Source organism: Ruegeria sp. YTSB088 (assembly GCF_059609825.1).
On the sequence record NZ_JBXWMM010000005.1, the window covers coordinates 115,343 to 173,013 of the forward strand.

48 protein-coding genes and 1 tRNA gene (1 of these 49 cut by a window edge) are annotated in these 57,671 nt (G+C 55.7%); 19 read left to right on the forward strand and 30 right to left on the reverse strand.

What is annotated here, in order from left to right; all coding sequences use genetic code 11:
* The 5 genes from AC2FFA_RS09860 to AC2FFA_RS09880 form a co-directional block, all read left to right on the forward strand.
* Positions 1-613 carry the 3' end of a beta-galactosidase gene (locus tag AC2FFA_RS09860; RefSeq protein ID WP_496851480.1) on the forward strand. The gene continues 1,352 nt to the left of window position 1, outside the view, so the window shows 613 of its 1,965 coding nt (coding positions 1,353-1,965); its start codon lies off the left edge, out of view; it ends in the stop codon at positions 611-613.
* 146 nt (positions 614-759) lie between these two features.
* Positions 760-1,884, forward strand: coding sequence for an extracellular solute-binding protein (locus AC2FFA_RS09865; protein WP_117873213.1), 1,125 nt, complete (start codon positions 760-762; stop codon positions 1,882-1,884).
* Between the two features lie 115 nt (positions 1,885-1,999).
* Complete coding sequence (locus AC2FFA_RS09870; RefSeq protein ID WP_117873215.1) at positions 2,000-3,112, forward strand: ABC transporter ATP-binding protein; 1,113 nt, start codon at positions 2,000-2,002, stop codon at positions 3,110-3,112.
* 12 nt (positions 3,113-3,124) lie between these two features.
* Positions 3,125-4,045, forward strand: coding sequence for an ABC transporter permease (locus AC2FFA_RS09875; protein ID WP_117873217.1), 921 nt, complete (start codon positions 3,125-3,127; stop codon positions 4,043-4,045).
* Positions 4,042-5,313, forward strand: coding sequence for an ABC transporter permease (locus tag AC2FFA_RS09880; protein WP_117873219.1), 1,272 nt, complete (start codon positions 4,042-4,044; stop codon positions 5,311-5,313). The genes AC2FFA_RS09875 and AC2FFA_RS09880 overlap by 4 nt, the downstream gene beginning before the upstream one ends.
* Before the next feature lie 40 nt (positions 5,314-5,353).
* Here AC2FFA_RS09880 and AC2FFA_RS09885 read toward each other — a convergent pair whose 3' ends face one another.
* The 10 genes from AC2FFA_RS09885 to AC2FFA_RS09930 all read right to left on the reverse strand — a co-directional run bounded on the left by AC2FFA_RS09885 (position 5,354) and on the right by AC2FFA_RS09930 (position 16,616).
* On the reverse strand, positions 5,354-7,270 hold the full coding sequence (locus tag AC2FFA_RS09885; RefSeq protein WP_496851483.1) for a beta-galactosidase: 1,917 nt from the start codon (positions 7,268-7,270) through the stop codon (positions 5,354-5,356).
* Positions 7,267-8,127, reverse strand: a complete 861-nt coding sequence (locus AC2FFA_RS09890; protein WP_496851485.1) for an SMP-30/gluconolactonase/LRE family protein — start codon at positions 8,125-8,127, stop codon at positions 7,267-7,269. Before AC2FFA_RS09890 ends, AC2FFA_RS09885 begins: the two co-directional genes overlap by 4 nt.
* The gene (locus AC2FFA_RS09895; protein WP_496851487.1) at positions 8,124-8,729 is read right to left on the reverse strand and encodes a 2-dehydro-3-deoxy-6-phosphogalactonate aldolase; all 606 of its coding nucleotides are present in this window, start codon (positions 8,727-8,729) and stop codon (positions 8,124-8,126) included. Before AC2FFA_RS09895 ends, AC2FFA_RS09890 begins: the two co-directional genes overlap by 4 nt.
* Positions 8,726-9,619 (reverse strand): 2-dehydro-3-deoxygalactonokinase, encoded by an 894-nt coding sequence (locus AC2FFA_RS09900; protein WP_496670628.1) that lies wholly within the window; start codon positions 9,617-9,619, stop codon positions 8,726-8,728. The genes AC2FFA_RS09895 and AC2FFA_RS09900 overlap by 4 nt, the downstream gene beginning before the upstream one ends.
* 4 nt (positions 9,620-9,623) lie before the next feature.
* Entirely contained in the window at positions 9,624-10,388 is a 765-nt protein-coding gene (locus AC2FFA_RS09905; RefSeq protein ID WP_496851488.1) for an SDR family NAD(P)-dependent oxidoreductase, read from the reverse strand.
* On the reverse strand, positions 10,388-12,094 hold the full coding sequence (locus tag AC2FFA_RS09910) for an IlvD/Edd family dehydratase (RefSeq protein WP_496851489.1): 1,707 nt from the start codon (positions 12,092-12,094) through the stop codon (positions 10,388-10,390). The genes AC2FFA_RS09905 and AC2FFA_RS09910 overlap by 1 nt, the downstream gene beginning before the upstream one ends.
* A 54-nt stretch (positions 12,095-12,148) precedes the next feature.
* The gene (locus AC2FFA_RS09915) at positions 12,149-13,489 is read right to left on the reverse strand and encodes an alpha-glucosidase/alpha-galactosidase (protein WP_496670634.1); all 1,341 of its coding nucleotides are present in this window, start codon (positions 13,487-13,489) and stop codon (positions 12,149-12,151) included.
* Positions 13,486-14,334 (reverse strand): carbohydrate ABC transporter permease, encoded by an 849-nt coding sequence (locus tag AC2FFA_RS09920; protein ID WP_117873233.1) that lies wholly within the window; start codon positions 14,332-14,334, stop codon positions 13,486-13,488. Before AC2FFA_RS09920 ends, AC2FFA_RS09915 begins: the two co-directional genes overlap by 4 nt.
* 1 nt (position 14,335) lies before the next feature.
* Positions 14,336-15,262 carry a carbohydrate ABC transporter permease gene (locus AC2FFA_RS09925; protein ID WP_299638039.1) on the reverse strand — a complete coding sequence of 309 codons (927 nt, stop codon included), beginning with the start codon at positions 15,260-15,262 and terminating at the stop codon, positions 14,336-14,338.
* Between the two features lie 94 nt (positions 15,263-15,356).
* Positions 15,357-16,616, reverse strand: a complete 1,260-nt coding sequence (locus tag AC2FFA_RS09930) for an ABC transporter substrate-binding protein (protein WP_496851490.1) — start codon at positions 16,614-16,616, stop codon at positions 15,357-15,359.
* Between the two features lie 141 nt (positions 16,617-16,757).
* On the opposite strand from AC2FFA_RS09930, the gene AC2FFA_RS09935 reads away from it, so the two are divergent.
* From AC2FFA_RS09935 to AC2FFA_RS09945, 3 genes are all read left to right on the forward strand, one after another.
* Positions 16,758-17,564 (forward strand): IclR family transcriptional regulator, encoded by an 807-nt coding sequence (locus tag AC2FFA_RS09935; RefSeq protein WP_496682926.1) that lies wholly within the window; start codon positions 16,758-16,760, stop codon positions 17,562-17,564.
* Positions 17,561-18,619, forward strand: coding sequence for an ABC transporter ATP-binding protein (locus AC2FFA_RS09940; protein ID WP_496851491.1), 1,059 nt, complete (start codon positions 17,561-17,563; stop codon positions 18,617-18,619). Before AC2FFA_RS09935 ends, AC2FFA_RS09940 begins: the two co-directional genes overlap by 4 nt.
* A gap of 318 nt (positions 18,620-18,937) precedes the next feature.
* Positions 18,938-21,151, forward strand: a complete 2,214-nt coding sequence (locus AC2FFA_RS09945; protein ID WP_496851492.1) for an NADP-dependent isocitrate dehydrogenase — start codon at positions 18,938-18,940, stop codon at positions 21,149-21,151.
* A gap of 579 nt (positions 21,152-21,730) precedes the next feature.
* On the opposite strand, the gene AC2FFA_RS09950 is transcribed toward AC2FFA_RS09945, so the two are convergent.
* From AC2FFA_RS09950 to AC2FFA_RS10010, 13 genes are all read right to left on the reverse strand, one after another.
* Positions 21,731-22,792, reverse strand: a complete 1,062-nt coding sequence (locus AC2FFA_RS09950; RefSeq protein WP_496851493.1) for a glycosyltransferase family 2 protein — start codon at positions 22,790-22,792, stop codon at positions 21,731-21,733.
* Positions 22,793-22,959: 167 nt separating this feature from the next.
* Positions 22,960-24,066, reverse strand: a complete 1,107-nt coding sequence (locus AC2FFA_RS09955; protein ID WP_496851495.1) for a LysM peptidoglycan-binding domain-containing protein — start codon at positions 24,064-24,066, stop codon at positions 22,960-22,962.
* Between the two features lie 44 nt (positions 24,067-24,110).
* The gene (locus tag AC2FFA_RS09960; RefSeq protein ID WP_496851497.1) at positions 24,111-25,373 is read right to left on the reverse strand and encodes a type 2 periplasmic-binding domain-containing protein; all 1,263 of its coding nucleotides are present in this window, start codon (positions 25,371-25,373) and stop codon (positions 24,111-24,113) included.
* A gap of 22 nt (positions 25,374-25,395) precedes the next feature.
* Positions 25,396-26,178, reverse strand: coding sequence for a PP2C family protein-serine/threonine phosphatase (locus AC2FFA_RS09965; protein WP_496851499.1), 783 nt, complete (start codon positions 26,176-26,178; stop codon positions 25,396-25,398).
* Positions 26,179-26,181: 3 nt separating this feature from the next.
* The gene (locus AC2FFA_RS09970) at positions 26,182-27,216 is read right to left on the reverse strand and encodes an FHA domain-containing protein (protein ID WP_496851501.1); all 1,035 of its coding nucleotides are present in this window, start codon (positions 27,214-27,216) and stop codon (positions 26,182-26,184) included.
* A 201-nt stretch (positions 27,217-27,417) separates the two neighbouring features.
* Positions 27,418-29,604, reverse strand: coding sequence for a serine/threonine protein kinase (locus AC2FFA_RS09975; RefSeq protein WP_496851503.1), 2,187 nt, complete (start codon positions 29,602-29,604; stop codon positions 27,418-27,420).
* A 341-nt stretch (positions 29,605-29,945) separates the two neighbouring features.
* On the reverse strand, positions 29,946-31,232 hold the full coding sequence (locus tag AC2FFA_RS09980) for a dynamin family protein (protein WP_496851505.1): 1,287 nt from the start codon (positions 31,230-31,232) through the stop codon (positions 29,946-29,948).
* Positions 31,229-33,271 (reverse strand): dynamin family protein, encoded by a 2,043-nt coding sequence (locus tag AC2FFA_RS09985; RefSeq protein ID WP_496851506.1) that lies wholly within the window; start codon positions 33,269-33,271, stop codon positions 31,229-31,231. Before AC2FFA_RS09985 ends, AC2FFA_RS09980 begins: the two co-directional genes overlap by 4 nt.
* A 68-nt stretch (positions 33,272-33,339) precedes the next feature.
* Complete coding sequence (locus AC2FFA_RS09990; RefSeq protein WP_496851508.1) at positions 33,340-34,212, reverse strand: hypothetical protein; 873 nt, start codon at positions 34,210-34,212, stop codon at positions 33,340-33,342.
* Positions 34,213-34,235: 23 nt separating this feature from the next.
* Complete coding sequence (locus tag AC2FFA_RS09995) at positions 34,236-34,607, reverse strand: hypothetical protein (protein ID WP_496670668.1); 372 nt, start codon at positions 34,605-34,607, stop codon at positions 34,236-34,238.
* An 82-nt stretch (positions 34,608-34,689) separates the two neighbouring features.
* The gene (locus AC2FFA_RS10000) at positions 34,690-36,450 is read right to left on the reverse strand and encodes a dynamin family protein (RefSeq protein WP_496851510.1); all 1,761 of its coding nucleotides are present in this window, start codon (positions 36,448-36,450) and stop codon (positions 34,690-34,692) included.
* Between the two features lie 8 nt (positions 36,451-36,458).
* Positions 36,459-38,471 (reverse strand): dynamin family protein, encoded by a 2,013-nt coding sequence (locus AC2FFA_RS10005; protein ID WP_496851512.1) that lies wholly within the window; start codon positions 38,469-38,471, stop codon positions 36,459-36,461.
* Positions 38,472-38,473: 2 nt separating this feature from the next.
* A complete protein-coding gene (locus AC2FFA_RS10010; RefSeq protein WP_299898140.1) occupies positions 38,474-38,896 on the reverse strand; it encodes a hypothetical protein in 423 nt (140 codons plus the stop codon).
* 838 nt (positions 38,897-39,734) lie between these two features.
* On the opposite strand from AC2FFA_RS10010, the gene AC2FFA_RS10015 reads away from it, so the two are divergent.
* The 7 genes from AC2FFA_RS10015 to AC2FFA_RS10045 all read left to right on the forward strand — a co-directional run bounded on the left by AC2FFA_RS10015 (position 39,735) and on the right by AC2FFA_RS10045 (position 47,480).
* A tRNA-Leu gene (locus AC2FFA_RS10015) sits at positions 39,735-39,819 on the forward strand.
* A gap of 473 nt (positions 39,820-40,292) precedes the next feature.
* Entirely contained in the window at positions 40,293-41,606 is a 1,314-nt protein-coding gene (locus tag AC2FFA_RS10020; RefSeq protein ID WP_496851513.1) for an amidohydrolase family protein, read from the forward strand.
* 27 nt (positions 41,607-41,633) lie between these two features.
* Positions 41,634-42,617, forward strand: coding sequence for a BMP family protein (locus AC2FFA_RS10025; protein ID WP_117873288.1), 984 nt, complete (start codon positions 41,634-41,636; stop codon positions 42,615-42,617).
* A 16-nt stretch (positions 42,618-42,633) separates the two neighbouring features.
* Positions 42,634-43,992: an amidase gene (locus AC2FFA_RS10030; protein WP_496851514.1), complete on the forward strand. Its 1,359-nt coding sequence runs from the start codon at positions 42,634-42,636 to the stop codon at positions 43,990-43,992.
* Positions 43,989-45,509 carry an ABC transporter ATP-binding protein gene (locus AC2FFA_RS10035; RefSeq protein WP_496851515.1) on the forward strand — a complete coding sequence of 507 codons (1,521 nt, stop codon included), beginning with the start codon at positions 43,989-43,991 and terminating at the stop codon, positions 45,507-45,509. The genes AC2FFA_RS10030 and AC2FFA_RS10035 overlap by 4 nt, the downstream gene beginning before the upstream one ends.
* Positions 45,499-46,542: an ABC transporter permease gene (locus AC2FFA_RS10040; RefSeq protein WP_496851517.1), complete on the forward strand. Its 1,044-nt coding sequence runs from the start codon at positions 45,499-45,501 to the stop codon at positions 46,540-46,542. Before AC2FFA_RS10035 ends, AC2FFA_RS10040 begins: the two co-directional genes overlap by 11 nt.
* On the forward strand, positions 46,539-47,480 hold the full coding sequence (locus AC2FFA_RS10045; protein WP_299898150.1) for an ABC transporter permease: 942 nt from the start codon (positions 46,539-46,541) through the stop codon (positions 47,478-47,480). Before AC2FFA_RS10040 ends, AC2FFA_RS10045 begins: the two co-directional genes overlap by 4 nt.
* Before the next feature lie 255 nt (positions 47,481-47,735).
* On the opposite strand, the gene AC2FFA_RS10050 is transcribed toward AC2FFA_RS10045, so the two are convergent.
* The 5 genes from AC2FFA_RS10050 to AC2FFA_RS10070 all read right to left on the reverse strand — a co-directional run bounded on the left by AC2FFA_RS10050 (position 47,736) and on the right by AC2FFA_RS10070 (position 51,079).
* On the reverse strand, positions 47,736-48,095 hold the full coding sequence (locus AC2FFA_RS10050; protein WP_496851519.1) for a hypothetical protein: 360 nt from the start codon (positions 48,093-48,095) through the stop codon (positions 47,736-47,738).
* 32 nt (positions 48,096-48,127) lie between these two features.
* On the reverse strand, positions 48,128-48,484 hold the full coding sequence (locus tag AC2FFA_RS10055) for a hypothetical protein (protein WP_496851521.1): 357 nt from the start codon (positions 48,482-48,484) through the stop codon (positions 48,128-48,130).
* Between the two features lie 156 nt (positions 48,485-48,640).
* The gene (locus tag AC2FFA_RS10060; protein WP_496851522.1) at positions 48,641-49,531 is read right to left on the reverse strand and encodes a cation diffusion facilitator family transporter; all 891 of its coding nucleotides are present in this window, start codon (positions 49,529-49,531) and stop codon (positions 48,641-48,643) included.
* Between the two features lie 158 nt (positions 49,532-49,689).
* Positions 49,690-50,598, reverse strand: coding sequence for a c-type cytochrome (locus tag AC2FFA_RS10065; protein WP_496851524.1), 909 nt, complete (start codon positions 50,596-50,598; stop codon positions 49,690-49,692).
* Between the two features lie 13 nt (positions 50,599-50,611).
* Positions 50,612-51,079 (reverse strand): c-type cytochrome, encoded by a 468-nt coding sequence (locus tag AC2FFA_RS10070; RefSeq protein WP_496670699.1) that lies wholly within the window; start codon positions 51,077-51,079, stop codon positions 50,612-50,614.
* 86 nt (positions 51,080-51,165) lie between these two features.
* On the opposite strand from AC2FFA_RS10070, the gene AC2FFA_RS10075 reads away from it, so the two are divergent.
* On the forward strand, positions 51,166-52,011 hold the full coding sequence (locus tag AC2FFA_RS10075) for a LysR family transcriptional regulator (protein ID WP_496851527.1): 846 nt from the start codon (positions 51,166-51,168) through the stop codon (positions 52,009-52,011).
* A gap of 459 nt (positions 52,012-52,470) precedes the next feature.
* On the opposite strand, the gene AC2FFA_RS10080 is transcribed toward AC2FFA_RS10075, so the two are convergent.
* A complete protein-coding gene (locus AC2FFA_RS10080) occupies positions 52,471-53,430 on the reverse strand; it encodes a LysR family transcriptional regulator (RefSeq protein ID WP_496851529.1) in 960 nt (319 codons plus the stop codon).
* A gap of 82 nt (positions 53,431-53,512) precedes the next feature.
* On the opposite strand from AC2FFA_RS10080, the gene AC2FFA_RS10085 reads away from it, so the two are divergent.
* From AC2FFA_RS10085 to AC2FFA_RS10095, 3 genes are all read left to right on the forward strand, one after another.
* Positions 53,513-54,133, forward strand: a complete 621-nt coding sequence (locus AC2FFA_RS10085) for a pyridoxamine 5'-phosphate oxidase family protein (protein ID WP_299898164.1) — start codon at positions 53,513-53,515, stop codon at positions 54,131-54,133.
* A gap of 64 nt (positions 54,134-54,197) precedes the next feature.
* Positions 54,198-55,178: an alpha/beta fold hydrolase gene (locus tag AC2FFA_RS10090; protein ID WP_496682967.1), complete on the forward strand. Its 981-nt coding sequence runs from the start codon at positions 54,198-54,200 to the stop codon at positions 55,176-55,178.
* Between the two features lie 55 nt (positions 55,179-55,233).
* Positions 55,234-56,145, forward strand: a complete 912-nt coding sequence (locus tag AC2FFA_RS10095) for a PhzF family phenazine biosynthesis protein (RefSeq protein WP_496851532.1) — start codon at positions 55,234-55,236, stop codon at positions 56,143-56,145.
* A 276-nt stretch (positions 56,146-56,421) separates the two neighbouring features.
* Here the strand turns inward: AC2FFA_RS10095 and AC2FFA_RS10100 are convergent, their stop codons facing one another.
* Positions 56,422-57,594 (reverse strand): adenylate/guanylate cyclase domain-containing protein, encoded by a 1,173-nt coding sequence (locus AC2FFA_RS10100; protein ID WP_496851534.1) that lies wholly within the window; start codon positions 57,592-57,594, stop codon positions 56,422-56,424.
* Positions 57,595-57,671 lie beyond the last annotated feature (77 nt).

Below are 57,671 nucleotides of genomic sequence, written 5' to 3' on the forward strand. Positions count from 1 at the left end.
GGATGACCTGGACGGTTACGCCCTGATCGTACTTCCGCAAAGCATGATTGTGACCTCGGATCTGGCCGCAAGACTTGATGCTTCAGGGGCAAAGCTTTTGATTGGCGCCCGGTCCGGCAGCAAAACGCCGCAAATGCACACCCCTTCAAATCTGGCCCCGGGTGCGCTGGCAAACTTGACCGGCGTTCGTATTGCCCGTGTTGAATCGCTTCCTGATATCGCGCGGGAATCCGTACAACTGCAAAACGGTCAGCTCTTTGACTTTAGTGGGTGGCGCGAAATCGTCGAGACCGAGGAAAATGTCCTGGCCCGCTTCAAAAGTGCCTACTGTGACGCCAGCCCAGCGGTCATCCGGTCAGATCGCGCAACATATCTGGCCATGGTCCCCAGCGGTGCGCTCTTGCGGGTGATTATGCGGGATGTCCTGGAATGGGCGGGGCTGAAGCCTCTGGACTGCGATCCCGACATGCGCTTAACCCGGCGCGGTACGTTGCATTTTGCCTTCAATTTTGGTGACATGTCCAAACCCCTGCCTGAAGGTGGAGCGCGACGCATGCTGATTGGCTATGATCCGGTTGGCGCGCACGATTTCACCGTTTGGCAGGAAAACTAACGCCCTGAAATTCAACCAAAACGTGTCAAGAATCAAAACTGGACATAAGAATTCCGCAAACTGTCACTTTTGGACTGACGAACGGGCACAGAAAGTCCTATGAATAAAAAACAATAACAAACTAATCCAACAACGGGAGAACACTTATGACTAAACATTCGACTCTTTCGAGACGCTCTGTGCTGAAAAGCGCGGGCGCCGCGGCACTTGCGGCACCCCTGTACAGCAAGAGCGCTCTGGCTTCGTCGGGCGAAATCAACATTCTGATGTGGTCGGATTATCTGCCGCCCAGCTTCATCGAAGAGTTTGAGACCCTTACGGGAATCAAAGTGAACTACACCGGTATCGGCTCGAATGAAGAAATCATCAACAAGATGAAGGCCACCAAAGGTCAGGGCTTTGATATCGTTTCACCGACCAACAACCGCTCGCTTCAGTGGGAGCCGTTGGAGCTGTTGCAGCCTTTTGACATGAACAAGGTTCCGATCGATCTGGTGAACCCCGCCATGGCCAAGATTGGCACCGACGCTTGGGACTTTGGTGGTTCCGGTGCGCACTGGCTGCCGCATATCTGGGGTACAGAAGGCATCGCATATCGTACTGACTTGTGGCTGCCGGAAGGTGACGCTCCGTCGTATGGCGATGTGTGGTCGGAAGCGAACGCTGGCAAAACCATGGGCCGCGCGCATTCGATGATGCTGGGTGCAGGTCTTTACATGGAACGCGCTGGCGAAATGGAGCCGGGTTCGGTCTGGGCCGCGTACGGTGATGAAGACACCATGCGCAAGGTTTGGGGCCAGATCACCGACTGGTGCGTCGCCCGCAAGGATCGCATCAAGCTTATCTGGAACGATGCCGATACACAGAAAAACGGCCTGTTGAATGAAGGCGTTATTGTAGGTCAAACTTGGGACGGCCCGCCACTTGCACTGAAGTCCGCAGGCGAGCCAGTGCATTATCAGGCACCTGTCGAAGGTGCGATGGCTTGGGTGGATGGTATATCTATGCCGACTGGTGCTGCGAATATCGACCAGGTTTACGCCTTCATCGACTTCGCCTATCAGGCCAAGCCTGCCGGTGTTGCCATTGACAGCCACGGCTACAACTCGCCGGTGCTGGGTGCTGACCAATATTCCGGCGACACCTACAAGAAGAACTTTGCCGAAGCCTATCCGGGCGACTCGCTGGCCAACCTCAATCCGTGGCCGGCCGAAGCGCCTTGGTACGCCGAAACCCGGACCGAGTTCGTCAACAAATTCAAGAGCGCTTAAGCGTTCCGAATCTTCGCCCTCCGCTTTTGGCGGGGGGCCCCTTCTGCGCGCCGTCCCGGCGTGACGGACACTAATATGGTGTGGTGAAAACACGCACTTCAGGGAGAAACCAAAAATGAGTGCAGGGGTCGGAGTCGATCTGGAAAACCTGTGGATCCGTTTCGGTGACTTCGTCGCCGTGCGCGATGCAAACGTCAACATCAACGGAGGCGATTTCTTTTCGTTCCTCGGGCCATCCGGCTGCGGTAAAACAACCATACTAAGGGCTGTTTCGGGCTTTCTTGAACCGAGCGAAGGCAATGTTCTGATTGGCGGCAACAATATGCGCGGTATCGGGCCCAACAAGCGTCCGACAGCGCTGATCTTTCAGAATCTCGCTTTGTTTCCGCTGATGAAAGTCTGGGAAAACATTACGTTTTCCATGGAAATCAAAGGGGCCAGTGCTGCCGAGCGCCGCAGGCGTGCCGATGAGCTTCTGGACATGATTGCGTTGCCGGGGCAGGGAGACAAACTGCCAAGCGAATTGTCGGGCGGTCAGCGTCAGCGTGTGGCGATCGCTCGCGCTCTGTGCGCGGAACCGGACGTGCTGTTGCTGGATGAACCTCTGTCGGCGCTTGACCTGAAACTGCGCCAGCACATGCGGACCGAACTCCGTGAGATTCAGCAACGGGTCGGTATTACCTTTATCTACATCACGCACGATCAAGGCGAAGCGCTGACGATGTCAGACAATATCGCCGTCATGCGCGCCGGCGTGATTGACCAGATTGCCGACGGAAAAACGATCTATAACGATCCCAACACGGCTTTTGCTGCCTCTTTTGTTGGCGAAAACAATGTGTTCCGAGGAAAAGTCAAACAGGTGATGGGCACCGAAGCTTTGATATCGACCAACCGCTCGGGTGATCTGGTGGCACGGATCTCAACGGCCAATCAGGGCAAGATGAAAGAAGGCGACGACGCGATGATGTTCATCCGACCCGAAGCCTTCGCCATTGCTCCTGAAGGGGCAACGGGAGATCATTTTGTCACTGCCCGGGTTAACCATGAAGAGTTCGAAGGAAACGCATTCAATATCTTTACCGAGGGTGAAGGCGGCAAGGAAATCAAGGTCTCGATCCCCAACCACGGGCAGTCTTTCGACGATCACACCGGGCAGAACATCACGCTGGAATACGAAACGCACAATGCCGTCGTTGTTCCTGCCGGTGAACTGGCCGCAGAATAAGGGGATAAACTCATGCCCCATTTTCTGAAGGAATTCTTCAACCGCAACGGAACCGGAATGGGCTTGGCGATCCTGGGCCTGGTTCTGTTCTGGACCATCGGCCTGATCATCCTGCCGCAGCTGTCGATGCTGGATTTCTCGTTCCGTCCGAACCTTCCGCCGCCAGAGATTGGCGGTCCTAAGGACGTCTATACTCTGGAGAACTACAAATACTTGATCTATGGCCCGGAGGGCGGCAGTCAGGACTATAACACAGTCGACCTGAGGGTATTCTTCCGAACCCTTGTGGCCGCTGTTTGTGTGACAATCTTTAACCTGATCATCTGCTACCCGATTGCCTACTATTTGGGTCAATCCGAAGGCAGCCATATCCGCATCTTCGCGATCATGCTGATCATTCCCTATTGGATTAACGAGATTCTGCGGGCCTTTGCGTTGCGCATAATCTTCGGTGAGACCGGGGTGCTGAACACGCTGTTCATGGGATTGGGTATCTGGGATGTGCCGTTTGATTTCATCCGCAATGACATCGCGCTCTATGCAGGTCTTGGGTATGCCTACATCCTGCTGATGATCTTCCCGATGTACAACGTCATTGAAAGTCTGGACAAAAACCAGATCGAAGCGGCACGCGATCTGGGTGCGCCGTGGTGGCGAATACACTGGCGTGTGGTCATTCCCTACGCCAAGCCTGGTATCAGCTCGGGTTGTACCATGGTTTTCATGTTGTCTGCCGGTGCATTGGCTGCACCGCAGATTCTGGGCGGTCCGTCCAGCTTGTGGTTCACACAGCTGATTTATCAGCAATTCAATGACAACAACGACTGGCCACAAGGGGCCGCGTACGCGATCGTCCTACTGGTCACTTGTATCCTGTTCGTGCTGGCCGTTATGCGCCTGTTCAAAGTGAACATGGGGGATATCGGGAAATGAACAATTCCTTCCTCCGTATAAGCATCTGGGTCTATCTGGCGATCTTCTTCCTGTACCTGCTGGGTCCATTGGTGATCATGTCGATCACTGCGTTCAACTCGTCCGGGTTCCCTCGGATGAGTCCGTGGGAATGCCTCACATTCCAGTGGTTCGGCGAGCTATTTCAGGATCAGCGGATCCTGAACGGTATTAAGAACTCTCTGATCATCGGTATTGGCACAGTCATCCTGTCAGTCGCCATGGGCCTGGCAGGCGCACTGTTGCTGACCCAGATCTGGCCAAAACTGCGCGCGACTTACTACACTATCATCATCGCACCGATCCTGATCCCCGGCGTGGTTCTGGGTATCTCGACGCTGGTGTTCTGGGACCGGATCAACAGGATGCTGGGATTGGGGGCAGACAGCTTCCTTTCAAATGGCATCTTCCTGACGGTGATCGGCCAATCTACCTTTATCGCCAGCTACTGCATGCTGGTGTTGGTGGCGCGTTTGCAGCGCTACGACATGGCGCTGACTGAAGCGGCGCTTGACCTTGGTGCCAGCCACGCACAGGCTTTCCGCAAGATCCTGCTGCCGTTCATGCGTCCGGCGATTGCATCAGCGGCAGTTTTGGCGTTCCTCGCATCGTTCGAGAACTACAACACCACCACCTTTACCTTCGGTGAATACCCGACATTGACGATCGAACTGGCTCAAAAGGTCCGTTATGGAATCACGCCCGCGATCTCGGCGTTGGCCTTCATCATCGTAGCGCTGACGGTTTTCTTTGCGCTCATGAACGAAGCCAAGCTGAAACGTCAGGAACTGGTGGCAGCAGCCCGCAAGAACGCAACGGTGGAAGAGCTTGCAGGTAAGATCAAACTGCCCAGCTTCTTTGCCGGTAACATGGCTGCTGTTCTACTGGTCGTTTTTGCCGTCGCAACGATCACCGTGGTTGGAACGGCGGCGACCTATAATCCTGCGCAGTGTATCGCCGATATCCGTGAGCAAAAGCAGTTGGAAGCGGAACAGCGGATCCAGGAGTTGCGCAAACAGCGTGAGGAACGTCGCAAGCAGCAAGAAGCTCAAGAGGCCGAACAGGGTGGCGGACAAACCGCGCCAAAACCATCCAATAACAGCGGCTTTGGCAATGTGTTCGCCCCAAATTCTCTGGGTGGTGATGAAAACGAAGGCGAAGATGGTGCTTCTGAAACTGAAACCGCTCCAACTGGTAACAGTGGTTTCGGAGGGGTGTTTGACCCCAACAGCCTGCAAAGCGACGAATAGCTGTACAGGTTCATGGCCTTGGCGTCCGCCCGGACTGACTTCAGGTCTGTTCGGGCGGGTTGCGTTTAAGGGTTTTGACGTCACAGCCTTCGACGTTGTGTCCGTTCCAATCCACCGGTCCTGCGTTGTAGTTGATCAGGAAGTCATGATTGGCCGTCTCACGCAATCGCAGGCCTTGCGGCATCGTGCGCAATGTCAAATCGGCTTCTTCCGCAGCCATGGCTATCACACGGTCCCAAAGGTCTTCATCCGGGAAACCTGCCAAGTACCACATTCCATCTCCGGCCTTGAGCGCAGATGTTCCGTCTTCGAATCTCAGCAGATCTTCAGCTTCTCCTGATAGCCGGTCGATCCAATGCCGCGCCGCGCCTCCTCCACGAACCTTACGGAGAATTGCAGGTGGCAGAGTTTCTACCAGATCGACGTTGCAATTTATCATGCTCAGACCGGGTCGACCGTTGTCAGGAATTTGAAAATCACGGGTGATCGCACCACTGCGTGGCCCCAGAACCGCAAGATCGCACCTGTTTGCCAGGCGTTGTTCCAACTCAGGTTCTATTCTAGCCAAACCGGGAGCAAGGATCAGACTGTAACGAGCGGAAATGTCGTTCGCCGAAACAAAGTCGACAGACAAACCGGCACGACGCAGCGCACGATATGCTGAAAAAACCAATCGAAAATAATCAAAACCCGCGCCTTGCGGTTGCGTCGACCACGCCCAATCCGAAGCATAATCGAACAGAATTGCCACCTTGGCCTGTACCTGTTGCACCGCACCCAGCTTTTTCAGATTGTCTGCGGTCTGGCGGGCCTCTGCCAGTGCGGGTGCAGGGTGATTGTTCGATGTCAGCAAGCCGGCGTGCATCTGCTCTTGTGCAAACGGGGCTTGTCGCCAGCGGAAATAGCTTACCACCTCAGCGCCATGAGCCACAGCCTCAAGCGTCCACAGGCGTACCATTCCAGGAAGAGGTGCCGGGTTGTACGGGGCCCAATTCACCGGACCGGGTTGTTGTTCCATCACCCACCAACGGCCACGCCCTATGGCTCGGTAAAGATCATGATGAAACGCCTGCATGTCCGGATCGCCCTGTTGCAAATAGGCGGTCTTGTGCGCTTCGTCGGCTTCCAGCCGGTCCGATAGAAAACCGATCGGATAACTGTCCCAGGTGGCGATATCCAGATCCGCGCCGACCTTGAAATGGTCGAAGTCCAGAACACGTCCCATGTAATTGTGCAAAAGCGGCGCATCGGTCAACGGGCGCAGCGTATCCACCTGAGCCCTGTTGAATGCTGCGACCTGATCCGAACTGAAGCGCCGGAATGTCAGCACATGAGCCGGGTTCGGCTCGGTCACGGTTTGATTGGGCAGGTCGATTTCGTTGAAGGTGCGATATTCCATCGACCAGAACACATTGCCCCACGCCCGGTTCAGCGTTTCAACGCTGTCGTACCGTTCGGCCAGCCAATGGCGAAACGCCTGTTGGGCAGCTGCGCTGTAGCTGAGAGTGGTGTCGTGACACCCATATTCGTTGTCAATCTGCCACGCGACCACATGCGGGTTCTTACCGTACCGTTCACCCAATATCCGGGCGATGCGGGTACATTCGGCGATATAGCCTTGATGGCTAAAGCAGTAATGCCGCCGGGATCCGAACTTGCGCGGGTTGCCGTTTTCATCGGCGGCCAGCATGTCCGGGTGTTTGTCCAACATCCAGCGCGGCGGCGTTGCTGTTGGCGTGCCCAGCACGACCTTCAATCCGGCCGCACCGAGAGTCTCGATCGCGCGATCCAGCCAATCGAATTGTAAAACGCCGGACTGCGGCTCGATGCGACTCCACGCGAACTCGCCAATGCGTACCCAAGTCAGGCCTGTTTCGACCATTTTCGCGGCATCGTCGGCCCACATCGCCTCTGGCCAATGCTCAGGATAGTAGCAAACACCCAGTTCCGGCTTCATAAGATGACCTTGTGTTCTGCCTGGCCCTGACCTGCATTTCGCGCGGCAAATGTCATGCCGTTGGTCGGTTGGTTTTCTATTGCTTCCGCGCTCAACCCCTGACGGGCCGTTGTGCAGAAAAGCGTATTTAGTTCATCGCCCCCGAAGGCGGGGCATGACGTATGTAATGCGTCATATGCAACGGCTTTCAGAAATGTGCCGTCGGCTGTGTACGCCGCGATCCGGCTGGCGCCCCATTGTGCGATCCAGATATTCCCCTGGGCATCAATGACCGCACCATCCGGGTTCAGACCTTCTTTGCGCAAATCCAGAAAAACTGCGCTGTCGTCTTCCGGCCACCCGGTTTCGGCGTTCAGACGCCAGCGCCTGACTTGTTTCGTTGCGGTGTCGCAGAAATAGGCCACCGAACAATCGGGGGCAAAACAGATCGCATTGGAGATTGTTACATCCGGAACCAATGGTCTCAACTCACCTTTCCAGAACCGATAGATTGATCCAGCCCCGGGTTCCGCCTGCTTGCCCATTGTTCCGATCCAAAACCCGCCCCAAGGGTCAGCGCGGCCATCATTTGAACGGGTGACGGGGTTGTCAGCTTCCAGAGACACAATCAAATTCCGCTTACCGGATAGCAAATCAAAACGCCAAAGACCGGTTTCAGAAGCCATTAGAAGTGTATCGCGGTCCACCCAGCCCGCAGCCGAGACGTGTTCATCGAAGCTCCAGCTTTTTGGCGTACCCCGCTCGCGGGTCATCAGACGTTTGCCGATGATATCGAACCAGAAAAGCTGACGCCTTTCAGGATGCCACAACGGGCCTTCGCCCAACTCGCAGGGGCGGTCGTCAAAGATGGTGCTCATCCGGCGGCCTCATCAAAGGCCGTTACGATATGCCGGGCGCGCTCTGCGATTTCGGCGACATCCATACCGGGTTTGTAAAGTGCAGAGCCTATCCCAAAGCCATCTGCGCCCGCTTTGATCCATTGCCCGAAATTGTCGGGTCCGGCACCGCCAACGGCAAAAACAAGCGAGCTTTGGGGCAAAACCGGGCGTAACGCGGCCAAACCCGCCGGACCAGCCATCACCCCCGGGAACAGCTTCAACCCGGTGGCCCCGGCCTTGAGGGCCGCGAAAGCTTCGGTTGGGGTGTAAACCCCCGGCCAGCTTTGCAGGCCCAACGCGACTGATCGCTTGATAACCTCTGCATCATAGTTGGGCGATACGATCAATTTACCACCAGCAGCCGACACAGCGTCCACCTGATCGACTTTCAAAACAGTGCCCGCGCCGATCAGGGCCTGGTTTCCAAACGCATCAACCAAAGTGCCGATACTGTCGAGCGGGTCCGGAGAATTGAGTGGCACTTCGATCCGGTCGATGCCGGCATCAATAATGGTGCGGCCAACGGCTTTGGCTTCTTGCGGCTTTAACCCGCGCAATATGGCGATGATGGGACGGCTCATGCGGTTTGCCTTGTCATGTTTCGGGCCAACGCAAGCCCGGCCAGTGTCGCCTCGGTAGCGTTTGCAGTTTCTACAAATGCGCCTTGCCGTTGCAGGGCTGTTGCATATGTCCGCGACACGCCTTCCGCTCCGATAATGGCCAGCTGTTGCCCCAGCCAATACGGACGTGTCGCGGCCAGTTCGGCCCCGATCAACAATCCTGAAAGGCGCGCGCGCGCGGTGGCTTTGGCCTGACCTTGCAACAAGTCCGCGGCTCTCAGGCTAAAAAGACGGGCAGCCAATTGTTCGGGCTTTGACAACGTATCTGCAACTGCGTCGGCGAAGGCGTTTTCGTCCCAGCCCGGACCTACAGAGTGTCGTAGTACGGACTGACCACACAGCAGGTCGAACAACTCACCCGTCATGAAAGTACGAAAGCTTACAACCTCGCCAGCGCTTACCTGAACCCATTTCGTGTGGGTTCCGGGCAGGCAGATGACGCCGTCCCAATTCTGACGCGCGCCCAGAAATCCAGCAATTTGGGTTTCCTCACCCCGCATCACATCCGGCGGGGTTGTCTGTTTCAGGCCGGGTATGACAAAGGCCCGGATACGCGGGTCTGATCCGGGAACGCGGATCGGGACATCCGGCAAGGGGTCCGACGGCACGGTCGAATAAGGTGCTTCCACCCAGCCTTGGCGTGCGCCGACCATTCCGCAGGCGACCACATCCACCGGCGCGCCGGGCAACCAGTTTTCGATCAAATCCAGTAGGGCGGCTTGAAACCCGTCGGGTCCGACATGCGCCATCCCCTTGTCAGATTGCGCATGGTCCAGCGCGGTCGCACCCTGCATGGCCCAGGCCCGTAAGTGAGATGTTCCCCAGTCGACGGCGATCCACTCAGTATTCATAACATCACCCCGAAACCACAACGCCACCATCAACAGCCATACATTGCCCGGTCATCGCATGGCTGGCCCTGGACGCCAAAAAAAGTGTTGGTGCTATCATATCCTCGGGCTTCAGGTGCTCTTTCAGACATTGCCGGTCCAAATGTGCCGCCAGATCCTCGGGTGTGGCCCATTTGTCCAACTGTTTTTCCGTCAGAACCCAACCGGGGGCCAGAGCATTTACCCGGATTTTTCTCGGCCCCAGTTCACGTGCCAATGACCGTGTCATCCCCGTAATCCCAGCATTCGAGGTCGTGTAGATCGGATAACCAGCATTGCCCATCATGTAACTGATCGAGCTGAAATTGATGATTGCCCCGCCATCTTTCATTTGCCGGGCGGCTTCCTGACACGCGAAATAATAGGCTTTCAGGTTCACCTCGATCATCCAGTCCCAGAATTCCGTCGTGGTTTCCTCAAGCGTATGACGTTGGTCGTTGGCAGCATTGTTCACCAAGACGTTCAAAGGGCCATGAGCCTCGGCAGCTTTTGCCATCGTCGCGTGCAGCAGTTCGGTGTCGGTCATGTCGCCTTGCAGGAACAGCGGCGCGCGGCCGTGCTTACCGCGCATCTCTTCGACAAACCCGCTTGCATCCGACCGACCAATGAAGGCCACATTGGCCCCCTGTGCCATGAAACCATCTGTCAGCGCCGCACCAACGCCCGAGCCGCCGCCGGTGATATAGACGGAGGCCCCGTTCAGATCGTGGAATGTAGCTGTTTGGGTCATCAGTGGCTCTCTCTGGTCACGAGGCGGGTGTCTTTGCCAACAAGGAAATCAAGATCCGCCCCCTGATCCGCTTGCAACACGTGGTCGATGTAAAGTTTTGCATAGCCGCGAGTGTAGTGCGGATCATCCGGCTGCCACGCAGCGCGGCGGGCGTTCAGTTCGTTCTCGTCCACAAGCAGTTCCAGTTCGCCGCTGCTGGCTGAAACACGGATGCGGTCTCCGGTTGTGACCAGCGCCAGCGTGCCACCCGCCTGCGCTTCGGGGCTGACATGCAAAATGACGGTGCCATATGCTGTTCCCGACATGCGGGCGTCCGAGATGCGGATCATGTCTCGCACACCCTCTTTCACCAATTTCGCCGGGATCGGCATGTTGCCGACCTCGGGCATGCCCGGATATCCCTTGGGGCCACAACCCTTGAGCACCAGAATGCTCTCGGGCGTGACCGGCAGGTCTTCACGGTCGATATTGGCCTTCAGGTCTTCGATGTTGCCGAAAACGAAGGCCTCGCCCTCGGTCTCGAGAAGCGCGTCAGTGGCCGCCGAAGGCTTGACGATTGCCCCATTCGGCGCAAGGTTGCCGCGCAGAACGCGCAAACCCGCGGCGGGTTTCACAGGGTCGTTGAAGGGACGGATGACATCCGTATTCAAACACTCGACACCTTCGTAATGAGCTGAGATGTCCTTGTTCAGCACCGTTTTTGCCGGGCGCAGGAAGGGTTTGAGTTCGTTCAGCACAACAGGCACGCCGCCTGCATAGCAGAAGTCTTCCATCAGGTATTTGCCGGAAGGCATGCAGTTGACCAGAAGTGGAATCTCGGACCCGATTTCGAAGTCCTTCAAGGCTAAATTCACGCCCACGCGACCGGCCAGTGCCAGCAGGTGAACCACCGCGTTGGTCGATCCGCCAACGGCGGCGTTGGCTAGGATGGCGTTCTCGAAAGCTTCCTTTGTCAGGATGTCCGATGGTTTGAGGTCTTCATCCACCATCTCGACGATCCGCTTGCCGGTCAGATGCGCCAGCGCCATTCGACGGGCGTCGACAGCGGGCAAGGCGGCATTGGTGGGCAGCGACATACCCATCGCCTCGACCAATGAAGCCATCGTGCTGGCAGTCCCCATGGTCATGCACACGCCCGCGCTGCGCGACATGCCGGATTCGGCGCTCATGAAGTCCTGCAGGGTCATTTCGCCAGCCCGCACCGCCTCAGAGAATTTCCAGACATCAGTGCCGGAGCCGATATCCTGTCCGCGATATTTACCGTTCAACATCGGGCCTGAACTAACAACGATTGAAGGCAGATCGACCGAGGCCGCTCCCATCAGTTGGCCCGGCGTGGTCTTGTCGCAGCCGCCCAGCAGCACCACGCCGTCGATGCCATAGGCGCGGATCGATTCCTCGACATCCATGGCCAGCAGATTGCGAAACAGCATGGCGGTGGGTTTCATCTGGGTTTCGCCCAGCGACATGACAGGGAATTCCACCGGGAAGCCCCCGGCCTCCCACACACCTCGCTTCACGCCTTCGGCCAGATCGCGCAGGCCCGAGTTGCAGGGCGTCAGCTCGGACCAGGTGTTGCAGATGCCGATGATCGGACGCCCGTCGAACGCGTGATCGGGAAAGCCCTGGTTCTTCATCCACGACCGATGAATAAAGCCATCCTTGTCGAGTTTTCCGTACCAATGCTGCGAGCGGCGTTTTTTCATTTTGTAGGAGCTTTTCTTGGCAGGGTTGGGTTTGGTTTTTGAGAAATATGTAGATCAGGCTGCGCGGGCGGGGCGGCACCAACCAGGCAGCCATTCGGTATGGGTCGTCAGCAGATCCGTGACAAGGTTGCGGATTTGCCGCAAATCCAGCTCGGCGGCGGTATGCGGGTCCATCATGGCAGCGTGATAGATGTGTTCGGGGTTTTGTTCGGTCAGGGCCCGAACAGTCAGTTCCTGCACGTTGATCTGCGTGCGCATCAGGGCAATCAACTGCGGCGGGATGTCGGTGACGACAGAAGGCTGCACACCGTTGCTGTCAACCAGACAGGGGGTTTCGACCGCTGCTCCCAAGGGCAATTGCGGAATCTGGCCGGTATTGGGCAGGTTGCCATAGGCCATGTAAGGCGTGTTCGTAACGATCGCGTTCATCAGGTCCGCGGCGAATTCGTGGCTGCGCGTGACATCGATATTGCGCCCGTCGGTCAGGGTCTTGGCCTGTTCCTTCCACGTCTCGACCTGCTCGACGCAGCGGGTGGGGTATTCGTCCAGCGGGATCGAGAATTCTTGGATCAAATCCTCGCGCCCGTCCTTGATGAACCACGGCACGTATTCGGCCAGGTGTTCCGAGCTTTCGGTGCAGAAATAACCCAGGTGATCCATCACCTCATACCGCACTTTGTTGGGGCAGCGCGGCATCAGCAGCGGCGCCTTGGGGAATTTCCCCGCGTGATAGCCCTGTCGCAGTGCCGGATACAGGTCGCGGCCCTGATGTTCCAGTTTCAGAAAGAAAGCGACGTGATTGACGCCCGCGACTTTGTAGCGAAACTCATCTTTTGGCAGATCCAGATCATGGGCCAATTCCTCGACCGTATTTTGAACCGAGTGGCAAAGGCCCACATGTTTCAGGGTCGGGAAGCGTTCGGCCAGTGCCCAGGTGTTGATGGCCATCGGATTTACGTATTGCAGCAACGTCGCGTTCGGACAGAGTTGCATCATGTCCCCTGCGACATCCCAAAGCACCGGAACCGTGCGCAAACCTCGCATGATCCCTCCGACGCCCAGCGTATCAGCGATGGTTTGACGCAAGCCATACTGCTTGGGGATCTCGAAATCGGTGATTGTGCAGGGCTTGTATCCCCCGACCTGAAACGCGGTGATGACGAAGTCGGCCCCGTCCAGCGCCGCGCGGCGGTCGGTATGGGTCGAGACGGTCGCCCCGGCCCCGACCGAGCGGATCATGGAACGCGCAACTGCTTCGCTTTCCGCCAGGCGTTCGGGATCGATATCCATAAGCGCAAAGTGACTGTCGGCCAGCGCCGGGGTCAACAGAGCGTCCCCAACGATGTTCTGCATGAAAATTGTGGACCCGGCACCGATAAAGGTAATTTTGGTCATTTCACAGCTCCGAGGGTCAAGCCCGCAATGAAGTGTTTCTGCATCAGGAAGAACATGGCCACCGGTGGCAGAGCCGCAACGATGGATCCTGCGCTCATCAATTGATAAGCCGCTCGGTATTGCGCGTTGAAACTGGTGATGCCTGCGGTCACGGGCTGACTTTCTGCGCCCTGTGTCAGGACGACAGCCCAGAAATAGTCATTCCAGATGAACGTGAAGATCAATACGCTGAGCGCGGCAATCGCAGGCTTCATCAAGGGTAGGACGACGTACCAGAAGATGCGCCATTCGCTGATGCCCTCGACCCGGGCGGCCTCGATCAGCTCGAAGGGCAGGGCGCGGATGAAGTTGCGCATGAACAGAGTGCAGAACCCGGTTTGGAAGGCGATATGGAACAGCACCAGCCCGGTCTTTGTGTTGTAAAGCCCAAGTTGCAGGGTCAGATCACGAACCGGCACCATCAGGATTTGGAAGGGCACGAAGTTTCCGGCCACGAACATGAAAAAGATCCAGAGGTTTGACTTGAACTTGTAGATGCCAAGCGCAAAGCCGGTCATGCAGCTGAGTGCCACCGCTCCGATCACTGTCGGGACAGTGATCATGAATGAATTCAGCAGGTATCGCGGCATGTCCGAATTAAAGAAGACCTGTCCATAGTTGAACGCGCCCTCAAAGCTGGACGGCATTCCCCAGTAGTTCGCGTTGGTGAAGTCAGCAGCCGGTTTCACCGAGAAGAGGGCAACCGCCAGTAGGGGACCCAGCCACAACAGAAGGGCCAATGGAAGCATGGCTTGATACGTGATCTGTGCCGCACGGGGTTGTTTTTCGATGGGTTTGGGAAACATCTCAGTGCCCCTTCTCTTCACGGTACATCGACCACAGGAAGTAGGCGATAAAGCACAGCATGATCAGGAAAAGGATCACGGCAATGGCTGCGCCATAACCCATACGGAAGCCGTATTCGGACAGGGCGACCTCGAACATGTAATAGGCCAGCACTCGGGAGGATCCGAACGGTCCACCTTGTGTCATGATCGAGATCAGGTCGAAAGATCGCAGTGCGCCGATGATGGTCACGACAAACGCGATAAAGGTTGCAGGCCGCAGTTGCGGGATAATGATGTGCCAGAGCATCTTCCAACCCTTGGCCCCGTCCAGGCGTCCTGCTTCGATCTGTTCCGGGTCTACAGCGTTCAGGCCGGTAAGGTACAGGATCATGCAATAGGCGGTTTGTGGCCAGAGGCCGGCGAAGATGATGCCATAGGTCACGAAACGCTCATCGCCCAACACGTTTACTGGGCCCAGGCCGAAGAAGCCGAGGAATTCGTTCAGCAACCCGAAGGTCGGATCGTAGAACCAGGTGAATACGAGCCCCACCACGACCTGAGAAATCACGAAAGGAAAGAAAAACAGGGACTTATAAAGGCGGATGCCCCAAACGGTCTGATTCAGGAACAGGGCGATGAACAAACCTGCCGGAATCGCAGCCAAGTAAAGGATCAGCCAGATCAGGTTGTTTTTCATCGAGATGTAGAAAGCATCCCGGTCCACCCATTCCCAATAAAGGTCTTCGTAGTTACGAAAGCCAACGTATTCGGCAGCGCCCAGGCCGTCCCATTCGTAAAGCGACAGGTTTATCGACTCGAACAACGGGATGATCACATAAACAGAAAAGAACAGAAGGCCGGGGGCCAGAAACAGCCAAGGGGCGATGCGTTGTTGGTTCCTGTGGAACCAACTTTCCTGTTGTGGAGAGTCAACGGCAACGGTCATAGGATATCTCGGATTTGGTGGGGTGAAGGCGGGCCGACGTCCGCCTTACTGTTGAGGGCGACGCAGGCCGGGCCTAAGCCCGGCCCATGCCGGGTCAGTTGTCGTAGATTCGCCCGCGAGCGCGTTCAAGTTTGGCCAGAATCCGGTCCAGTTCGTCTGGTTTGACCATGAATTCCTGGAAGCCCTCCATTGAGACTTTGGCCATTTCCGCAGGCGCATCGCGATCCCAGAACTGCGCAATTCCGCCAGGGCTGTTTGTGGACAGCATTTCAAAGCCCTGCTGCAGGAACTTGTCGTTATCCACAGACGATTGAGCGTTCACCGGTAACTGACCAAGGTTCGCGCCATTGTTGATCTCGGTCTGTTCCTCGGCAGAAACCACGTGGCGCAAGAATTCGCGAGCAGCTTCTTTGTTCGAGGCATTGGCCGGGATGTGGAACGTGTCGGTCGGCGCGTCTTCGGCCAACTCAACATCCGGGTTGATCGCGACGAACTGGTAAAAGTCCAACTGATCGTCGGTCAGTCCTGCCTCGCGAAGAGGTGCCACGGCAAAGTTGCCCAGCAAGATAGCTGCGGCGTCGCCCTGAACTATGAGAGGAAGGGATTCTTGCCAGCTACGCGCCGTGTGGTCGTCGGGGAACGCGCCCATGTCGATGAGTTGTTTCCAGTTCGCGAAGGTCTGCTTGACCCGGTCATCTTCCCAGCTTGCTTCGCCATTTGCCAGCTGATTGTGGAAATCAAACCCGTTGGTGCGCATGTTCAAATAGTCGAACCAGCCACCGGCGGTCCAATAATTCCGAGTTCCAATCGTGTAGCAGGTGCGTCCGGAATCGACGATCTTCTGGCAGTTGGCCAGTTCTTCTTCCCAAGTGGTCGGTTCAGACAGGCCAAGCTCGTTAAAGATGTCTTTGCGGTAGTAAACGCCCCACTGGTAATAGGTATAGGGCACGCCCCACTGCTTACCGTCGATGGTCATCGCGCCTTTTGTCGAGGCGAGGTTTTCGGCAATCTCGGGTTCTTCCCAAAGATCCGAGACATCCTCGAACAGGCCTGCTTCGACATAGGGTTTCATACGATTCGCCGCATACCAGTTGGCGACGTCAGGTGTGTCAGCTGTCAGGAAATTGCGGATTTGGGTCTTATAGGCCTCGCGATCGATCACGGTGGTTTCGATTTCCAACCCCGGATGCTGCGCCCCAAAACGCTCGATCATCGCCTCCATTGTCGCGCGCGGCGCTGGATTTGACGTGTCCAGGAAAATCCTCAGCTCTCCGGTGAGTTCTGCAGCTGCCGGCGCCGCCATTGCGGCGCCAAGGGCCAGCGCAGCGGTCGTGCGCTTGAAAGTTGAATACATGGTTTCCTCCCTGTTGCTCCCATGTGAGGTTCCAAATAATGAAACCGTGTTTTATATATTGAAAACTACACATCGACTCGGTTACTGTTGTCAAGACCCTCGTGACGTTGGCGATGGATAAATGGAGGAGAGCGGAGACCCGTGTCAGGTGACGGAACTATAGGCAAAGCATGTGATGTGCTGGATCAAGTGGCGTCGTTTGAGCGCCCGGTTCGGTTTGCTGAACTTTTGGAAAGCAGCGATTTTCCAAAGGCGACCCTGTACCGATTCCTGCAAACCCTGACCAATCAGGGAATGCTGTCCTATGACCGCGACAGGCAGACCTATTCCCCCGGGATGCGGTTGGTACGGTTAGCCCATGCGGCATGGACGCAAAGCTCTCTGGCGCCGATTGCACGCCCTTTTCTGGATGCCCTCAGCCGGGAAACCGGTGAGACCGTGCATCTGGCGCAACTCGATTCAAGTCAGGTTCTTTACGTAGATAAACGCAACGCCGCGCAGCCTATCGAAATGTACTCTCAGGCTGGCAAGGTTGGCCCGGCCTACTGTACGGGGGTTGGCAAGGCGATGCTGGCCTTCTTGGATGAAGATGCGCTGAACAGGGCGATTTCCCAGCAAAGCTATCACCGCTTCACTGACAGTACTCTGACATCAGAGCAGATGTTGAGGGCGGATCTCGACCGGATTCGCAGCCGGGGATTTGCCATCGATAATGAAGAGCATGAGCCCGGCATCATATGCATCGCATGCCCGGTTCTGACGTCGAACGGTCGGATGCTCGGTGCGATTTCGATAACCGGGTCTACCGAACGTATGGATTTCAACCAACTCGAGGCCTGGGTGCCGCGCGTACGGCGAGTGGCCGAACAAATCGGAACCGAAGCACAAGCGTGGCGATTCCCTGAAACGCGCCCAAGCCCCAGAAACGACAGGATGCAAGTGACATGACAGGTGTAACTCTGAACCAGGCAATCAAACGATACGGTCAGACTCAGGTCATTCATGGGATCGACCTGCAGATCGAAGATGGCGAATTCTGCGTTTTTGTTGGTCCTTCAGGGTGCGGAAAATCAACTTTATTGCGGATGATTGCGGGGTTGGAAGAAACTTCGGAAGGCGAAATTCACATCGGGGCGCGCGAGGTGACACATATGGACCCGGCTAAGCGCGGCGTGGCCATGGTGTTCCAGACCTATGCGCTCTACCCTCACATGTCAGTGGCCGAAAACATGGGATTTGGCTTGCGCATGAACGGTGTCCCAAAAGCCGAGATCGACCGAAAAGTGCAGGAGGCTTCGAGCATTCTGAAGCTTGACCCCTATCTCAAACGCAAACCCAAGGCCCTGTCGGGGGGGCAACGGCAGAGGGTTGCGATTGGGCGGGCCATTGTTCGCGGGCCCGAGGTTTTTCTGTTTGATGAACCCTTGTCCAACCTGGACGCTGAGTTGCGGGTCGAGATGCGCGTCGAGATCGCGCGACTGCATCAGGAAATCGGTGCGACCATGATCTATGTGACCCATGATCAGGTCGAAGCCATGACGATGGCCGACAAGATTGTCGTACTGCGTGATGGCCGGATTGAACAAGTGGGGGCTCCGATGGATCTGTACCGCGATCCTGACAATCGGTTTGTTGCGGGCTTCATCGGTTCGCCCGCTATGAATTTTCTCGATTGCGATTATGCCGACGGCCACGTCACCCATCCCGCCCTAGGTCAGCCGTTACCAATTTCGGCAAACGTTCCTGCGGGAAAGGATAAGGTGACGTTGGGAATGCGTCCCGAACACATTTTCATAGACCGCTCAGAGGATACCTGCACCGTGGACCTGACTGAAGCACTTGGCGGTGTTTCCTACTCATATCTGCTGACGCCGAATGGCGACAAACTGATTGTGGAAGAACGGGAAGACCAACGTAGCAAAATGGGTGATCGGATTGGCATATCAATTCAACCCGCCCGTGCCATGGTATTTGATCCCGAGACAGGACAGAGGTTTCGGTAGTCCTTGGACACAACTCGAAGAACTTCGTTGGACCAGCCGCGCAGCTTCATGGAAAACATGTGGCGTGACCTGAAGCGAAACGCCAAAGACAGACGGGCGAAACGTTGAGCAGATAGCATCTAAGGTCATACACGCCCAGCCCGTGGCAAAACGCGCGGGCACAGATGATTGATTCCCAGCCCAACGTCATTTAAGTGAAGCCCTGTCAAAACAGAGTCACCCAGGGGCGGTATCGTGATCGTGCCCCTCCCGCGCCACGCTGAAGTGGCTTCAACTCTTGGATCGCACGCCCCGAAAGGCTTAAAAAGGTAAAAGAATATGGCAGATAAATCGAACTTCGACATATTGTATACCATTGTAGACGAAGCGCCCGAATTGGCCAGCGCCTCGTTCCTGCCCATCATTCGCAAGTTCGCTTCGGCTGCTGGCGTCAGCGTGGGCACCAAGGACATTTCACTGGCCGGGCGCATTCTGGCAGCCTTCCCCGAGAACCTGACGGATGAGCAGCGCGTCTCAGACGATCTGGCCGCATTGGGTGAACTGGTAAAGACCCCGGATGCTAATGTGATCAAGCTGCCGAACATATCGGCCTCGGTTCCGCAATTGGTGGCCGCCATAGAAGAGTTGCAATCGCAAGGTTATGATATCCCTGCATACCCGGAAGAACCCTCGACCGACGAAGAAAAGGCGATCCGCGCACGCTATGATGCCATCAAAGGCTCGGCCGTGAACCCGGTTCTGCGAGAAGGCAACAGTGACCGCCGCGCAGCCCGAGCAGTCAAAAACTATGCCCGGAAAAATCCGCATTCCATGGGTGAATGGGCCTTGGACAGCAAAACCAAAGTCTCGTCCATGTCTGGCAACGATTTCTACGCCAATGAGAAATCGGCGACCATCACTGCTGCCCAGGCGGGTGATGCAAGGATCGAGTTTGTCGGTAAAGACGGCAGTGTGACTGTTCTGAAGGATGCGTGGCCGTTGGAGGAAGGCACGGTGACTGATGCGACTTTCATGTCGGTCAAAGCTCTGTCGTCGTTCCTAGCAGAGGCCATCGAGGACACCAAGAAAGACGGCACAATGTTCTCGCTGCACCTGAAAGCCACGATGATGAAGGTCTCTGACCCGATCATTTTTGGCTATGCGGTCAAGGCCTGGTTGGTTCCGGTCTTTGAAAAATTCGGCGCTGAACTGGACGCGCTGGGTGTGAACCCAAACTCTGGTCTAGGAGACTTGCTTGAGCGGGTTCAAAACAATGCCGCGATCGTAGCCGCGATCGACGCGATCAAAGCTGATCGCCCGTCGATGTATATGGTGGATAGCGACAAGGGTATCACCAACCTGCACGTTCCTTCCGACGTGATCATTGATGCTTCGATGCCAGCGGTAATACGCGCGGGCGGCAAGGGTTGGGATGAAACCGGTGCTAAGGGTGACACAAATTGCGTGATCCCCGATCGGTGCTATGCAACTGTTTATGATGAAAGCATCAAATTTTTCAAAGCCAACGGAGCACTGAATCCGGCCACTGCCGGTGCGGTCGCAAATGTTGGCCTAATGGCGCAAAAAGCCGAAGAGTACGGTTCACACCCGACCACCTTTCAAGCGCCTGCCGATGGCACCATCCGCATTGTGCTGGCCAATGGTAAAACACTGCACGAGCACGCTGTTGAAAAGGGTGACATCTGGCGCGCCTGCACTGCCAAGAAAGCACCGATCGAAAACTGGATTCAACTGGCGATGGACCGCCAGCGCCTGACCGGGTCCGAGGCGATCTTCTGGTTGGACGCAAACCGCGCTCACGATGCCGAGCTGATCAAATACGTAAAGCCGGCGCTCGAGGCGGCTGGCGTTGCCGACAAGTTCCAGATCATGGCTCCGCGCGAGGCAACCCGCCAGTCATTGGAGACCATAACAGCCGGGAAAGATACAATTGCCATCACTGGCAACGTGCTTCGGGATTACCTGACGGACCTGTTCCCGATCCTCGAACTGGGTACCTCGGCCAAGATGCTGTCGATCGTCAAGCTGATGAATGGCGGCGGTCTGTTCGAAACCGGGGCAGGGGGCTCAGCCCCGAAGCACGTTCAGCAATTGGTTGAGGAAAACCATTTGCGCTGGGATTCGATGGGTGAGTTCTGCGCGCTTGGGGAGTCTCTGAACTTCCTGGCTGACACCAAAGGCAACGTGAAAGCAGGTGTTCTCGGCGCCGCGGCAGAGGCTGCAACTCAGGGCATTCTGGACAACAACCGCTCACCAAGTCGGAAAGTCGGCCAACCTGACAACCGCGACAGCCATTACTGGTTCGCGCGGTACTGGGCCGAAGCTTTGGCGGCCCAATCCGACGATGCAGAACTGGCAGCTGAAATTGCACCACTGGCAAAAGAACTGGCAGACAAAGAAGAGCAGATCTTGTCGGAACTGGCCGCTGTTCAGGGACCAGCCGTGGACTTGGGCGGATACTATCACACCGACCCGTTCAAAACTGCCGCCGTGATGCGCGTCAGCGCTACGCTGAACGCAATCATCGGCTAATCACTGTCGAGCAAACGGGCGAGTTTCGTCCGACATCAGAACACGAAAGGACCGCCTTTGTGCGGTCCTTTTCATGGAACGCGGGATTGCCAAAAGACCGCGACAGCCCCAAACCTTGCGCCCGACCATCTGTAACTTGCTGTGGCGCGCCGTTAAAACCAACCTTGTCACATTCTATGAACGACATGCGCAATGTGTGCCCGGGAGACACCTGCGCAACACGTTGGATTTCAACGCTTGGCCGCTCGCTCGTCGGGCACAAATTTCGATCGCTTTCCTGAAACTGAGAGCCGCGCAGTTAGCGAAGATCGAAACACCCTGATCCTTGGAAAAAATACAAGATTTACGGGATTCCCCCAATAGCGCCGATTTTCAGTCCGCGTTAGGTGTTTGGAGACAAAGAATTTCACTGGTGAGGCCTTCGGGCTATATCACTCACTCAGAAAAATGGCCAGCATTTGGGGTGCTGGCCATTTGCATTTTTGGTTTACTACATTTTTGAGCAATGCCGCTTGTTCGTTCGCTCACGAGCGAACAGGCCGTCCATTTGCCTAGCAGGAAACTGAAGGATGGGTTTTGTTAACCAAACCGACGGGTTTCGGTCTCAACAAGCGATGGTTTGATTTGCTCGACAGCCGACGCCGCAACACCCTTGTGCCGCAAATACGAAAGACGGCGCGCTTCCCTTCGGGCAAGAGCCAGAGATTCCAAAATCAGAGCGCAGACAATGGACAGCATTGTTGCGACAAAACCGGACACGGCAACGACAACAGATGGAATTCTATCAACAAGCCCCGTTTCCAAAAATTCCCGGAATACGGACACAAACACAAATAGCGAAGGCAAAAACATTACCACGGCCAAAGACAGGAAAAAAGCAACGGGCTTTTCATCTTTGATCAACAATCCGATCATTTTGAGAATCCGCCACCCATCAGAGAAAGTTGCCAGCTTGGAGTTCGAATCTGGGAGGCGTGAAGAGTACCTTGTTGGAACCTCTCCGATCGGCATGCGCATTTGCATCGCATGAACTGTTAACTCTGTTTCAATTTCGAAACCGTTTGATACCGCAGGAAAACTTTTGACAAAGCGCCTGCTAAAAACACGGTAACCGGAAAGCAGGTCGTTGATTTTGCTATTGAAGAAGAACTTCACAAGCCAACTGAACAAAGCGTTCCCGAATTTGTGGCCGCGCCGATAGGCTTCGGTTTCTTCATTCACCCGGGCGCCATTGACCATATCCAAATTCTGCGAAACGAGCAGGTCAATCAATTCCGGTGCCGCAGCGCTGTCATAGGTCGCATCCCCGTCAGCCATAACGTAGACATCCGCGTCAACGTCGGCAAACATTCGACGGACCACGTTGCCTTTGCCCTGGTATGTTTCGGAATAGACCAGGGCGCCTGCCTCAAGCGCGACTTTGACGGACTCGTCAGTAGAATTGTTGTCATACACGTAAACGGTAGCGTCCGGCAGGGCTGCACGAAACTGCCGAACGGTTTCGCCAATCGCAACTGCCTCGTTGTAGCAAGGCAAAATCACCGCAATGTCCAAGTCCGCTCTTGTCACGGGCATCAGAGATATTCTTTGAGTATCGAAGGCGCCCTGTATCATATGCAAATCACGCTCTTTCAGTGGCATCAATTGAATGATGGTCGTGCTTAAGGGTAGAAGGTGCTGCGCATTTGAGGCTGTTATGAAGCAGATAAGAGGCCAAATTTTGTCATCTTGAAAAACCTTCCGTTTTTCGCTGACAAAAAGGGGGCCGATTGATGAACCGGCCCCATAGTTTCAGCTGAACCGAGGGATCAGTTCGAAGCTGCGTTCAGTTTTTCGTTCTGCTCGCGCAGAGATTCAGAAATAATCGCATACCATTCGCCGGACTCTCGCATTTCGTTCAGACCTTTGTTCATCATTGCAATGTACTCACGCGCGAACGGGTTGGTGCGGTGTGCTAGGAAACTCATCGAAGACAATGTCGAAACATACGGGTTTTCGATAATGTCACCTGACGTAAGGCCCATGTCCTTCATGGTTGACGCGAACAGATCAACTTCAAAAGCGGCGACATCGGCGGTGCCGGTCATAACCGCATCCAGGCATTCACGCGCCGAGTTGGGTTGGACAACTGTTGTGTTCTCACGGTTCAAACCGACTTCTTCCAGAACTACCATGCTCCAACCTGCCATCCGGCAGATGGTGGAACCTTCAAAGTCTTTGAAATCGGTAGCGTTTGCATACTGGCTTTCCGGCAGTGTGAAGAAGCCGCCGACGATATCGTAGACTGGAACCGACGCGACGAACTGAGTGCAGCGCGCCGTCGTCTCAGCAGACCATTCATATGTGCGGTTCGTGCAATCCGGGACCGTCCAAGCGATAGAAACATCAAACGCACCAAGCGGCAACAGGGTATCGAGATGTGAGCTCCAGTCGTCGACGAAGCTGACAGAATAATCGCGACTGTTTCCGGCGCGTTGCAGACTGGTGGTTGCGAGGCGAGTCATAATACCGCCGCCGCTGAGCGTTTCGGTCGTAAATGGTTCCCAACCGTTGCCAGCAACCAACTTGATGGGCGGCGCGTAGACGTTTGAACGCTTGACGCTTGCAGCACGCTTTTCTTCGGCTGCGATCAGTTCCTGCGCGCTCTGGCCATTTGGCAGGCTGCCGTCCTCGCAGGGAAGGGCCAGAACAAGACCAGGCTCAAGTGCGTTGGGGTTGGTAATTTCGTTCCGGTTTGCGTTGAAGATCGGCTGATAGTTCGATGTGCCGTAGGCTGCGATTGCAATGGTCGCCATGGTGTCGCCGTCTTGTACGGTATAGTTGGTACAAGCTTCCTGTGCCGCAGCGGCGCCCGCACTGAGAGCGGTAATCGCGGTTGCTGAAAGCGCTACCTTTTTTATTTTCTCGTTAAACATGTCCACTTCCTCCAGACTTTAGTTTGTGAGGCCAGATTGGGGCCTTATCCATTTTCCATTTGATGACGCAGGGCGGTTGACACGATGTCGCGCCATTCGCCCGATTGCTGCATGATTGCCAGACCTTGGTTCAGCGTCTCCAGGATCGCTTCCCCATCAGGATTATCTCTGTGGGTCATGACGTTAAGCGACTTGATGGCCGCAAGGTTTGGGTTTTCGATAATCCGGTGTTGATACCCAAGCCGATCTATTGCCTCGACAGCCAGATGCGCTTCGATGGCTACGATATCAGCGGTGCCTTCCATCAGTGCGTGGAAGCAATCATCCGGTGACGTCGGACGCAGAAGTTTGATGACCGGTTCGTACAGGCTTACCGCGTCCATGTGAGACAAAGACCAACCTTCCGGGCGGCAGATCGTTGCTCCGGCAAAGTCGGCATAAGTCAGTGTCTGTTCATAGCCGGAACCTTCTCGGGCGAAGAATGTATCTACGACCTCGTAGAACGGATTTGAAAAATTGTAGGTTTCGCACCGGTTACGATCATTTTCCGACAGTGCGGCGGCGTCCTCACAATTGGGGCGCGACCAAGGAAAGGTGGCGTCAAACGCGAGTGTTGGCATCAACAGGTCCAGATGGGATGACCAGTCATTCACGAATTGAATCTTGTAGGCCTGCTCAGGAGCGGCCCGAAACATCGCGGTCTCAACCAGATGCGTATAGAGCCCCCGGTTGGGCAGAGATTCATCGGTAAACGGAGCGTAGTTTCCGCCGGTGATCAACAGCAACTGACGATCGCGAATTTCGGGCCGTTCACCCGTTCCAGCGTTCCTGATCAAAGCGGCAGCTTCGGAACGGGCGGCTTCAATCTCTTGCTTGGCCGCAGCCCGTGCTGCGACGACCGCCTCTTCACTCGCTTTCTTTGCTTCGGCTTCCGCCTCGGCAACACGGGCTTCCGCTTCGGCCACGGCTTTCTCGGCGCGTTCTTCTGCGGCCTTTACCAGCTCTGCTGCCATTTCGGCAGCCAGACGTTCGGCCTCGGTATCAGCCAGCACCGGTGCACGCCCAACGTCTTCCAGACAGGGCAGTTCCAAAACGTCGCCGACACGGATGATATTGGGGTTGGCACCGATAACATTGCGGTTTGCATCGAAAATGATGCGAAAATCCTCGGTCGCATACACTTCGATTGCCAATTCCCTCAAGCTGTCGCCGCGTTGAATTTCATAACTTGAACACGCTTCCTGCGCCGATGCTGCGCCTGTGGCGGCCGCAAGGGCAAGGCTTGATATGATTAAGTGCTGTCTCATGGGTCCTGTTGCTTTGCCTTTTTTAGGTTCTTGTGAGTTTCGCGACTGCGATGGAAAGATTGTCCTGATCCGGGTCGCCCTTGGCCTGCACAGCTTTCAGCAATGCTTCGGCTATGTCTTGCGCCAGGCCCTGCTGATGATCCCGCAGAATGGTTTGAATTTCGGCGTCGCTGATGTACTGCAGCCCGTCACTTGCTAGGATCAGGACATCAGCAGGTGACACGATCAATGGATCTTCCGGGCAATCCACTTTTGGAATGGCCCCGCCCATGACCACGGAGGTCAATTGATTGCGGTCCATTTCTTGGGCTTCTGCTTCTGTGATCTCGCCCGAAGCGACTTTCCAAGCGATCACGGGTGCCATCGAATGATCTTCGTTAACCTGCTTCAACGCTCCATCGCGAAACAGGTAAAGAGGGCTGTCGCCGATCGAAATCCAGAACACACGCCGCCCCAGAAACAGGACGCCCAACATGGTCGATCCCATGTTGAACCCCTTGCCCTGAGCTTCGTTATGGTTGGCGATCGCGGCATTGGCTTGCATGGCGGCCAAAGGAAGCGCATCTATCGCCGATCCTTCGTTCAGGGTTTCTGCCTCAAGTTCAGCGTCCAGAGCGTCGCGCCAGGCGGCGACTACCATTTCCGAGGCTACTTCACCCGCCTCATGGCCACCCATGCCATCCGCAATTACAACATACCCCGCGTCCGACGCGTCGAACATGCGGGCCGCAATCGCGTCTTCCTGCGTTTCCCGCTGACCCTGATTCAGGATCAGCGCAACATCATATGCCGGAGTTGCCAGCATCAATCAGGAATCCCGCCAATCAAAACCGTCGTCACAGAAGGCCGTGAACCGGATGGAGGTTTCGCTGATACGGATCAGGTCTCCACTGGACAGCGCCACGGTGCTGAGAACGGGTTTGCCATTCAGGCGCACAAGATTGGCCTTGCCGCCATGGCCCAGATAGCACTTTCGATCTTCCGGGTCATAGGCGATAACCGCATGGTTCGAGCGCGAGATGCCTGTATCACCGAAGTCCAACTGGATGGCCTGGTCATCGTTGCGACCGATTTGCATGAGGCCTTCGGTCAGCGTGATGCTTGAACCCCGTCCCGGACCTGATGTTACAACCAGCCAAGCCACAGGAAATGTCTCTTGTACCGCTTCTGCTTTTGCTACGGGTTCGGAGGTTTCGATCAGGTCCTGTACATGAGTATCGGCGCGCTCAAAGCCCAGAAATGTCGTCTTGACCCGTGAACGACGGTCCTCAACCGGGGCTGGTTCAACTTGCTCAATCACCGGCTCAACGGTCACTTCGACCTGCTTCGCTTCCGCAACCGGAGCTTCCGCGACCTCAACTTCGACCACTTCCGGCTCGGTGGGTTCGGACACGACCTGCGCTGTCGGTTCCTCTGGTGATGTCTCTGCGGGTGCTTCCGACACATGCAAGGTGACAACCTGCTCGACCTCAACCGGTTCATCGACAGGCTCTTCTGTCAGAACGTTTGTTGGAGCGTCCTCCTCCTCCGGAGCGTGGTCCTCTTCCGAGCTGTCCTCGGCGAAGATCGATTCCTCGGGTTCTGCCACTGCTTCCGCCTCGACCTCGTTGAACTCGGGCATTTTTTCTTCGGGGATCAGCTCATCCGTTTCCTCATAGGATTCAGATGTCATGTTCCCACCCGCCAATGCGGCGCGCAGTGCGTTGAAATCCGCAATGGGTTCCTGCTTTTCTTCTTCGCTTGCAGGGCCGTCTACGGCGGTCGTGTTCTCGGTGACGTCTTCTTCTTTGGATTTGCCGGCACCTTCGAGAAGCCGGCTCAGAGGGCTTTTGTATTTGAACATGGTGTCGACACCTTCAAGTTATTGACGCAGATATGCCGCGTCGTAAGCTGCTACTTTTCCCTGCACGTCAGCGCAGGGCCACTCAATGGATACCCTTGGGAACTGATACATTCTGCGGCGGTCCGGTTCCCGCCAGGGTGGCAAACATGGATGCCGCCCTCAGCAAACACACACTGGCAGATCACTTGCGAACCGGTCAGATTACTCCTGTGCAAGCTGCATGGCGGCGGCCGTCTCGGCCCTATTGCGCAGCACGGTCAGATTTGCATCTGTTTGCTCGTTCGAAACGAGAGCCGCCAGCATCTCATCAAGGCTTTCAGAGCCGTCAAACGTGGTGCCTGATTGGCTTTCATTCAGCAGGATATCGTCTTTCTGCAGGCTTCCTGCCACATCAGCCGGAACCGCCTTCACCCTTGTTTGCCATCCACCGTTGCCATCAGCGCTAACGGTAAAGCTGTAGCCATTTTCCAACCCAACTGACCGCATGGCGGGAAGAGCCAACAAACCATTTTGTGCACGGGTCTGGCCCAGTGGGCGATAGCGGGCAGCAACCCTTGTGTACCCATCGACATCTACATTCAGGTTGTCGAGAACCTGTGCGGCAAAAGGAACGTCCTGACGAACCGGTTTGCCATTCAGGGTATAGATGACAGCACCACGTTGCACCCAGTCGCCGATCACGCTCATGTCCTGGTTGGCGTCCACCCCGGTAACCGCAATGGTGGCACCGGTCGAGCCGCGGCGGCGTGATGTCTGGAATGGGATATCGACATCCCAATGCGCGAACGATACCTGCTGATCCGCCGGAACTCCGACGCTGGCGACAGCGCCAGTTGCGGGCGCTTCAATCTCGGGTTCTGCTGCAACATCCGATGCTTCTTCCGACTGCAATTGTACTTCAGAAGGTTCAGTGTCTGCGGAGGCTGTTTCTGTGACAGCTGGCTCCGCAGGTACTGTTTGTGCCTGCTCGACAGGCTCTTCCGGCTTGGTCTCGGTTGCGTCAACCACTTCGGGCTCGGGCTCGGGCGCTTCTGTGGATGAGGGTTCAATCACAGGCACCTCTGTCCCAGCGGATTGTACTTCCGCTGCGGGCTGCTCGAGGGATGTTTCTGCCTGTTTTTCTGTTGTGTCGCCCGACATCACAAAGAAACCACCAGCGGCCAGAGCAACTGCAACAACGGCCGCACCTGCGATCAGCTTGCCGCTGCCGCCAGACCCACTCTGGACGACGGTATCTACAGCGACGGGAGTTTCCTCTTTCGCCGTGATTTTGGCCAGGTCGTCATTTTTTTTGTCCTCATTGCCAAGAACAATGTCCGAGTTTCCGGCCAGCAAGGCTGTTACAACCGCTTCCGCGTTTTCGCTTTCGGCTTTGATCCGGGCCTTTTCTTCCTCTTTGTCTTTCCGATCCATGCCAACAATCACGGACACGGGGCGATAGGCGAATGTATCAAACATGACACCAGGACCGCGGAACATGCGCAACCAATCCAATGCGGATTGCAGGCGATCCGTGGCGTGTACTTCCATCGCCTTGTCGATCGCTTCAAGGAACCCTTCTGGATATCCTTCGAAACGACCGGCCAGCGGTGTATAAGGGTCATCCTGGCCGTTGTTGAATGCATTCAAACGGTTTTGGCCGTCGATGGGGCGTTCACCGCTGATCGCGTGATAGAGCGTAGCGGCCAAAACATAAAGGTCGCTGCTGGGTCCTTGTTCGGCGCCCCGGACATAGAATTCGTGCGGAGAGTATCCATCCTTGATGACGCGCAGGGTCAACAATGCTGCCGATTTGTTCGCTGCTTGCTCTCGTGCGGCTCCAAAATCGATCAGGACGGGGTCTCCGTTTTCATCAATCAGAATGTTGTCTGGCGATATGTCCCGATGCAACATGCCGCTCTGGTGAATGAAAGATACCGCGGATAGCATTTTTTCAGTGACCTGAACGATAAAGTCAGGGTCGCCGTCATTTTCCGGGTTTTCCACATAATCCAGCAGGTCGCACCCACGGATGAGGTCCATTGCGATATATGCGGTGTCATTGTCTTCGAACACCTGATGCACATCTACGATATTGGGATGTACCAGACGCGCATGATTGCGCGCTTCTTGAATAAAGAGGTCAATGATCGAGCGCAGGTCGTCCTTGAAGGACGGGTCATTTGGTTCGACCAGATCACCGTTGCGGCGGCACAGCGCTCCGGGGAAGCACTCTTTGATCACAACGTCGCGCTCTAGGCTGTCGCGCGCGAGATAGGTGATACCAAATCCACCGTTGCTGAGATAGCGGAGGATTTCATATTGCCCGCGCAACAGCTTTGCGCCTGGCTGCAATCCCTCAATTTTTGGTTCGTCGTGCGTCGCACCGACAGCCTGGTTGTGGCTCATTTCAATCCGCCCGTTCTATTCATTTTGCGGCTTAGAAAAACCGGGCCGACAGCCCACGAACTCACAACCAAAAACAACCGCAGGACACTTGAGAATGGTTAGACGTTTCAAATTTGACTTTATTGGGGCCGCCTGATGGCTTCACTATGGATCGTTTTCCGTAAGATAGCAGATATTGCTCACTTAGTGGTTGAAGGCACTACATATAGATTTTCGATATGGGTTGATTGAAAACTGAAACCCCAAATCAAGCGTGTTGGTCCACGAATTCGAAACAATAAAGGGCCGATTCCTCGGCCCTTCGAATCGCTGCATTGCAGCTCAATCTTGGCGGGAAAGCGTCAGGTACCGGTCTTTGGTTGTGCCACCGCAACCGTGCTGCCAGCCCAAGCAAGGTTGTCGCCCAACTGCGTCAGAATGCTGATTGCGTCCTTCAGCGGCGCGTCCCCGCTTTCGAATTGCAGCAGCAAAAGCAAGTCTGTCGCTTTCTCAAATTCTGCAGGAATCCAATCAGCCTCGGGATCAATCTCGCCACCTTGTTCCAGACGTTCCGCAAAGTCTTCGACGATCTCCTGACAGCTGTGCAAGAACGCTGCCGGTTCGATGTCGGATGTTTCACGCAAATCTTCATAGATGCTCGCTATTGCGGCCAGCCAGTCCTCGAGAATGGGATTGTTCAGCGGGGGCAGGGCAGAACCCAGCGTTGACTGCATTGACGCAGTGTCATTCGAAGCAACCTCTGGCTCCGGTCCCTGTAGCGCCTCAAGATAGGGCAGGAATTCCTGCTGCATATCCTTTCGTGCAGCCTCGAGATCACTGCGGCGCCGGTTGGACGCCGCTTCCAGAACGTGTTCCGCAAGGTTCTGTCCGCCGCAGGTTTCCCAAAGCGCAAAGTCAGGTTCGGGCTCCTGAGCCATGGCACGCACCGCAACCGGCGTACCAATAGGCACAACAGCGCGGAACATTCCTTCTTTTTCCTTGTTCAGACGTGCAAGGACGCGGTCCAAAGCACCCTGCACCGGTGGGAGATCCGCATGTGTAACGGCCAGCAGGCTGTTGGCCCGCAGTTCGGGCGGCACCTGAGACCACAAGTGGCGCTCGGTCTCGCGCCAGGCATTGGTTCCATTTGTGCACCAGATGGCACAATCGACGAATTTCAGCAGATCCAAAGTCGGCTTATATGTATCATCAAGAGCTCCCGACCCGGGAAGATCAAACAGCGAGATCTCCTTCAGAGCCGGTGTATTGATGCCAACCGATATGAAATCAGGCTCTTCCTGGGCCGCTTTTTCCAGCGCGATGCCTGAATAGGTCTTTGGTTCCTTGTCCCACCAACCGACAGTCGTTTCGGGTGTTTCCGCGTATGCGACGATCACGAGCGGCAATTTCAGATGCTGCGGGCCGGTTGGAAGAATATCCGCACCAGCCAGCATGTTCGCCAAACTTGACTTGCCTGCACCAAATTCCCCGGCGAAACCGATATTGACCGCGTTTGACAGACGTTCGGCATGGGCCAGAGCCCGCGCGCGCATATCCTCCAACGCCGCGTCAGGCGTCAGGTTTTCAGTTGCGGTCAGGAAGCGCTCCAGTTGGCGTACTTCCTTTTCAGTTCCGGGAAATTCAATCATTCCGCAGCCTCTGCTTGTCTTTCATCCGCATTGGTCGTTCCAAAGACCGTTTCCAGCTCAACTGCAATACGGCGAGCCCGGTCGAAAGTGCTTTGCGCTTCGGCCTGGGCGTTCAGTTCGCCCGAGCTGGATCTGTGCTCAAGATGACCAGCCAGAAGAGCCATATAATGATCAAGCACAGTGCTCAGTCTTTCCAACAGATTGTCGCGCGTGGTGTCGATCAGGTCATCCCCAATCAACTCGAACTCCTGCACGATCATTCGTTCGGCGCGCGCCACAACGCTATTTCGCGAGATCAGACGCGAAAGCCAGTTTACACGCAACTCAACCGTAATGCCACGGGTCAGAGCGGTGGTGTCCGGGCGGAACCAGCGCACGGCGCTGGTGTTCATGCGATTGTCGACTTGCTCTTGCCACCCCGGCAAAGCCCGCAAGGCGGCATTGCATTGCATGTCGATCGCATACAGGTCGCTGAGCATTCGCTGCCGCACGACTTGCGAGGCCCCCTGCACCAGTTCACGCATACGTTCGCGCAGTGGGGTGAAGTTAAGCTCGGTTTCTCCACCTTTTGCCAGCAGAGGCGACTGGCCGTCCGGGCCGCGCACGACGACAGACACGGATTCAGCAACCGTGTCATCCAGGACACCGCGCAGATTTGACAGGACATCGTCCATATCACGCGTGATCTCTTGGGTTTTGTCGGCAATCAGTTTGCGCAATTCGGCAAGAGTCTTGTCGCTTTCATCGGCATTGCGGGCGTCAATGCCGTCTTCCTCTTGCAGAGCGCGCAAATGAACCTGGGATCGCTCAAGTTCCCCTCGCGCGAAGCTGTCGAGATGTTGCCAGGCCATCCGTAACTGTTCGTTGATTGGTCCGTCCGTCAAAGCTTGAGTGACATGGCGGCGCAGATCGGGCAGGCCAGACGCGATCATTGCGGCGAAACGCAGGACGGCTTCGCGGCTGATCGGTCCCGGGCCTTGTTTGATCTCGGCCACACCGTTCAGGTATTGCTGCATCTGTTCCGGGTGGGCGCGCAGCCATGCCAGAACATGATCGTGGTTCACCCCTGTTTCATCACCGGTAAGAGCATAGTGCGCCCATTGTGCGCTGCCCATCAAAACATCGATGTTCGAGTTGCCGAGCGCCTTTTCGAGCCCGTCCAGAACGTCCAGACGAACTTTGGTTGCGTCTTCTGCTCCCCCGCCCAATTCGTCCACACGGTTGATGAACACGACGATCTGTCCAAGTTCCAACGCTTGCATCAACCGGAACAGTTTCAGATCTGCGCGCGACAATGCCTGATGCGCGGACAGGACCACCACAAAGAAATCGGATTCCTTCAGATACTGTCGTGAAATCTCTTCGCGGATTAGCAGAGGATCATTCACGCCGGGCGTGTCAGTAACCGTCAGTGGAAACGGGAAGTGGCCCAGATCAAAATAGACTTCGGCCTTGCGGGTGATGTCGCTGTAAAGCCCACGATCACTGCCTGGATCCAAAGTCCCATCCTCGGACGGATCATCCCCGGCACAGACATATCTGGCCAGGTCATCTGATGTCAGTTCGTCCAGATCGTGCTGTTGGCCCAACAGCTGTTCATAGCTGTCGCCCAGACGCCGCTGCGCCCGGACTTTCATGGCCTCGACCTGTTCTTCGATCATCTCGCGCTTGTAGCTGTCCTCGTCATCGGGAAACATGTTGCGCAGTTCTTCACCCTCGGCGATCAAAGATTGCCATTGGTAATTGTCGAAGAAATGGAATTCGGCACCTTGCGTTCTGCCGGAAGGGTGCCCGAAGTGCATATCGGTAATAACAGTTGTCCAAGGGTTAACATCCGAAGGCAAATACTCTGCCTGACCGGTAAAGCCGTTGATCAGACGCGACTTACCAGCCTTGATTTGCCCGACAAAGGCAATTGACGGTTTCAGATTGCTAAGATCACCAATGATGCGGGAAATGAACTGGCGCGTTTCATCATTGCTGATCCCGTTCATTTCTTCTGCTATGCGAATAAGTTCGCGGCGATGTGTTTCACTCATTACTCATTACCCTGGCTACAATAAAAAACAGATAGAAGTAGTCGAAAATTTGAATCCAATGGAGGCAATCATTTCTCTGCCTCCTGCAAAGAGGTCCACAGATTGACAACCGACCCCAGTTTGCGGGCTTCGTGGATGGCGACCGCGATCTGACCACGGTCACTCAGAACGGCCAGACCGGCCCCTTTTCCGCCCGTTGGCCTCATGACAATCAGCTGCGGGTCTTCAATCTCTTGCTGTGAATCACCATCCCAGCCGGCAAGATCAGCAACAAAACGGGCCAGCGTGTCCTGGTCGGGATACATCGGCTCGGATGGCTTGCACACACCTTCCAAAAGGGGTGCGGTGTCTTCCGCACTGTCTACAAAAACACGACCTGACGCGAAGCGGCTCGATGCATCAAAAAAACGTTGGGCAAGTGTTGTTGCTGCATCGGGTTTTTCCTCGGCAGGCGGACAGTCATCAAAAGGTTTCTCAACATTTGGGACGACAGAAACAATCGGTTCGGACGGAAGCTCAATGGCGGCGCAGGCGTTCTCGATTTCGCTGAAGGTGATACCTACCTCATCCACTTCAAGCGCTGTGTCCGGTTTGCCCGACATCAACTCAAGCGGAGCAGGCGATATGGAGATGTCGGATACCAATCCAGCCAGTTTCTCGATCAGTTCGGCGCGTGGCTCTGTTTCAAAGTCCGGAATCTGACCTGCGGGCACCTTAAAAACATCCGTGATCCGGGAGCTGTTCACCTCAATTGCCAGACAATCCCCGTTTGCGGCGGTGAATTCCAACCGGCGCGGTAAAACCGTGCCACGGATTGCCCGCAATATCGCGGATCGGCGAGCAGTTGCAGTTTCCCCTGCTATCATCACAGCCGGAGACAGCCGTGCGACCGAGGTCCGCCCGATATCTTCAAGCAGGTCGAGAATGTCCGTGTCCATCATGCCGTGACCCCCTCTGGTCCCGTTCAAACCGCAGCCGCGACCGGCCCCAGACTGAGATGTGATTTAGTAAGCGCCAGCCCGACATTCGCGCTGTTGCGACAGATATAGCAAACCACATGATCAGGATATTCCTTGGTCCGCAAAAAGATGTTCAGCCTGTCTTTAGAAAAAACTGCGATTTCCCCAAAACCAGTGTTTTCTTCGTCTGCACTGCCCGCCTGACGCAAGAGTGCTTCAAACGCAGCAACCCCGCGCCCCTGAAAAAGATTGGCTACTGCCACCGCCAAAGTATCCAGTGAATCTTCGCAGTCAGGATCAGAAACAGAGCTGCCCAAAAGCATCCCTGTTTCCATGTCGATATACCCGGCTGCAATACAGTCGGGTATCGTTTCCATGGCGGAGTTCAGTGCAATTCGAATAGACATCTAAGCCATTGTTTTCATTTGTTAGTTTCTCACTATCTCGATTCGTTATCCCTTACAATACATGCCATTCCGCGCTGCTGTTTTCCTTGGCTTTCGGAATGGATTGAAGTGCCTCCTTGGTCTGCTTTTCGTTGTGTTCAATGGCGATCTGATCAAATTCGGCCAGAAATGCTTTGAATACGTTCTTCAGTCCCTCCGCGTCCTGCGGCAGGTCTTCATTCCGCGAAATCTCCTGCCACATGGTTGACGCGCTGAGCGGCGATTCAACCGCAATTTCAGGCAGGTCACTCAGCGCGGCAACGCTTCCGTCAACTGCATCGACCTGTTCGGTGGTGGCAGCTTCAATCAAACTGTTGGTTTCAGGTTCCGGCTCATAGTCGTCGGCATTGTTGCCAGTTTGAGCGGCCATCAGTGCTGTAATCGAGGAAACAGAGACTTCGATGCCAAGATCTTCAGCCAAATCGTTTTGCTCGGGTTCTTCTTCTGCTACGTCTCGCTCGATCGGATCATTTTGCATCGACGTGCTCAGCGAGGCGAGCACGTCATCCGAATTGTCAACAGCCACAAGAGGTGCTGGGCTGATTTCAACCTCGTCCAAGTCACTCGGGGCGTCATCAAATTCGTCGTCCAGATCAGCTTCGAGTGACAAATCAAATTCGTCTTCGTCGTCCTGTAGGCCCGCGACATTCGCCAATTCAAGAGGGTCGTTCGAAGTATCTTTAAAGAAGGAACGCAGTTCATCACTTGTATCGGGTTCAACTGGCAGCGGTACTGGCTCTGACGCCATTTCTGCTCGCAGCCGTTCTGCCTCTTCCGCATCGATCCGAACCCGCTCGGCCTCATCAGCGCGCCGCTCGACCCGGGCAGGTCGAACCGGGAAACTGGTTACAACTGCGGCGCCTTCAGTGTTTGGCGTCCCGTCGGCCTCCATCGGGTTCACCAACCTTAATGGTGCGACTTCGTCTTGGTCTTTTTGCACTTTCGGTTCGCTTGACGAGCGGGCAGGGCGCAAGGGCTTAACTTTGGATGCGTCCGTTTGGCTTTTGTCGATCTGGTACCGAGCCAGTTGGTCGGCACGTTTGTCCATAATCTGTTCCGTGATCTCCAGGAAACTGTCGATCATCTTGCCGCCGCCGCTGCGTGACCACATTTCGGCATCGCCTGTCTTGTCCCGGGCAGTGATTGCGTCCCGAGCAGAGAACAGGATGGACCGGTTGAACAGGTGCCCCGCTTCGCGGTTTACGCGGCGCAGTACTTTTTGACGGTCTTTGAGGCTCAAGGCATCTGCCCGCGTCACCAGAAGCAAAGAATTGTGCTGTAACCGCTCGGGCAAGGAAACCCAAGTCGCGCGTTCGGTTTCGCGCCAGGCTTGCGTCGCGTGGGTGCACCACAAGACGCCGTTTGCCTGACCCACAGCACGTTGCCATACATCTGTCGAGATCTTGGGGTCGGAAATGCCGGGGGTGTCGATCAGGTCGACGGCTTCCAGAATATCGGCCTCAAGGAAGATACGGATGAACTGTGCGTCATTGACACCAACGGTTTCAAGCTGATCTAGCTCGATCAGTTCAATACTGCCGTCATGGCGTTTGATATAGGGCGCTTGATTGCCCCAGCTAAACCAGACCGGTGGCAACTGGGTTGCCGTCACCTGCGTCGGCAAGGTCTGCGTTCGCAGCAAAAAGTTCATCAACGTAGATTTGCCAGCACTGAATTCGCCCATCAAGGCGAATACCGGTTTGCGGCGGGACCACTGCTCGATGCGTTCCCATGCCCTCGGAGAAACAAAGCGTGTTTGTGTATCTTTTGCCATTTTTCTACTTATGCCGCTTCGTTGCTAAGATCTTTCAGAATGTCGCCCAGAATCTCGTCCTTGGATTTCTGAGGCTGCAAGCCCGCCATCGCCGCCGCAGTCTGACCTGGGTTCTTTTCGGCAGAAGACGAGATGCTCAGCAGGGTTTCCTTCTGCTCACGCAGGAAATCTGACAGGATCGCACGGACGTTTTCGAGCACTGCCGCAATCTGGTTTTCCTCGATATCCTTGGTGATAGAATTCGCCTCGGACGCGATCAGCCGCGTGTAATCCGCCGCGTAGGCTTCAAACCCCTTTCGGCGCTGCCACCAACGTCGCCACCAGGTACTTTGCAAGTCCAGTGCGATTGTCCGGCCGATGCCAAGAGGTGGCGGAACACGAGGAACAATGGGCGCTTCAATGCTGAATTCGCCCAGATGGTTGCCAAGTATCTTATGATAAAGCGCTTCGACATCTGCAGCGGCGGTTGCGTACAACGCCCCGGCATCCTTGCGCATGGCACGGGCGAAACTGAAATAGGCAGCCTTTTGCAATGTCCTTAATCCCGCGGGATCATATTGCCACGTGCCTTGTTCGCCATTTTTTTCAAGATGCGCGATCAGTGAGTCTGTTGCGCGCTTGACGAAATTGGCCTCGGCTGAATTCAGGCGCTCCAGTACTTTGTCGCGCAACGCATTTGTCAGCTCGGCCGCTTTCTTTTCGTATTCGGCAGACACCGTATTGATCGCATCTTCAGGCGAAATACCGTCAAGATCCCGCGCAACGCCTTCACCTTCGGACAGGTTCTTGGCGACCGCAGTCGCGCGGATCTGACTGGCAATGTTACGGGCCCGATGGCGAACGCGGTCCATCAGGCGCGCTCCGGCACCGTCCGCAATACGCTCGTTCATGGCCAGCAATAGATCGGGCAAGCCGGAAAGCGCCCAAATTTTATCGAGCGAGGCCGCCTGATCACCGAATCCAGCGGCCAGGTAGAACGTATTCAAGGCCTGGCGCGATTCTTCAGTCAAAATATCCGGGTTCCCGGTCAGTGCGGCTTCGGCCCACAGCGCACTGCCAAAAACGACGCTGGTATTAGTGTCGATATTGTTCTGTTTGAGCGTGTCCTGAATGCGGTCACGGATCTCCGGGACCTGATTTACAGGATCGGAAAGCTCATCGATCCTGTTGACGAACAGGATGATCTGCCGGTTCTCGAACTGCGCAATAATGCGCATCAGAGCCATGTCCATGGTCGTCAGGGCCTGGCTTGCTGCCAACACCACAACACAGACTTCGGATCCCCGCAGGCTGCGCAGCGTGATTTGCTCACGCACCATGAACGTATCGTTCACACCGGGTGTGTCGCACAGTTTCAGCGCAATGGGGTATTGCGGAATGTCCATATACAGCTCGGCTGATTTGGTAACATCAGCAAACCGGCCCGTTTTCGGATCAATATCGGGATCGTCTTCATCGCCCAGACACACATAGCGTTGAATCAATTCTTCGTCGAAATGGTCATACTGATGGCTTTGACCCAGGATCAGGTCAAAGTGTTTACCAAGACGCTCCTCTGACTTGGCCTTCATCTCAGCAATCTGATGGCGAATGTCTTCCATCTCATCATCTGCGCCGGCACGATTGGCCAATTCACCAAGACGACCGCCGCCGACCATCAGGTTGGCCCATTCTTCCTGCTCGAAAAATGTGAACTTGGCCTTTGTATCACCCGGCGGGCGTGTGTTGATGTTCAGGGTCGTAACCACCGAGGTCCACGGATTGACGTCTGACGGCAGCAGGGCAGGGCGCCCGGCAAGAATATTGACGATCGAGGATTTTCCGGCCTTTACCTGGCCCACCATCGTGATGCTGGCGGTAAAATTCTCCATCCGGGTCTTGAGCGTAGCCAGCCGTGCCGAAGAGCGCGCATCAGCCACCTCTGTCAGTTGATCTATTTGAGCTGTCAGTGAAGCCATGGTTTCCGTCATCGGTGCCAGTGCTTCGTTGCCGACAGACAAAAGGTGATCGTTGCGCGCCATGCTTAACCTCCGGTTCCCGTTGCAGCAATTTGGGGCACATGCGAACCACGGCCCGCCGGAATGCTTGTCAGAGTGTCGATGCGCGCGATCAGGTCCAATGCATTGCCCAGAATTTCGGCTTCGGCCCGAGGTGAAATAGTCTCGTACGATTTGGAATCGGCCAGTACTTCAATTGAGCTGAAGCTGTCTCCATTCTCGAGGCACGCAACGCGGCGCCCGGTCGGGAAACCTTCGGATTTTGCGGCGGGCAGCGGCATGCGTGCATTCGCCAGCAAATAGTGTTCACCGGAATGAGTGCGAAGCGAAATACCAAAGCCTGTATTCGGATGGTCGCGATTCAGAGTCTTGAGCTCACCAAGGAAGCTCTCACGAGCAAAGAAGACAGCTTCTTGCTCGGCGGCAGCGGATGGATTCAGATCGGTCACAGCAGAAAGCCTTGTATTGGAGTTGAGCAAAAAACTCGTACCGGCGCCGAAGTGGCAAAAAGACTCATTAACTCCTGAGTACAACAAGTACCTTCAAGGCGGTGTTATTTTGGCGCGAATAAGATTTTTTAGCGGTTGAATTGTGGCGGTAATGTGGTGACCCGCTCATAACAATGTCTCAACCGATGCGGGTATAATAGGGCGACAACCTTGGATAGTGAAGCGATTGGCAAGGTTGCATATAGTGATAGTCGTGGGAGCCAAAAGAGTTAAAGGGGGTGCCTTTTCAAGAGCATTCGAATGACTTGGAGGCTGATGGCCAGTTGGATTCAGACTTTTGAATAAAATCAGGTATTTATGCTTTGAACTTTGTGGGATGTTCAGGTTCTGAGGAGAAAAATCAAATGTCCAAGTGAAACCAGCGATACAAGGTGCGATGGTTTTCTGGATCAAACTGCAGCAATTCTGGACCTTTGCGTCTCGGTTCTCCACGCAAGCTTTTTGGCGTAAAGCCTGGCCGGAAAGATTGGTGTTTATTCAACGTTAGCGCGTTTCCAAACAGTTCGATCGTGCAAGGCTACAACCTGTGAGCCAAACGCCAGGAAGCAACGTCATATTGGGGGTTTCAAACCGGCAATAGATTTTTTTCTGTTTTCAGACGCCGCTCGTTTCGCTGCCACTGCGCTGGTTGTCATGACAACAAGGTCGAAAGTGGGTTGCGGTGCTCAGCCATATTGCTTGGCAGGTCACAAACTTTGTTTTCCTCGAATTTTACCTCTCGCACTCCTAAGCAAGCTTTGTTATTGAGCGCTTCATTCCAGCGCTAGTGCGCTCGGTTGCGGGTGTGGCGAAATTGGTAGACGCACCAGATTTAGGTTCTGGCGCCGCAAGGCGTGGGGGTTCAAGTCCCTCCACCCGCACCATCATAATTTACCATAATCATACTTATGCGAATATCTCGTGTAGCGGGGCACATTTGTTAAGTGCCCTTAAAAATGAGACTTCTATTTTGAGACTCGATTTGCTGAGAAGTTCTGGAACACTGCCCCGTCAGATTGGAAGCGCGAGTCTGGCGATGTTGAGGATGTGTCGCTCGAACTGATCATAGGTATCGCGGCAACTAGAACATTTCTACTTTGCACAACCAGTGACATTTCTACTTGGTTGCAACACCTCGCTTGTCCTCTGTCATCAATTACATCCTTCTTCTCCAAGTTGGAGCTTAAAGAAGATGTCTCGCAGGTGCGTACATATCTACAGATGGAAATCCAATCGACGGGCTTCCATCGTAAGCGGCCGCGAGGCCGGCGCAGTCACCAGTTCAAAAAACACCGTAAAAATAAATGGCAATTTTCTTGAATACTTTTACCATGTGGTCAAATTAGGGGGCAGATGAATGTTCGACATCATCATCAGACAGGCCAGCTTGCCGGATGGCCACGAACCGGTGGATATTGCAATCAAGGGCGACCGCATTGCGGAAATTGCCACTGACATCAAGGGTGAGGTGCGCGAAGAAATCGACGCAGCGGGCCACTTGGTTTCGCCTCCTTTTGTCGACCCGCACTTCCATATGGACGCCACCCTGAGCCTCGGGTTGCCACGTATGAACGTCTCGGGCACGCTTCTGGAGGGCATCGCGCTTTGGGGTGAATTGAAGCCCCTGCTGACACCCGAGGCGGTGATCGAACGGGCCATGCGATATTGCGACCTGGCCGTGTCGCAGGGATTGCTGGCCATCCGTTCGCATGTGGATGTTTCATCAACCCCGTTGGTGGGTGTTGAAGCTCTGTTGGAAGTGCGCAAGCTGGTTGCCCCCTATATTGACCTGCAATTGGTGGCATTCCCGCAAGATGGCCTTTTCCGATCGAGAGACGCAGAGAGAAACCTGATCCGGGCGCTCGATATGGGCGTCGATGTCGTGGGCGGGATTCCGCATTTTGAACGCACGATGTCGGAAGGTGCCCGATCGGTCACAAGGCTGGCCGAGATCGCGGCGGACCGCGGCCTGATGCTGGACCTGCACTGTGATGAAAGCGATGATCCGATGTCTCGCTACGTAGAAACGCTGGCCTTTGAGACCACGCGCCTCGGGCTCGGCGGTCGTGTGACTGCAAGCCACGTCACCGCGATGCATTCATACGACAATTACTATGCCTCGAAGCTCATTCCGCTGATCGCGGAAAGCGGCATGAATGTTGTACCGAACCCGCTTATCAATATCACGCTGCAAGGTCGCTCAGACACCTATCCGCGCCGCCGTGGCCTGACCCGCGTGCCAGAATTGCGTGCGGCGGGTGTGAACGTTTCCTTCGGGCAGGATTGCACCATGGATCCATGGTACTCGCTTGGATCCGCCGACATGCTGGAAGTGGCCCATATGGGCGTGCATGCGGTGCCGATGACATCCCGCGAAGCGATAGAGTGGGCTTTTTCATCCGTTACCCAGAACGGTGCCAAGACCATGGGTCTGCCTGACCCCACAATTCGCGAAGGTGGCCCTGCCAACATGGTTGTACTGCAAGCACGTGACCCGATTGAAGCTGTTCGCATGAAAGCCACACGCCTTGCCGTCATCAAAAACGGAAAGGTGCTGGCCCGCACGGAACCACGAATGGCCGCGCTTTCGTTGCCCGGCCGCCCCACGACCCTGGATCCCGCCGATTACGCGCCCAGGCCCAAAACTCAGGAAGCTCAAAAACAAGAATAACTGCCACCAACAGAAGAGGATACTCCAATGAAACTCACCACAACACGTCGTCAACTGATGGTCGGCGCTGCGGCCACGCTGGCCCTGCCGGCTTACGTCCGCCGCGCGAATGCACAATCTGCGACCCGCGTTGCCGGCGTGCATATGTCTCCGGTCGAAAATGCCTGGAACAGCCGTATCCACGTGGCAATGCAGGAGGCCTCCGATGCTGGCCTGATCGAGTATGAGTTCTCTGAAGGCGTGGCACCAACCGACTATCCCCGCGCGATGCGCGAGTATGCAGAAGGTGGTGCGCAGATAATCTGGGGCGAATCCTACGCCGTGGAACGCGAAGCACGAGAAGTGGCAGGCGATTATCCCGATACCGCCTTCCTCATGGGCTCTTCCGGCGGACCGGACGGGGACAATTTCGGCGTCTTTGGCACCCGCAACCACGAGGCGGCCTATTTGGCCGGAATGCTTGCCGGCCAAATGTCGGAAAGCAATGTTTTCGGTTCCGTCGGCGGTTATCCGATCCCCGAGGTGAACCTGCTGATCAATGCTTTCCGGATGGGCGTCAGTGAAGTGAACCCTGACGCCACCTTCCTGAACGGTTTTATCGGCGCATGGTTTGATCCGGCCCGCGCGCAGGAAGCAGCAATTGCCCAGATCGATGCGGGTGCGGATATCCTGTTTGGTGAACGGATCGGTACGGCGGATGCGGCTCAGGCGCGTGGTGTGAAAGCCATCGGTTCACTTATCGATTACACACCGCGCTATCCCGGTACGGTCTTTGCCAACGCGATATGGAACTATGGGCCAACTATCGAAGCCATCGTGGCGGACGTTCAGGCGGGCAATCCCACCGGGCGCAACTACACGGAGTATTCCTTCATGGCCCATGGTGGCAATGAGCTGATCTATGTCGCCGACGAAGTGCCTGCTGATGCCATCCCGGCGATGGAGGCCAAACAGGCTGCGATCCAATCCGGTGAATGGGACGTTCCGATCGACGAAAGTGAGCCCTCCTGATTCTGAGGGCGTTGACGTGACCGATGCCACGGCCCTTGCGGCTTCCATCATGGCGAGGCAGATCTCTGCCAGCGAGGTGATGGAGGCAAGCCTTTCCGCTTGCCACGCACAGGCAGATTTGGGGGCCGTGGTTTTTTTGGATGAAGACATGGCCCGCGCGGGGGCAAGGGCAGCGGACGTCTTGCCACCTGACCAGCGCGGGCCCTTTCATGGGGTTCCTTTTTTGGTCAAAGACCTCGGCGGATCTGCAAAGGGGCTGCCAGCCGCTGCGGGATCCGCGGCTATCCGGGCGCGAGGTCGAAAACCCGATAGAGACAGTCACCTATTGGGGGATCTACGCCAGACTGGCCTGATATCCTTCGGCTTGACCGCGACCCCTCCTTTCGGTCTTTCCCTGACATGCGAACCAGATGGCATCGCTGCTACTAGCAATCCATGGAACCCCGCGTTGACGCCCGGTGGTTCATCCGGCGGCGCTGCGGCAGCGGTCGCAGGTGGTATCGTTGCCATTGCCCATGCTACGGATGCGGCCGGGTCCATCAGAGTACCTGCCGCGTGCTGCGGTTTGACCGGGCTTAAGCCGTCTCGTGGTGCGGTGCCCGGAGGTCCTGATTTTGCCAATCACCTGATGGGGATAGCCTCTGAACTGGTGTTGGCACGGTCGGTCCGTGACGTGACAACCGCCCTTGGTGCCGTAGTCCAGCCAATGGCCCCGGTGCATCTGCCAGAACGCCCCCGTGTCGCGGTGGCATTGCCGGATCGTTGTGAAGCGGACCAAAGCAAGGCCGCGAAAGATGCCGCCGACGCGCTGCGCGATGCTGGCTGTGAGGTGCGTGTCATCCGTTCTCCCGACCGGCTCGGGGTTGAGGCCCATGAAATTGCCCGAACCATATTGGCTGTTTCCTTGGCTGAGTGGCTCACTGCACTGGGGATCTCTGATGATCAGGTGCCCCCGCTTGCCGCCGCCATGGCTGCCGAGGGCCGTGCGACACCTGCCACCGTGCTTTTTGCGGCCGTGCGACAGCTGGCGCGGCTGACACATCGTTCTTGCCAGCTCTTCAGTTCCGCTGATGCCATCCTAATGCCGGTCCTCTCGTCTGCACCGCCCATTGTCGGTACTTTGGACCTGTCTGGCGCTTCTCCTGATGAACACATGGCGCGGCTGGAGGCTTTTGCCCCAAACGCAGCACTTGCCAATGTAGCGGGCTTGCCAGCTTTGGCGTTGCCTTTTGGCATGGCAAATGGCCTTCCACTCGGTGTGCAACTAATCGGACCGCCCGGCGCGGATTTTGCGCTGCTGAAACTCGGCAAATTGATCGAGACCCGCGCGCCCGAACTTTCCTTTCCGTCCCCAATCGCAGGCCTGCCCGCATGACCAAGGTTCTGGAGCTACACAACATTACCAAGCGTTTTGGAACACTTGACGCCAATGATGAAGTGACCCTTACACTGGCCGAGGGTGAAATCCTTGCGCTGTTGGGTGAAAATGGCGCAGGTAAAACGACGCTGATGAACATCCTGTTCGGTCATTACGCAGCCGATGAAGGCACTGTCAGGGTGTTCGGCAAAGAGCTGCCACCCGGCCTGCCGCGCGCTGCAATCGAAGTGGGTGTGGGGATGGTACACCAACACTTCACGCTTGCCGGAAACCTCACGGTTCTGGAAAACGTCATTCTTGGTTCTGAACCCATGACGCGCGCACGATCCGCTCGGGCCGCCGCCCGCAAGAAATTGTTGCAGATCGCTGATCGGTTCGGTCTGCCCGTGAACCCCGATGCCAAGGTTCGGTCGCTGTCCGTGGGTGAGCGCCAACGGGTCGAAATTCTGAAAGCGCTCTACCGTGACGCTCGTATACTGATCCTGGATGAACCTACTGCCGTTCTGGCCCGGCCCGAGGCAATGCGCCTGTTCGAGACGCTGCGCGACATGACGAAAGAAGGTCTCTCGCTTATCTTCATCAGCCACAAACTGCATGAGGTTATGGCGGCTTCTGATCGTGTGGCCGTCCTTCGTGGCGGCAAGATGGTGGCGGAACGGAAAACCTCTGAGACCAACCCCGGTGAGCTGGCGGAACTGATGGTCGGCCGAAAAGTGCAACGCCCCGTACGTCAAGACCACGAGATCGGCGCGCCAGTTTTGATCGCAAACGATGTGCGCGTGGAAGAAGACGGTGAGTTGCGGCTGGATGACGCGTCATTCACCGTCCACGCTGGTGAGATCCTTGGAATCGTCGGTGTTTCAGGTAATGGGCAGGCTTCCCTTGGCGGTCTGTTGTCCGGATTGATTCACCCAAGCGCCGGGCAGTTGACACTCCTGAACAAGGATATCGGCCATCTGGGTCCGCGTGGCATGATCCAGGCTGGCGCTGGCAGGGTGCCCGAAGACCGTCATGCAGAAGGTGTCGTGGGTGAGTTGAGCCTGTGGGAAAATGCAGTTCTTGAACGACTGCGCACACCCGAGTTTTCGTACCGCGGCTTTGTCCGACAACGCGCCGCCCGAGAATACACCTCAGGGTTGATCGAACGTTTTGACATCCGGGGTGCCAGCCCGGACACGCGAACAAGGCTGCTGTCTGGCGGAAACATGCAAAAGCTGATCCTGGGACGGGTCCTGACCAACGGGCCGCGATTTGTGCTCGCCAACCAGCCGACGAGAGGCCTTGATGAAGGGGCAATTGCCGCAGTTCATGCCGAGCTTCTGGCCGCACGGGCCGAGGGTGCTGCGATCCTTCTCATTTCAGAAGAACTGGAAGAAGCCGTAGCTCTTTCAGACCGGATACAGGCGATCGTCAAAGGTCGTTTGTCGAAACCGATATCCGCTGATGAGGCTGACCCACAACGCCTTGGCCTGATGATGGCAGGTGTCTGGAAGGAAGATGACGATGCGGCTTGAACGACGCACACAAGTGCCGCTGCACCTTGTGGTTATCGCGCCGCTGGCCGCGATCTTTACCGCATTGCTTTTGGCTGCGGGCCTCATCGCGGCTGCGGGGGTAAACCCGCTTACGGCTTATAGTGAAATGCTGACTGGCGCACTTGGCTCACGCCTTGCGATTACCGAGATGCTGACCCGCGCCACGCCGCTGATCTTCACCGGGCTTGCCGCTGCTGTCGCTTTTCGTGCGCGGCTTTGGAACATCGGCGGCGAGGGGCAGTTCTTTGTCGGCGCGCTGATTACCGCGTGGATCGGGCATTCACTCGGGGTTCCCGGATGGATTGGTATTCCGATTTTGATGCTGGCAGGCATGGCAGCGGGCGCGGCCCTGTTGGCAGGCCCCGCGTTTTTGCGCCTGCGTTTCGGGGTGGATGAGGTGGTAACAACCCTGCTGCTCAATTTCATAGTAATCCTTTTCGTCGGCCTCATGATCGAAGGCCCGATGCGCGATCCGTTGGCTTTTGGCTGGCCCTCTTCCGTACCCGTAGATGGTGATTTCCGATTGCCTGATCTGATCCCCCGCACGCGTCTGCATATAGGGCTGCTTTTTGCCATCGCAGCGGCCGGTGCCGTTTGGCTGATCCTGGCGCGTACTGTTTTCGGGGCTGAAACACGCGCCGCAGGTTTTAACGCCAGTGCTGCTGCCTTTGCCGGAATTTCTCTGCCCCGAACGATTATGGGTGTGGCTCTGCTTTCGGGCGCTTTGGCGGGGCTGGCAGGTTCCGTCGAAGTCTTGGGTGTTACAGCGGGCGTCACCACAACGATGAGCCCGGGATTCGGCTATGCCGGCATTGTTGTCGCGATGCTCGCCGCGTTGCATCCGGCCGGCGTGGTCGCCGCCGCCGTGTTCGTCGCCACTGTTTTTGTCGGGGCCGACGCCATGAGCCGCGCGACGGGCGTTCCCAGTTTCATTGCCGATGTGATCGTGGCGCTCTGTCTGCTCACCATGATCGTGGCCCTTCTTTTCACAACCTACCGGGTGCGCCGATGAATGAAGCAATTGATCTGCTGCTGAATACCAGTCTCTGGGCGTCCGTGCTGCGTATCGCAACGCCGCTCATATTTGGCGTCCTTGGTGCGTTGCTCTGTGAACGTTCAGGTGTGCTCAATTTGGGGATCGAGGGGATCATGACCATGGGTGCGATGAGCGGTTGGCTTGCCGTTTACATGGGCGCACCTTTGCTGGTGGGCCTGATGATTGCCGCGATTTGCGGCGCGGTGATGGGATTGCTGCACGCCATGCTGACGGTTCCGCTTGGGTTGTCGCAACACGTGTCGGGGCTCGGCATCACGCTGTTTGCATCCGCGCTGGCCTATTACCTCTACAGGTTACTTGTTGAAGTGGGTGATCTGCCCCCGACAATAGAACCATTCCAGCCACTCGATCTTCCGGGTCTTTCCGATATCCCCATTTTGGGACCGATCCTGTTTTCCCAGGCTCTGCCGACTTATCTGGCGCTCTTGGCGGTGGCTGTGATGGCCTATGTCCTTGCTCGGACCCCGTTGGGACTGGCCATTCGCATGACTGGTGAAAACCCGCATGCGGTTGAGGCGCAGGGGTTGAACCCCATTCGCATCCGCATCGGTGCAGTCGTTGTCGGATCAGCCTTGATGGCAGTGGGAGGCGCCTTCCTGACGACAACGGCGTTCAACAGCTTCTTCCCGGGCATGGTTCAGGGGCGCGGTTGGATCTGCATAGCGCTTGTAGTCTTCGCAAGTTGGCGGCCCGGTAAGGCGCTGATCGGTGCCGTGTTGTTTGCGTTTTTTGATGCATACCAATTGCGGCTGCAAACAGCGATTGAAGGCGTACCATATCAGCTTTTCCTGATGGCGCCCTATGTGCTTTCCATAGTCGCGCTCGTCCTTGTCGCCCGCAGGGCCGAGGTGCCTGCTGCGCTGATGGCACCCTATCGGCGCGGTGAACGTTAGGAACACGTTCACAGCCAGTGGATGACTGGTCATCCAAGCGTGAAAGGGGCAGGAAATACATGAGACATCGGGTCATGGCCGGTTGCGACAGTTGTGCCAGTGCCTTTCGTGTTTGACGGGATCTGGCGTCAACACCTTGGGCAAGAGGCCATTGATCGCAATGCAGCGTGTCAATAGCCGGTGACAATGGCGATAAGAAAAGGTGGCTTCTGACGATGAAAAGCTGCCTTGTGACTTTCGACCTGACGTTGTTGCCTAGTTGGCTACCGACTGCAGTCTCCGTCGATCAGCGGCGGTTGCATTTCTCTCAACAACAGTACGGTTGAACGGGTCCTTCAGTTCGTAGCGGCCAAACTCGATCTCTTCCTTCCAGCCATTGGCATAGTTTACTTCAATGTTGTTCCCCTGACGTTCAACTTTCGTCGGGCGACTTCCCGCAGCACCTCCTTGGCCGGACGAGCGCACGTTGTCGATTGAGATACCATCTGCCAATGACCGGAGCCTTGAGACATCAGCGCCTGTAGCTGGCCTTTCTTCCACAGTGCGATTCTGAGCATTCTTTCTTTCATATCGACCGTTTTCGATTTCTTCCTTGGTTCCATCGGCGTAGCGCACTTCGATGCCGTTCGCGTTGGTCTCAACCTTTGTTATCCTGGCTGACCGTGATGACCCGCCCCCTGCCCGGGACTGATTCTTTTTGCCGCTGCCTCGGTTCGAACGCTTCGAGTCGTCGTCATCATCGTCATCGTCATCGTCGTCACGGTCACCACCGCTACCACTGTTGCCCGACCCCGAGTTGTCGTCCCGTTCGCCCCCACGATCATCCCCCGATCGTCATCGCCACCATCCCCGTCTTTTCCGCTGCCACTTTTGGCAAAGGCATAGGCTGGTTCAAGTTGCAGGCGACCTTCCGCGTCAAACTTCGGTACGTAAGGCGTCGCAACAATCAACGAAGCCAGTGCTGCGGTGCTAAGAAGCTGGCCCAGTTTTCCTTGAAGTTTCATTTTTTCGCCTCCAGTTCTGTTCGACCCATCTCATGGTGCCAGTGACAGATTACCCAGGGCTTTGCTTCCCGACACCGGGCTTAGGTCTGATGAATTGCAGGCCGAACGTCCAAGCCAAAACCACGACGTCCGTCGTATTCGATTGCACCGAGTGGTTTAAGAAACTTGGCTCGGTTTTGCTCCGTTGCCTTTCAACTCGTCATCGGGTTCCAGATGAATAACAAAGACAGAACCAGGATAAACGCGTTCCAATGCCAGTTCGACTTCATTGCATATGTCATGCGCCGCGCTGACCGACATTGCGCCGTCCACAACGAGGTGGAACTCAACAAAGATGATATTTGCGGATCTGCGTCCCTTTAGGTCGTGACACTCCAGAGCGGCCCCCATATTGTTTTCAATGGTGCTGGAAACTACCTGCAAGTCATGGTCGGAAAGGCTTACATCCATCAGGCCATCAACGGACGCACGAATAACTTTCCATCCTTCCCACAGAATGTTCAGCGCGACGAGAATTGCAAGGATCGGATCAAGGATCAGCCAGCCAGTGACAAGCGCAAGCAAAAGCCCAACGACAACGCCAATTGATGTTATCACGTCGGTAAAGATGTGTCGGGAACTTGCCTGCAATGCAGGCGACCCCTCGCGCCTTCCGATCTTGAGCAACAAGTAAGCCCATACACCATTCACGCCGGTTGCGATGATGTTGATGACAATTCCAAGCAGCGGCGCATCTTCAAGATGTGGGTCAGGCAGCGCCAACACTGCCTCTCTGATGATCAAAAAGGCGGCGAGCACAATCAACACGCCCTCAACGACGGCGGAAAGATACTCGGCTTTCTTGTGACCAAAGGGGTGGTTTTCGTCCGGTGGCTTGCTTGCAACCCGCACGGCGAAAAACGCAAGCAGCGCTGCGACTACGTTCACTGTGGATTCCATCGCGTCCGACAGCAGAGCCACTGAACCTGTCAGCCACCAAGCCAGTAATTTCAGGGCCAATACGGCTATGGAGATCGGGATGGACCAAAGAGCGAATTTCTGTGTCATTTGGCCAAGACCCTCGATCAAACGTCAACGAAAACTCGGGCGACAAGTGAGTTTTCGTGCTCAAGACCTAAAACAGGTGACGGAGACAAAGGGAAGAGAAGCGTTGGGTTTTCTGCCCAAAATCATCTGGGTATCCGCATTACAGCCTCAATCACCGGTCACTCTGATGAGGGCTCAATCGGCGGCACAGGAACGGCTTTGAGATAGGCGGCAATCGCCAAGCGCTCATCATCGCTCAATCGGGAAGTGTTCTCGATCACTTCAACCATTTCACCCCCGGCGCTGTCATAATCCGGTGTAAAGCCCGACTTCAGATACTCCGCGATGTCAGCTTCCGACCAATCGAGCTGATCTGCCGTGAGGCCGGGTATGCGGCCTTTCCCGCCAGGATTGGGCGCGCCTGTCAGCCAGAGGTCACGTTTCAAACCACCCAACCCGTTTCTTGGCGTGTGGCATTCGGCGCAATGTCCCAGCGCCTCTACCAGATATCGACCTTGAATTTGCTGGTCAGTCAGGTCGCCTTCTACAACCCAGCCCGGCTCCAGATACCACAGTTTCCATCCGCCCAGCCCCCGTCGAATGTTAAACGGGAAACCAACTTCATGCGGGAAGCTTTCAGTGGCAACTGCCGGTAGGGTGGCAAGGAATGCGTGGAGCGATGCGACGTCTTCTGTTGTCATATTTGAGTAAGATGTATAAGGAAAAGCCGGAAAATAGTGCTGTCCTTCGGGTCCGGTCCCATGAAAAAGTGCATTGGCCAGATCCAATGCGGACCAGGACCCGATACCTGCAACCGGATCACTGGAAATGTTCGGGGCTATGAACGTGCCGAATTCCGTCTCAAACCGACGACCACCAGCGAGTTCGAGCATTTCCTCGCCAGCGGCGTTCGGCGCAGAGTGGCAGGACGCACATCCCGCCGCGTAAAACACCACCTCACCTCTTTCGGGATCAGGTGTAACACTGTCCAGTAGGGTCTGATCAACTCTTTTCGGGCGGGTCAGCACCAGACCGAACAGCCCGACCAGAACTGCAATAACTGCGGCGAAAATGAATAAACGCCGCATGGCCAGCGCTCCTTTAGTCTTTTGGCGCCCTGTAAGCTTTGTGACATGCCGAGCACGATCCGCCCAGATCACCCATCGCCGCCTTCAGAGCATCGACATCTTGGCCTGCCGCTGCCTGCATCGCAACAGCGGCTTCGGCCATGGCCTGACCCTTCGCACTTACATCCGGGAAGTTTTCCCAGATGGCTGGCAACGCTCGGGTGGACGGGTCGGACGCATTGTCGGATCCGGCAGGCCACATCGCGGATTGATCGATCTGCGTCAGAACAACCAGGTTGTTCGCTGCCCGTGTTGCCGCATCGGCATCGTATTCCATCTCTCCCTTGGCCATGCCACCCAGAGTGCCAAGATTGAAGGCATAAAGCTTCATGATCGAGGTCCGAGCCTTGACCGCCGGATTTTCGCTTTCCTGGGCGATGGCTGATCCAATAACCGCCACCGACAACAAACCAGCCGCAACGGCCGAGAACTTCTTCATCATTGTGCGTCTCCCTGTTCAATGCGTCGAATACTAGACTGAACATTTTTTCTTGTAATTGTTTGATGTTCAGCGTTCCTTGTTAAATTATGAACAACCAGAACTGGGATGATTTTCGATACGCGCTCGCCGTAAGAAAATACGGGTCATTGAATGCGGCCGCTGGGGCCTTGGGTGTCACTCATGCTACGGTGTTGCGCAGAGTTGCTGCACTTGAAGACCGTTTTGGATGCGTGATTTTTCAGAAAAGCCCATCAGGGTATTCTGCGTTGCCCGAAGCCAGAACAATTCTTTCGGCAATGGAAAGCGTTGAAGAGGCCGTGCTGTCCGTGGAGCGGGCAATTGTGGGTGCGAACCGGTCCCCTGCGGGTCATGTTCGCATTGCGTCCACTGACAGTCTTTGTCAGCTTGTATTGCCCCAAATACTAAATGAGATATCACAAATGTATCCCGGCTTGGAGCTGACTTTATTAAGCGGCAACAGCCATCATGATCTGTCGAGATTGACCGCGGACATCGCCGTGCGACCCTCGATCAAACTTGAAGACGGGCTTGTCAGTGAACGTGCAGGAACACTGTCATTTGGCGTTTTTGACGACGGTTCCCCCAACAAAAAATGGATGAGGCTTGATGGGGCGTTGAGCCGCTCGCTCCCGGCCAAATGGTTGGCCGAACATGTCAGCGCGAATGAAATGACCAATGGAGCAGATAGCTTCTTAGTGCTTCAGCAGATGGCGGTATCCGGGGTGGGCAAAGCCTTTCTACCCTCATTTATTGGCAATGCGGATCCTCGGCTCCATCGGTCGACAGAAATTGATCCCGGCCTTGATGTTCCACTTTGGGTAGCAACACTTGACGAAATAGCCCACACTCCGAGGTTTGCCATCGTGCAGCGAGCTTTGGTTGAACGCCTGTCCATTGCACTGCCAGAGTGACAAATCACAAAGAACAGTCTCAAGGAGTCGCGGTTCCTCCGAGAACAGCTCTGTGGCCGAGGTGCTGATTGCCCAGAGCAGCTTTGAGCGAGCCCTGCACTAAATGCGGAGCCGCGAGAGCTTTTCTGTCCAAGCTCCACGCCTGAGCCCGGGTCTAGGCCGCGCTGATCGCGCACGATGCTTGGAACAAAACAGACTGAGCCGCAATCCAAACGTGATTGCATGCTCAATGCTGGCCCCATCGCTTCGAAAAGCGTGTGTACCCAGGATGTGAAATTTCAATTTCGCGCTGACAAATCCGGTGGGTGGCAAGCTTTGTTGCGCATGTCCGTTTATTGGCAGGCTTCCGCCCTCCCCGTACGGACGCATCCTAAAGGGTGTACCCAGAGTCATGTATCGGTCAGGACCGCAACGCGGGTCCGGCAACGACCGAGTAGCATGGCTCCGCGGATCTTAGGTCTAGCTTTCAGGCCTGAGTTTGAACCCATCCAAAAAGGGGTCGGACTTGAGACGCTTGGCCGCAAAGTCAACAAAGGCGCGCACCTTTGCAGACACGGTGCGGCCTTCTTGATGCACAAGATGGATGGGGACCTCGGGAGGTTCAAACGAATTCAGAACGGTCTTGAGCCGCCCGTCCGCAATGTAGGGTGCCACCTGATAGGACAAGAGCCGCCCGATGCCATGCCCTTTCAGGGCCAGCTCAATCACCGCGTCATTGGTGTTCATACTGATGCGCGGGCTTACGCGTTTTGTCACGACCGTTTCGCCCTTTCGAAAATACCATTGGGCCGATGCGTGCAGGGCAGTTGAATTAATGATGGCGTGATTGGCCAGGTCGTCGAGTGTGTCGGGTTCGCCGTGCAAGTCGAGATATGATGGAGCCGCACACACGACCTGCCTCACCGCGCCGCATCTCACGGCCATCAGACTTGAATCTGCAAGGTTTCCAATTCTGATGCCGACGTCGAGGCCCTCATCAATCAGATTGACCACGCGGTCCACATAAAGCGTGCGCGAGGAGAGCTTTGGATACAGATCCAGAAATTCGCCCAGAATCGGAGTGACGAACATACGGCCAAACAACACCGATGAGGTCACACTGAGTTCTCCGGTTGGTTCGGCATAAGATCCAACGGCAGCACGCTCTGCCTCTTCAAGCTCCATCAGAATGCGTCTGGCATCTTCAAAGAATCTTCGCCCGCCATCAGTCAGCATAACCGAGCGCGTGGTACGCACAAAAAGACGAAGCCCCAGGCTGTCCTCCAGCATGGATACCAGCCGGGTTACTGTTGGTGGCGACATATTGAGGTGGCGTGCAGCGGCGGAGAAGCCATTCAGCTCGGCTACCTTCACGAAAACGCCTAATGCATGAAATCGGTCCAAATAACTATTCCACTTTTTGGAATAATATATTGCCAAGTATCCGCATTCCGCAACGTAAATGCATTGACTAGCTTCATCCCAGCCCCAGGGCATCGCCCCGACCGAGATGGAGAATTCAATGTCACGTCCTTTTGCAGAAATCAGTTTTACGCCTTCCGTACGTGCAGCGCAGGCCAAAAACGGATCGGCTGACGGATATGCGACGTTTCTGGCAGGCTCCGTTCAGGAAGACCTCATCAGCCCGGTCGAGGCCAGCTTCATCGCACAAAGGGACGGCTTCTATCAGGCGACCGTCTCTGAAACCGGCTGGCCTTATGTTCAATTCCGCGGCGGACCGGCAGGCTTTCTGAAAGTGCTGGATGAACGGACGCTTGCCTACGCAGATTTTCGCGGCAACCGGCAATATCTCAGCACGGGGAACCTGGAGTGCAACGACCGCATCTCACTGATCCTGATGGACTATCCCAACCGGAGACGCCTCAAGATCTGGGGCCGGGCGAAACTTGTTGATGGCGCGGATGATCCGGCCCTGATGCAGCGTTTGAGTGTGCCGAATTACAGAGGCCACCCGGAGCGGGCCATTGTGATCAAGCTTGAAGCGATGGACTGGAACTGCCCGCAGCACATTCCCCAACGCCTGACCCTGGAAGAACTTGAAGAGCATCTGGCACCGCTTCGCAATGAACTGACAGCACTGAAGGCTCAAAACGCAGAGCACGAAGGAAAGCCCGGTCAGTAAAGCTGACTGATGCTGAACCCCGCGCGTTCAGACGCGCCCCGGAACCCCAAGAAAGGAAATACCCATGTCGCGCAATCTGAAATCCATCCTGAGCGCCAGTATTCTCGCGCTTTCCGTCGCGATGCCATTCGCACCGGCCCCTGCAATCGCCAAGGAGACCGGAGTTGAAGTTACACAAGCCGTCAACTTCCGCACAGAAAAAATCGGCGAGGTCAATATCGCCTATCGTGAGGCCGGAGACCCGAGCAGGCCCACCGTCCTGTTGCTTCACGGTTTTCCGACCTCCTCACATATGTTCCGTAACCTTATCCCTGAACTGGCCAAGCACTATCACGTGATCGCGCCCGACTTTCCCGGATTTGGGGCGTCGGACATGCCGAAAGCCGAGAATTTCGAGTATTCCTTTGCGAATATCGCCGAAATCATGACGTCTCTGCTGGATAAGAAGGGTGTCGATCAATACGCAGTCTATCTGATGGACTACGGTGCCCCGGTTGGATTCCGGATGTTTGCGGAACAGCCCGAACGGGTCACCGGCTTCGTCATTCAGAACGGCAATGCGTATGAGGAAGGGCTGCGCGAATTCTGGGACCCAATCAAGGCCTATTGGGCCGACCCTTCGAAAGAGAATGGCGACCAGCTTCGTGGTTTTCTTACTCTGGATGCCACCAAGTGGCAGTTCACCCACGGTGTACAGAAGCCGGAACTGATCAGCCCGGATAACTATTGGCACGTCCAATACCTGCTTGACCGCGAAGGCAATCAGGAGGTTCAGCTTGAACTTTTCCTGGACTACGGCACCAACGTTGCCGAGTACCCAAAATGGCAGGCGTTGTTTCGCGAGCATCAACCACCTGCGCTGCTAATGTGGGGTAAGAATGATCACATCTTTCCCATCGAAGGCGCCCTGCCCTATCAACGTGATCTAAAAGCTCTTGAGTTTCACCTGCTTGATACGGGACACTTCGCGCTGGAAGAATATGGGCCCGAGATTGCGGAACAGATGACTGCATTCCTGAACCGTATAACCGCCGCAGGTAACTGATGCGCAACTGGCCGCGCCTCGATCAAAGGCGCGGCCTCATGTTTGGAGACGATCAATGAGCACGCAATCAAAAACTGCCAAGGAAGTAACGGTTGAAAAAGTGCATGGGTTTGTCGACGGTGGCACCGGAGGAAATCCCGCAGGCGTCGTCCTGGACGCTGATGAATTGAGCGAGCAAGATATGCAAACCGTGGCGGCAAGGGTTGGATTGTCCGAGACGGCGTTTGTCTCCCGGTCTGAGACTGAAGGCTTCAAACTGGATTTCTTCACACCAAACCGGCGCATCGCTCATTGCGGTCATGCAACAATCGCCGCCTTCTCTCACCTCGATGCGCTAGGCCGGATCCCCAAGCCCGATACGTCCAAGGAAACAGTTGATGGCCCCAGGCGCATACTCATGAAAGACGGCGCCGCCTATATGGAACAATTGGCCCCACGCTATTCGGGAGCTCAGGAATGGATCGAAAAGGGCGTGAAACTCGACGATGTACTGAACTCCCTTGGGATCGACGATACACAACTTGACCGGAGGTTCCCTCCAGTTCTGGCCAATACCGGAAACAGCTTCATCGTTGTCGGCCTCTCTGATGCCGAAAGTCTTGCCAAAGTCACACCAGATTTCGCCAAAATAGCGCAAATCAGCGAGCAACTGGATCTGATTGGCTATTATGTCTTCACAATAGACCCCTCAGCAACAAACCGGGACGCCACAACCCGCATGTTCGCACCCAGATACGCGATAGATGAAGAAGCCGCTACGGGAATGGCGGCCGGGCCACTTGCATGCGTGTTGCATGATTTCGGCGGCGCGTCTCGGCGATCATTTGAAATCGAACAAGGGGTGTTTATAAACCCGGCAAGCACGAGCCTGATAAAAGTCGATCTGGACATCGAGAATGGCGCAATCACGGGCCTCATGGCGGGTGGCTACGGAAAAGCCATGAACGCGGCCCGGATTGCTTTTTGACGCGAAAAGGCCGGGTGTTTCCGCGGAAACAGTCTCAGTTTCGCCCAGGCCCTTGAGCTCGAATACGTCTCGTCAAAGGCCGCCTGCGACGGCACCATACTCAGCGCAGTGCGTGGCCCGATCTCATGAACCGGTCTGCGCGCTGCCGACCTTTGCAGTGAGAATACCTGGTTGCCCGCAACCCAAATCGCAATCAGCCATTCCGGACAAAGTAGAAGCTTACGGCTCTCAATCTGTGTTGTCCGGATCGATACGCCGATCTGAGGTGGGACCGCCTTAATGCTCCTTCTCGACGAGAGAAAACAACGCGATGGATCCGGCAAGTCCTCTAACTTCGTGAAATCCACAAGCAGAGAACAGTTCGGGCGAAGCAGCGGCAACGGCTGATGTCGCCAGAACTCTGCGACCTAAGGATTTCGTCAAACCCTCAATACGGCTTGCGAGGTTGACTGCTCTACCCAGAACAGTGAAATCCAGCCTGCCGGGACTTCCGATGTTGCCATAGCTTACCTGCCCAACATTGATCCCAATGCCTACGTCCAATGGCGGCTTCTGAGCCTCATCGCGGCGATGGTTGAGCGCGGTCAAGCCGGTCAATACGCTTTGAGCGGCCCGTGCTGCCTTCTTGCATTGGTCATTCAAATCTTCCTGGGTTGCGATGGTGAAGATCGACAGAATGCCGTCTCCCATGAACTTGAGAATATCGCCGCCATTTTCTTCCACAGACTGCACGACCAGATCGAAATACTCACTCAACGTGTCAAAAACGTCTTCTTCGGATGCTTTATCTGAAAGAGCGGTGAAACCTCGCAGGTCAGAGAACATGACAACTGCATCAAGGGTCGTGCGTTCCCCTCGCTTGATCCGCCCGTCCCATACAGCATCAGAAGGCCCATCGCCAAGATATGTTCTTAGAAGACCCTTGGACGACTTGCGCATGGTGACAGGTTCCAGAGCAGAAGACAGGCCGGGCAGTGCATCTTCAATCATTTTCAGATGCCGGGGCGAAAACCCTTCTGACGACTGGGTGACAAAAGTGCAGCCGTGCAGCGATCCATCTCCGTAGTATAGCAGCGTAGCATAGTAATCGGTGCCACCCAGCTCAGCGAAATCAAGATAAGAAGAGTGCTCGGTTTTGGGATCCAGTTGCCGCAGACCTTTGTGAAGTGGCTTCCTGTGCTCCAGAATGTATTCGAACGAGCTCCCGACATACCCATCCGTCAACATCGTCTCATGTGTCACATCGTAACTTTCGGTCCCATCAGGTGTCCAAACGATCCCCCATGCGATGAGCAACGGATTGGCGAAGCGCTGACCGATATTGACCCGCCAGAGTGGCACACCGGCCTCGATCAAAGACGAGCAAAAATGTGACACTACCTTTTCGGGGTCACCTGAGCGACGCCCTTCTGCAATCATCCAATTGGTCAGTTGGGCAATTGCATCCATTGTTTAAAACCAATCGCTTAGATAAGACTGCCGAGAACTCTGGCTCATTGTTCGATCATATTATTCTAGTCTTTTTC

Bases quoted from the DNA above. Each gene is read 5' to 3' on its own strand.
- AC2FFA_RS09945 (WP_496851492.1), top strand. From the start codon at position 18,938: ATGGCAGATAAATCGAACTTCGACATATTGTATACCATTGTAGACGAA.
- AC2FFA_RS09885 (WP_496851483.1), bottom strand. From the start codon at position 7,270: ATGAAGCCGGAACTGGGTGTTTGCTACTATCCTGAGCATTGGCCAGAG.
- AC2FFA_RS10035 (WP_496851515.1), top strand. From the start codon at position 43,989: ATGACCAAGGTTCTGGAGCTACACAACATTACCAAGCGTTTTGGAACA.
- AC2FFA_RS09900 (WP_496670628.1), bottom strand. From the start codon at position 9,619: ATGAATACTGAGTGGATCGCCGTCGACTGGGGAACATCTCACTTACGG.
- AC2FFA_RS09985 (WP_496851506.1), bottom strand. From the start codon at position 33,271: ATGAGTGAAACACATCGCCGCGAACTTATTCGCATAGCAGAAGAAATG.
- AC2FFA_RS09910 (WP_496851489.1), bottom strand. From the start codon at position 12,094: ATGAAAAAACGCCGCTCGCAGCATTGGTACGGAAAACTCGACAAGGAT.
- AC2FFA_RS09925 (WP_299638039.1), bottom strand. From the start codon at position 15,262: ATGACCGTTGCCGTTGACTCTCCACAACAGGAAAGTTGGTTCCACAGG.
- AC2FFA_RS09920 (WP_117873233.1), bottom strand. From the start codon at position 14,334: ATGTTTCCCAAACCCATCGAAAAACAACCCCGTGCGGCACAGATCACG.
- AC2FFA_RS10090 (WP_496682967.1), top strand. From the start codon at position 54,198: ATGTCGCGCAATCTGAAATCCATCCTGAGCGCCAGTATTCTCGCGCTT.
- AC2FFA_RS10045 (WP_299898150.1), top strand. From the start codon at position 46,539: ATGAATGAAGCAATTGATCTGCTGCTGAATACCAGTCTCTGGGCGTCC.
- AC2FFA_RS09940 (WP_496851491.1), top strand. From the start codon at position 17,561: ATGACAGGTGTAACTCTGAACCAGGCAATCAAACGATACGGTCAGACT.
- AC2FFA_RS09955 (WP_496851495.1), bottom strand. From the start codon at position 24,066: ATGTTTAACGAGAAAATAAAAAAGGTAGCGCTTTCAGCAACCGCGATT.
- AC2FFA_RS09875 (WP_117873217.1), top strand. From the start codon at position 3,125: ATGCCCCATTTTCTGAAGGAATTCTTCAACCGCAACGGAACCGGAATG.
- AC2FFA_RS09880 (WP_117873219.1), top strand. From the start codon at position 4,042: ATGAACAATTCCTTCCTCCGTATAAGCATCTGGGTCTATCTGGCGATC.
- AC2FFA_RS10005 (WP_496851512.1), bottom strand. From the start codon at position 38,471: ATGGCGCGCAACGATCACCTTTTGTCTGTCGGCAACGAAGCACTGGCA.
- AC2FFA_RS09995 (WP_496670668.1), bottom strand. From the start codon at position 34,607: ATGGAAACGATACCCGACTGTATTGCAGCCGGGTATATCGACATGGAA.
- AC2FFA_RS09865 (WP_117873213.1), top strand. From the start codon at position 760: ATGACTAAACATTCGACTCTTTCGAGACGCTCTGTGCTGAAAAGCGCG.
- AC2FFA_RS09975 (WP_496851503.1), bottom strand. From the start codon at position 29,604: ATGAGCCACAACCAGGCTGTCGGTGCGACGCACGACGAACCAAAAATT.
- AC2FFA_RS09980 (WP_496851505.1), bottom strand. From the start codon at position 31,232: ATGATTGAATTTCCCGGAACTGAAAAGGAAGTACGCCAACTGGAGCGC.
- AC2FFA_RS10070 (WP_496670699.1), bottom strand. From the start codon at position 51,079: ATGATGAAGAAGTTCTCGGCCGTTGCGGCTGGTTTGTTGTCGGTGGCG.
- AC2FFA_RS10060 (WP_496851522.1), bottom strand. From the start codon at position 49,531: ATGACACAGAAATTCGCTCTTTGGTCCATCCCGATCTCCATAGCCGTA.
- AC2FFA_RS10025 (WP_117873288.1), top strand. From the start codon at position 41,634: ATGAAACTCACCACAACACGTCGTCAACTGATGGTCGGCGCTGCGGCC.
- AC2FFA_RS09870 (WP_117873215.1), top strand. From the start codon at position 2,000: ATGAGTGCAGGGGTCGGAGTCGATCTGGAAAACCTGTGGATCCGTTTC.
- AC2FFA_RS09970 (WP_496851501.1), bottom strand. From the start codon at position 27,216: ATGTTCAAATACAAAAGCCCTCTGAGCCGGCTTCTCGAAGGTGCCGGC.
- AC2FFA_RS09895 (WP_496851487.1), bottom strand. From the start codon at position 8,729: ATGAGCCGTCCCATCATCGCCATATTGCGCGGGTTAAAGCCGCAAGAA.
- AC2FFA_RS10065 (WP_496851524.1), bottom strand. From the start codon at position 50,598: ATGCGGCGTTTATTCATTTTCGCCGCAGTTATTGCAGTTCTGGTCGGG.
- AC2FFA_RS10000 (WP_496851510.1), bottom strand. From the start codon at position 36,450: ATGGCAAAAGATACACAAACACGCTTTGTTTCTCCGAGGGCATGGGAA.
- AC2FFA_RS09890 (WP_496851485.1), bottom strand. From the start codon at position 8,127: ATGAGCACCATCTTTGACGACCGCCCCTGCGAGTTGGGCGAAGGCCCG.
- AC2FFA_RS10085 (WP_299898164.1), top strand. From the start codon at position 53,513: ATGTCACGTCCTTTTGCAGAAATCAGTTTTACGCCTTCCGTACGTGCA.
- AC2FFA_RS09905 (WP_496851488.1), bottom strand. From the start codon at position 10,388: ATGACCCAAACAGCTACATTCCACGATCTGAACGGGGCCTCCGTCTAT.
- AC2FFA_RS09915 (WP_496670634.1), bottom strand. From the start codon at position 13,489: ATGACCAAAATTACCTTTATCGGTGCCGGGTCCACAATTTTCATGCAG.
- AC2FFA_RS10100 (WP_496851534.1), bottom strand. From the start codon at position 57,594: ATGGATGCAATTGCCCAACTGACCAATTGGATGATTGCAGAAGGGCGT.
- AC2FFA_RS09960 (WP_496851497.1), bottom strand. From the start codon at position 25,373: ATGAGACAGCACTTAATCATATCAAGCCTTGCCCTTGCGGCCGCCACA.
- AC2FFA_RS09950 (WP_496851493.1), bottom strand. From the start codon at position 22,792: ATGCCACTGAAAGAGCGTGATTTGCATATGATACAGGGCGCCTTCGAT.
- AC2FFA_RS09930 (WP_496851490.1), bottom strand. From the start codon at position 16,616: ATGTATTCAACTTTCAAGCGCACGACCGCTGCGCTGGCCCTTGGCGCC.
- AC2FFA_RS09990 (WP_496851508.1), bottom strand. From the start codon at position 34,212: ATGATGGACACGGACATTCTCGACCTGCTTGAAGATATCGGGCGGACC.
- AC2FFA_RS10095 (WP_496851532.1), top strand. From the start codon at position 55,234: ATGAGCACGCAATCAAAAACTGCCAAGGAAGTAACGGTTGAAAAAGTG.
- AC2FFA_RS10055 (WP_496851521.1), bottom strand. From the start codon at position 48,484: ATGAAACTTCAAGGAAAACTGGGCCAGCTTCTTAGCACCGCAGCACTG.
- AC2FFA_RS09965 (WP_496851499.1), bottom strand. From the start codon at position 26,178: ATGCTGGCAACTCCGGCATATGATGTTGCGCTGATCCTGAATCAGGGT.
- AC2FFA_RS10075 (WP_496851527.1), top strand. From the start codon at position 51,166: ATGAACAACCAGAACTGGGATGATTTTCGATACGCGCTCGCCGTAAGA.
- AC2FFA_RS10020 (WP_496851513.1), top strand. From the start codon at position 40,293: ATGTTCGACATCATCATCAGACAGGCCAGCTTGCCGGATGGCCACGAA.
- AC2FFA_RS10040 (WP_496851517.1), top strand. From the start codon at position 45,499: ATGCGGCTTGAACGACGCACACAAGTGCCGCTGCACCTTGTGGTTATC.